Source organism: Nocardia sp. NPDC051990 (genome assembly GCF_040680755.1).
Lineage (GTDB): Bacteria > Actinomycetota > Actinomycetes > Mycobacteriales > Mycobacteriaceae > Nocardia.
The window spans coordinates 454,954-512,624 of record NZ_JBFAXH010000004.1; the positions used below are offsets into that span (position 1 = coordinate 454,954).

A 57,671-nucleotide genomic window follows, 5' to 3' on the forward strand; every position below is an offset into this window, starting at 1 on the left:
AGTCAGCCGATGCCGGGCCAGCCCACGCCCAGCGAGTCGACGCTGGATAAGTCGACGCCAGGCCAGTCCACGCCCAGCCAGCTGAAACCAAGCGAGTCCACGCCTAGCGAGCCACTGCCTGACGAGGCAAAAGATGAACCGCTGCAATATGACTGGTCGGCTGCAGAAGAGCAGCTCGGTGACATCATCGCACCCGCGTTCGTCGATGAGGGCTCGCGCGAGTTCGTGGCCGACTCGGATGTCGGTGTGTTCGAAAAGCCCACCCTCGAGTTGGCTGATGTCGGTGGCATGCAGGATGTGAAGCGTCAGCTCGAACTCACGTTGCTCGGGCCGATCCGTAATCCCGGATTCGCCAAGGCGTTTGGTACTTCCGCGCGTGGTGGGCTGCTGCTCTACGGCCCGCCCGGTTGCGGTAAGACTTTCATCGCCTCGGCGGTTGCCGGTGAACTCGGCGCGAATTTCTATCCGATCGAGATCGCCGATATCCTCGATATCTATCACGGTTCCGGCGAGCGCAATCTGCACGAGGTCTTCGAGATGGCCCGCCGGAATGCACCCTGTGTGCTGTTCCTCGACGAGGTGGATGCTCTCGGGCACAAGCGCAGTCAGATGTCGGGTTCCTCCTGGATGCGCAATGTGGTGAATCAGCTACTCAATGAAATGGATTCGGCGACGCGCGGCAATGATGGCGTCTACATCCTCGGCGCCACCAACCACCCGTGGGATCTCGATGTCGCCCTGCGCCGCCCCGGCCGGTTCGACCGCATGATCCTGGTCGGGCTGCCGGATCCAGAAGCGCGCCGGGCGATCCTGCACTTCCACCTGAGGGATCGTCCTGTCACGGGCATCGATCTTCCGGCCATCGTGCGGCGCACCGACGGCTTCTCCGGTGCCGATCTGGCCCATATCTGCACCTCGGCAACACAATTGGCGATGGCCGATTCGATCAGCACCAGCACCATGCGCCCGGTCGGCATGGCCGATATCGAGGTCGCGCTGAGTCAGATCAAGCCGAGCGCGGGCCCCTGGTTCGAATCCGCCCGCAACGTAGTCGAATTCGCCAACGGCGACGGCACCTACGACGAACTCGCCAAGTACATGCGAGCCAAGAAGTTCCGCTCCTGAAACAGGCACGCCCAGTCGACGTGCCACGCGATGCCAACCCGTACTCCGCTCGGCGCACGCGCAAAGTCTTCATTGGCCGGGCGCGAATCAAACCGGCGCGGGACAGCGCCCGCCGTGACCAGTCGCCTCATCCGCGCATTGAACCGATCCGGCTAACCCGCACTCCGCGGGGCGCGGGCACAAGTCATCGGCGGGCCGGGTGCGAATCGAAGGGGGTCGGCCAGTTGCCCGCCATGACCGCCAGCGTATCCGCACACTGAACCGGTCCCCTCCCCACACTCCGCCAACGGCAGGCGCAGCTCATCGACGCACCGAGTGCGAGTCGAAGAGCGCGGAACATCAGCCTGCAGTGACCACCATCACACATCCTCGCGCCGCTCATTCTTTTCTTGACTAATTCCAGAAAAGGCGTAACTATCGGATGTATGCACACCAACATCGCCGATCCGCGCGAGCAGTTGCGCGCGGCCGGCCTGCGGGTTACCGCCCCGCGGCTCGCGGTGCTGGCTGCGGTCGCGGCCCGACCGCATTCGGATGCCGATCGGGTCGCCGCCACCGTCCGCGAAACCCTCGGCTCGGTATCCACGCAGGCCATCTATGACGTGCTCCGGGCCTGCGTAAACGCCGGACTCCTACGGCGCATCGAACCCGCCGGTTCGCCCGCGCTGTACGAGACCAGGGCCGGGGACAACCACCACCATCTGGTGTGCCGAAGCTGCGACACGGTCGTCGATATCGACTGTGTCGTTGGCGCAGCCCCCTGCCTGGAACCCGAGGACGCGCACGGGTTCGCGATCGACGAGGCCGAGGTCGTCTTCTGGGGTCTGTGCCCGACCTGCCGTACATCCCGAAGCGGGATGTAGCCATTCAGCGAAGGAGGCTGCCGATGTCCAACCCGACAACCACCAACACCGGAACGCCGGTACCGAGCGATAACGAATCGCTCACCGCGGGCACGCAGGGCCCGATCCTGCTGCACGACCACTACCTCATCGAAAAGCTCGCCCAGTTCAACCGGGAGCGGGTGCCGGAGCGGATCGTGCACGCCAAGGGCGCGGGCGCATACGGCGAGCTGGTGGTCACCAATGACGTGAGTCGCTACACCAAGGCCAAGCTCTTCCAGCCGGGCGCGCGGACCGAATCGCTGGCGCGGTTCTCCACCGTAGCGGGCGAACAGGGCAGCCCCGACACCTGGCGCGACCCGCGGGGTTTCGCGGTGAAGTTCTACACCGAGGATGGCAACTACGACCTCGTCGGCAACAACACCCCGATCTTTTTTATCAAGGATCCGATCAAGTTCCCGGACTTCATCCGCTCGCAGAAGCGCCTGCCCGGCAGCGGGCTGCGCGATCACAATATGCAGTGGGACTTCTGGACCCTGCGTCCGGAGACCGCCCACCAGGTCACCTGGCTGATGGGCGACCGCGGCATCCCGAAGACCTACCGGCATATGAACGGCTACGGCTCGCACACCTACCAGTGGGTCAATGCCGCGGGCGAGCGCTTCTGGGTGAAGTACCACTTCAAGACCGATCAGGGCATCGACTATCTGCCCCAGGCCGAGGCCGATCGCCTCGCTGGTGCGGACGCCGACTACCACCGCCGCGACCTGTACGAGGCGATCGAGCGCGGCGAGTTCCCAAGCTGGACGCTGTACGTGCAGGTCATGCCGGTCGCCGAGGCCGAGGGCTACCGCTTCAACCCGTTCGACCTGACCAAGGTGTGGTCACATCGGGATTACCCGTTGATCGAGGTCGGCAAGTGGACTCTGAACCGCAATCCGGGCAACTACTTCGTCGATATCGAGCAGGCTGCCTTCGAACCATCGAATGTCGTTGCCGGCATCGGTTTTTCGCCCGACAAGATGCTGCTCGGCCGGGTGTTCGCCTATGCGGACGCGCACCGCTACCGCATCGGCACCAACTACGCGCAGCTGCCGCCGAACCGCGCGCGGGCCGCGCAGGTGAACTCCTATTCCAAGGAGGGGCCGATGCGCTACGACTACAACGACGCGAATATGCCTGTCTACGCGCCGAATTCATTCGGCGGCCCGCATGCCGACCTCGAACAGGCGCCCGATGGCGGCAACTGGGAGTTCGACCCGACCATGCTGCGCGCGGGCTATCGCGAGCACGCCGAGGACGGCGACTTCACCCAGGCAGGCACCTTGGTCCGTGAGGTCTTCGACGACGAGCAGCGAGATCGCCTGGTGGACAATATCGTCAGCCATGTGCTCGGCGGTGTGCGCGAGCCGGTGCTGTCCCGAGTCTTCGACTACTGGAAGAACGTGGACGCCGAACTCGGCAAGCGCGTCGAGGAAGGTGTCCACGCCGCACTGGACGGCTGACAGCTCAGGCCCGAAAACAGCTCCGCCCCCGACCATTTCGGTCGGGGGCGGAGCTGCTTTTCGTTTGGGGCTGGAATCTACGGGCCCCAGGGCTCGGAACTACAGCAGTCCCCACCAGTAGAGCAGGCAGGCCAGCACCCAGACAACCAAGGTTTCCATCGCCGCTCCATTCTCCTTGTCGCCCTCATCCTCCATCATCCGCCGATTCGCGCCAACGCGCCGCAAACTCCGGAGGAACTTCCGAAAATAATGCGGCTACCTGCGGTTTTGTTCCTGCAAGGTCTTCTTAAGTGCCTAACAAGCCGGCGACGGCATTGTTTGTGTCAACACCGCAACACCAGCCACCACCGAGGGTGGGGAACCGGACTCGACCTGTTCACGAGGGGTAACAGGTCGCATCACGGGGTAGCGCCAGCCGGGCCGGTCCACGAGGGGTGACCGTCCCGGCTGGCGCTTTATCGGGGGCAACCACTGCGGATGGCTCTTCCCGGAGCTGACCGGCGCAGGTAGTCGCCGCTGCCGAAGGTAACCATTCGGTGCACGCCGACGATCCCATCCAAGGGTGTATGTGGCCGGGCCGGTTCACGAGGGGTGACCGGCCCGGCTGGGCCTCGAGCGGTCAGTTGACCGTCTGGAGCGAGTAGTCGGGCAGCTCGTAGCTCTCGGTCTTGGTGAGCATCTTCATCATGAGCGGCTTCATGATCTTGGTGGTCATCAGCTTGCTGACGAGCAGTCCCGCGCGGATGCCGAAGCGGGAACCGGGCGTCATCGACCGCAGGCCGCCGGGCGGCAGTTCCTGCGCGGTGGCGACGAACGGCCGCAGCACCTCTTCATAGCGGGCCAGCGCCTTATCGGGATCGGTTGCGTGCGTGGCGATTTCACCGGCGAGGACGTACGCGCCGACCAGTGCCATCGCAGTGCCCTGTCCGGTGACTGGGGACCCGCAGTAGCCCGCGTCGCCGAGCAGCACCACCCGGCCTTTTGACCAGTTCGGGACGTCGATGCGGGCCAGTTCGTCGAAGTAGAAGTCGTCAGCGGTGGCCATAGCAGTGCTGACGGTGTCTGCGATGGTGCCGCCGTCGGCCAGCCGCTCGCGGATGAACTGCTGCTGTGCCGCGACATCACGACGCAGCGCCGGATTCGCGGCGCCCCGGATGACGACCAGCGCCTTGCTGGTGGCCGGATCGGCATCCGGGCGCAGTCCGACACCGGTCGCACCGACCAGTGAATTCATCGCGAACCAATGCGGCTTCGCGTACTCGGGGGTCGGCAGCGTGAAGAAGGACATATAACCGCCGAGGTAGGTGGAGAACTCCTCCTCCGGGCCGAAGACCAGGCGCCGGGTAGCGGAATGCAGTCCGTCCGCGCCGATCACGATGTCGAACCGTTCGGTGCCGCCGGAGGCGAAGGTGACATCCGCGCCCGCGCCGTCCTGGTCGATCTCGGTAACCCATTCGCCGTAGCGGTAGTCCACGCCGCCCGCCGCCGCGAGTAGATCGAGCAGCACCTGGTTCAGGTCGCCGCGAGTGATCTCGATCTCGGCGACCGTGCCCTTGCCCTCGAAGACCTCCGCGGCCATGCGCAGCAGTTCCTTGCCCTCGCTGTCTACGAAAACCATGCCGTGCTCGTCCAATTGGGTTTTGCGGATGCCCGGCATGAGCCCCATCCGCTCCGCCACCTCGACGCTCGGGCCGCGCAGATCCACGGCCTGTCCGCCGGGGCGGGGCGCGGTCGCCCGCTCGACCACAGTGGCCCGGATCCCGGCCCGGAGCAGTTGCAGGGCAACGGCATTGCCGCCGATGCCGCCGCCGCAGACGAGGACCCGCGGGCGGATGGTGGCGGGGATGGTGTTGCTCATGATCTGCTCCTCACTGGCTCGAATGTCTTGCACATATGTCTAACAAACGTGTTGCACGTTTGTCTAGTACAAATGTGCAAGACAATTGAGTCTGAGCTGTTTGCAACATGCGGAGAACCTGCCCGCCACCATCTCATCGACCACTTTCGACCGATGGGATGAGACACCGCAATGAACGGCGGCGGCAGCAAGAAGTCCGCCCGCGGGCGGCATCGACCAGCCCTTGGCCACGTTTCCCGCCGCCGGTTTTCATCGCGGCCTGGTCCAACCGCCCGCTACCCAAGCGTTGGGATATCCGATGGGGACCTCGGTGACCCCGCAACGGTCCCGAGCTGGGCGGTTTCGACCCGGCGCAGCTGCTCGACGAGTGCACCTTCTGGATGCTCGAACCCACCGAAATCCGGGCCGGGATGGCGCTCCCGGCGACCTTCAAAGCCCTGGGCGACAAGAGAACTCGGGGGCCTTCGCCGAGTTGGAGCATGCACTGATCGCGGAACGCCGGCGCGAAGGCATCGTCGCGGCCAGACCCGCGGCGTGTACACCGGCCGCAAACCCGCTCTCGCCGACGCCCAAGCCGACCGGCCGCGCGAGCGCGCCCGCGGCGGGTGAGCGGAAGTCGGTACTGGCCAAGGAATCGGGATCAGCCGTGAGACCGTCTACAGCTACCTGCGGGCCGACACCCGCACAGGCTGAGCCGAGCGCGCAGTCGCCCAAAGGATAAGGGACACAAGGCAGCCGGCAACTCGCAAGAGGTGCAGGTGATCACATGGGCGGCTGGGGTTTCAGCTGGAAAGACGCGGTCGTCGGCGATCTGGGATTGGTCAGCACTACCATCCAACGTCCCGCAACGGTCTCCCGCCGCATGCGCCAGTGTGGCCACCCGTGTCGACATACGTGGATACGCTATGGACCTCGCGTTTCGTCGAGATGACCGCACGATAGCAAGCGGTAAGAGTCTGCTCACCGCCCATATGGGACGACCGGGGACATATCGGAACGGTCGCGCATTCCTTCGGCGCGCCGCCTACCGGAACTTCGCACCGCCGGTGCACAGTGAGGGGAGCAGACAGCAAACACTTGGCCACGTCGCCGCACCACCGCAGGACACATTGCCGCGCCAGGCTGATGACAGCCGGGTACGCGGTAGCGGAGTCTACGGAGCGATCCGCCGACCGCCCTTCGTGGCCGCCGGCCGATGCCGATTCATTGCGACGCCGGGCGCACCTACGAGAAGTCTCGGGAGGTATGGATGGATGCTTTCGTGATCGTTGGCTTGCTCGCCTTGGTCTGCGGGCTACTAGCGGTCATTGCCTGCGCGGTATGGTGGCCCACCCCGGACCGCCGGGCAAACCAGCGTAAACAGCTCCGCCCCCGGCCTGTGCGGGCCGGGGGCGGAACCATTCGTCTCAACCACGAGTCGGGGTGACAGGATTTGAACCTGCGACCTCTTCGTCCCGAACGAAGCGCGCTACCAAGCTGCGCCACACCCCGTGAAGCGAACCTGGAGTAGCTTACAACAGCTCACGTCCAGACGTTAAACCCGCAGGTCAATCACCCTTCATGAGGTCGAATGCTGGTGAAGATCCGCTGGGCGGTTACCGCATCGATGGCATTGGGGACGCCGGTGTCGGCCGCGATCACCATGACGAAATTGCCGTTATCGGTGGGGGTGGCGAAGGTGTAGACCGAGTACTCGGTCGCGCAGCCTGGATTGACCTTGGTCGCGGTGCCCTTGGTTTCCACGAACATGCCCTGCTGGGATCCGTCGAGCGAGCTGAGCGGCTGTGCGGCGCCGGGTGTACCGCCCGGTGAGTTGGTGTAGGCGATCTGAGCGGTCCTGGTGCCGAGTTCGGTTGCCGCGGTTGCCGAATCGGTGTGCGTGGAACCGGTCAGGAAGGCCACGGTGCGGGTCGAGCCGGGGCAGTAGCTCTTCCCGTCGGTGGCCAGCCCCTTACCGGTGACGGCATTGGGCGGTTCCCCGAAGCCGCCGATCTTGCCGTCGGGGGCCACCGTCCAGTCGGCGGGTACGTCATAGGCGGCCCCGAGGTCCGAGGCCACCACAACCTGGTAACCGGGGACGACCGGGGTCTCATGATTGGCGGGGGCGTGCTTGGTGGTGGTCGGCTGGGGCGAGGTGTGCGAACCGGTGGGGGTGAGTGCGCTCACCATCGACGGAACCGGATTCTGCGCCGTGGTGTCATCCGATCCGTGGTTGGCCGTGAGGATCGCCGCCGCCGCCCCGATCGCGACCACGACCACCGCGACCGCGGCGGCGACCCATGCGATGCGCCGACTGCGGCTCGGTCGGTTCACACCCGACGCGGCGGCCAATTCCGATGCGAATCGGTCACCCAAGAGCGCATTCAAGCCGCTGCCATGCGGTGCCTGCAGCCCGCCAGGTGGTCCGGACGGTGTTGCGCCGGGCTGGAATTGCGTCGTCGAGCCCGGCTGCCATGACGACATGGGTTGCTGCGGCTGCGGCGTCCACTGCCGTGTCGGATCGAATTGACCAGGTGCACTTGCTGATTGCTGATCGGGCTGCCACGGCATCGGCTGCGCCGGCGCGCCGCCGCCGTTCCACGGTGCTGCCGTGGGTTCGGGGCCGAATGGCGACAGGACGGCCGGATCGAGCTGGACCGGTGCGCCGAATGTGCTGTGCGGTGCATCGGCCTTCGATTGACCCGGATCGGGCCGCCCGGATCCGGGTTGTCCCAGCGCAGGGCCGAATTGCTCGGCGCCCAAATGCTGTCGCTGATACGGCGCACCGGGTTTGCGCCGGTCGTCGAAATCACTCACGACTCTGCCTCGCTGGCGCTCGGCTCCGTCGTGCGCGATTGCACGCTGTGTCGTTGGTTCGCTCGCTGGCGTTCGCTCACGCTATCCCCTGCCTGACGTCAGTCTCGGCAAAGGACCTTAGCGGACCTCAGCGTGCGATGGCTTCCGAGGGTGAAACGCCCTGTCCGCTATCGGTATTGGGACGCATCGGCGGTGCGGCGACCAGGGTTAGCAGCGTCGCCTCGGGGCGGCAGCAGAAGCGGTATGGCGCCCACGGCGAGGTGCCCAGACCAGCGGAGACATGCAGTTGGGTGTGTGCGCCCCACTTGGACGAGCCCTTCACCCGCGAGCGGTCGATACCGCAGTTGGTGACCAGCGCGCCGTATCCGGGCAGGCACAGCTGACCGCCGTGCGTATGTCCGGCCATGACCAGGTTGTAACCGTCCTCGGCGAAACGGTCCAGCACCCGGGGTTCGGGGGAGTGGGTCAGGCCGATGCTCAGCACGGCGAGCGGGTTGGGCGCACCCGCGATAGTGTCGTACCGGTCGCGCTGCAGATGCGGATCGTCGACGCCCGCGCTCGCGATTCGAATCCCCGCGACCTCGACGTCACGGCGGACGTGGGTCAGATCCAGCCAGCCCCGCTCGGTGAATGCCGCGCGCAGGTCCTTCCACGGCAGCGGAGCGCCGTACACCCGGCGGTGATCCTTTTTGAAGTATTTCGCCGGATTCTTCGGTACCGGCGCGAAATAGTCATTGCTGCCGAAAACGAAAAGGCCTGGGCGGGAAAGCAATCCGCCGAGGGCCTGGACCACCGCGGGCACCGATTTCTGGTGCGAGAGATTGTCCCCGGTATTGACGACCAGATCCGGCTCCAGCCGATCCAGCTCCCGCAGCCACTGCTGCATGAGCTTCTGACCAGGCATCATGTGCAGATCGCTGATATGCAGTACCCGTAGCGACGACGAGCCCGGCTGTAGGACAGGCATCGTGGCCTCGCGCAGTACGAAGGCGTTTCGTTCGATCAGCGAGGCGTAGCCGATACCGGCCACCGCGGCCCCGGCGGCTCCCAACGCGGTTCGTCGGATGGCGGAGGTCGAGATTACGGGCATTTGCCCAGCATAGGTGACCCTGGTGCGGAACGCCGAGTGTGTTTCCGCACAAGCGGTCGGCTGGTTGTTTCGGGCGATCTGCAAGCAGTCGTTACGGCGAGTGTGCCGAATTCGGGTCGAGCGCCGAATGTAGTGGGCCGGGAACGGGGAAACGGCTACCGTGTGGCACATGTCGGAACTCAAATCGCAGCTGCGTGCGGATATGACCGCCGCAATGAAAGCCAAGGACACGCTGCGCCTCGCCACCCTGAGGATGCTGCTGGCCGCCATCCAGACCGCGGAGGTCGCGGGCTCGCAGGCACGTGAGCTCTCCGACGCCGAGGTTATTGCCGTGCTGCAGAAAGAGGCGAAGAAGCGCAGCGAGTCGGCCGAGGTCTACGCCCAGGCCGGGCGTGGCGAACTGGCCGCCAACGAACATGCCGAGGCGCGCATCATTGATGAATATCTGCCGACGCAGCTGACCGACGCCGAGGTCGCCGATGTCGCCGATACCGCCATCGCGCAGGTCGCCCAAGAACTCGGCGAGCGGCCGGGCATGCGGCAGATGGGCCAGGTCATGAAGGTCGCCACCGCGATCGCCGCCGGTAAGGCCGATGGCTCCCGGCTCTCGGCTGCCGTGAAGTCGCGCCTGTAGCCACCGATAGGCGAAAGCCGCCGATCCGGGATCCGGGTCGGCGGCTTTCGCATTGGCGAGGTGCTGGTTATCGAGGTACTGGGAATCCCGGAATACTAGGGAATCCCGGAATGCTGGGAATGCCGGGAACCGGAAGTCCGGGCACCGGCGCAGGTCCGGGTGCCGGTGCCGGCGCCCGTTCCGTCCCATCGCTGATGTAGATCGTGATCACCGACCCGGGAATCGCCGAACCATTCGGCGCGGCCCCGAGCACAGTCCCCTTCGGCGGCGCACCGACGCCGTTCACCGACGAGACCTGGAAGCCCGCGGCCGTCAGCGCGGCGGTGGCCTGACCTTGCGTCATGCCCGTGACATCGGGGACCTGGGCCTGATTGGATCCGCGCACATACTTGTCGTCCAGTGGTGGCAGTGCGGGTGGCGGGAAGTTCCCGAGCACCGGTTTGATCGCGTTGAACCAGGTGCGAGCGGGTTCGTTACCACCGAAGAGATTGCCGTCGCCACAGCCGCGTAGCGGGAACGAGCAGATCTCACCGGGTGTCGGGCTGTCGCCGTAGACATAGGCGGCGGCCGCCATCGAGTTGGTGAAGCCGAGGAACGCAGAGGAGCGGTGGCTCTCGGTGGTTCCCGTCTTGGCCGACAGCGGCTGGTTCCAGCCGGTCGCCTGCGCCGCGCCGGCCGCGGTACCGCTGATGTCGTCCTTGCTCATCGCATTGGCCAGAGTGTTCGCCAGCCCCGGATCGACGACCTGTTCACACGCCTGCTGCGTGAGCGGCACCGGCTTGTTGTCGCGGTCGAGCACTTCCTTGATCGGTGACGGCGGGCACCACTTGCCGCCGGAACCCAGGGTGGCGGCCACATTCGACAACTCGAGCGGGTTGATCGCGACCGGGCCGAGGGTGAACGAGCCGAGGTTCTGCTCCTTGATCATGTCGGCCAGGCTCTGGTTGCCGTGGCCCGAGGTGCCCGCCTCGGTGTAGGAGCGCATTCCGAGGCGCACCGCCATATCGACGGTCGGGGTGACCCCGACGGCCTGGATCAGCTTGACGAACGCGGTATTCGGCGAGGTGGCCAGTGCCTCGGTCACCGACATCGGCGACTTGTAGTTACCCGCGTTCTGCACGCAGTAGGTGGCGGGCGGACAGCCGCGCGCACCACCGTTACCCATGCCCTTTGCCTCGAACCGTCCAGGCACGTCGAGTTGGGCGTCGATACCGAGGCCCTTTTCCATGGCCGCGGCCGTGGTAAAGATCTTGAAAATCGAGCCAGCGCCGTCACCAACCATCGAATACGGCTGCGGCTGCACCGTTTCGTTGGCGTTGCGATTCAGTCCGTAGGTGCGGCTACTGGCCATCGCGAGCACCGGATGCGAATCATGGCCGGGGCCCACCACCGACATCACCTGCGCGATGTCGTCGAGGTTCGGGTTCGCGGCCTCGGTGACCGAGCGTTTCACCGAATCCTGCAGCGCCGGATCGAGCGTCGTCTTGATCGTGTAGCCACCGGTATTGATCTGCTCGCGGCTGATACCGGCATCGGCCAGATACTGCAGCGCGTAGTCGCAGAAGAAACCGCGATCGTTGGCGGCGATGCAGCCGCGCGGCAGGCCTTTGGGCTCGGGGAGCACGCCGAGCGGTTCGGACTTGGCCTTGCGGAATTCCTCGGCGCGGCTGGGGATGTTCTGGATCAGCGTGTCCAACACGGTATTGCGCCGCTGCGTCACACCCTCGGGATTGGTGTAGGGATTCAGCTTCGAGCTGGACTGCACGATGCCCGCGAGCATCGCCGACTGCGGCACATTCAGATTCGCGGCGTCGACGCCGAAGTAGGTCTGCGCCGCGTCCTGGATTCCATAGGAGGAGTTACCGAACGGGACGAGATTCAGGTACCGGGTGAGGATCTCGTCCTTGGTCAACTCCCGGTCCAGGGTGAGCGCCATCCGGATCTCGCGCAGCTTGCGCGCGGGGGTGGTCTCGATGGCGGCCCGGCGCTCGGCATCGGTCTTCGCGACAACCAGCAGTTGGAAGTTCTTCACGTACTGCTGATCGAGGGTGGACGCACCCTGTTGAACCTCGCCGCTGCTCGTATTGGTGACGAACGCGCGCATGGTGCCTGTCCAGTCCACACCCGCGTGGTCAGCGAAGCGCCGGTCCTCGATGGAGACGATCGCCAACTTCATATCGTTGGAGATCTTGTCGCTGGGGACCTCGAAGCGGCGCTGCTCGTATAGCCAGGCGATGGGCGTTCCGTTCGCGTCGACCATGGTCGAGACGGCCGGGACAGTGCCCTCCACCAACTCCGCGGACACATTGTCGACGGCATCGGCGGCGCGGTTGGAGACGAACCCGAAACCGCCTGCGAGAGGGAACAACAACCCGGCGACGAGCACGGCGGCCAGCGCACAGCTGCCGGCCAGCCTCGCGAGCGTATGTGTGATCGGCACGGACCCAGACTACGGGGTGCCGATCCGGCGCTCTCGGGTGTGTTTGCGAGTTGCTCGGATACTGGAGTTCGAATGTTCCATTGGGCGTGTCGCACGACGGATTCCGGCGTGTCGCGGAGGGGCGAGCCATGGGTCGAGTCGACCGCCCGGTTCTAGATCACGGTTGCAGGGACGGACGTACCAAAAAGTCTCGGGACGGTCTTGCGCAGAGGCTATACCTTTACCTAGATTGAGAACCCAGTGTGATAGAGCTAACACTCAAAGTGGAATGTGGTGTAGTTCGCGGCGGGGTTTGGGTTGCTGCGACACTGACACGCGATTCTGGAGCGCCGTTGACCCGGTGTTCGGACTGCAAAGGGGCACACCAAATGCACATGACAACCCCCATCGCTCGATTGGACGTGGAGCAGGCCGAAGCAAGGATCGCCTGGGTTGCCCAGGCCCGATGCAAGGAAGTAGACCCTGATCAACTGTTCGTCCGCGGCGCAGCGCAGCGCAAGGCGGCGACGATCTGCAGGCACTGCCCGGTGTTGATGCAGTGTGGGGCCGACGCGCTCGACAATCGAGTCGAATTCGGCGTGTGGGGTGGAATGACCGAACGGCAGCGTCGTGCGCTGCTCAAGCAGCACCCGGAGGTGACGTCCTGGGCGGACTTCTTCCAAGCTCAGCGTCAACATCAGATCGCAATCTAACCCTGGAATGAAACCGAGCCCGCGATTGCGGGCTCGGTTTCGTTAACGGGTTTATATCAATCCAACATCAGCATGACGCGGTGGCGCAGTCGATTTCGCCGCCCATCACGCCTCAAACGATCATCTCGACCGGGTGCGCATCGGTGAGTTGTGCGCCGACGGCACGCAACGCCTCTAGATCCGAGACTTCGAAGGGCAGCGCGGTCACCGAGGCGATCGGCACCCTCGGATGCGCACCGGTGAACCGATGCAGCAGATGCTGTTCGCGTTTCGCGGTGGCGACCCGCTTGGCGTGGATGTGCAGCACCGCGGCGGTCAGCGGATCGGATTCGGCCAGCTGATCGGCGGCGGTCTGCGCGTGATCGGCGGACAGGGAGCTGAGTACCGGATGGGTCCGGTTCAAGACCAGTCCAGCCAGCGGCATGCGCTCGGTCGAGAGACGGTCGACGAAGAAGGACGCCTCGCGTAAAGCATCCTGTTCTGGGGCCGCGACCACCAGAAAGTGCGTGCCCGGCTTGGACAGCATCGCGTAGGTGCGGTCCGCGCGATCCTGGAAACCACCGAACAGCGACTCCAGCGACTGCAGGAAATTCGATGCGTCCTTGAGCATCTGGCCGCCGACAATGGTCGATACCGCGCGCACCGCCAGGCTCATCGCACCCGTCACCAACCGGGTGACACCGCGACCGGGAGCCATGATGACCCGGATCATCCTGCCGTTCAGGAAGTTTCCGAGCCGCTTCGGCGCATCGAGGAAGTCGAGGGCATTGCGGGACGGGGGAGTGTCGACCACGATCAGGTCCCACTCCTTGCGCCCGGCCAACTGGCCGAGCTTCTCCATCGCCATGTATTCCTGTGTGCCGCCGAAGGAGGAGGCGACCGTCTGATAGAAGGGGTTGGCGAAAATCTGCTCCGCCTTCTCCGGACTGGTGTGCTCGAGCACCATATCGTCGAAGGTGCGCCGCATATTGAGCATCATCGCGTGCAATTCGCCCTTGGCCTCCGGGCCGAGGGCCACCCGCTGCGGGGTGTTGTCCAGATCGGCGACGCCGAGTGACTGGGCCAGCCGCCGTGCCGGGTCGATGGTGAGCACCACAACCTTGCGGCCCTGCTCGGCCGCGCGTAACCCGATCGCCGCCGCGGTAGTCGTCTTACCGACGCCACCCGAGCCGCAGCAGACCACCACCCGCGCGTTGGGGTCGGCGATGATGCTCGAAATATCCAGTGGTGCGGCCACATTCGGATTACTCACCGGACCCCCTGCTTGCTCAGATGTTCGGCGAGTTCATAAATGCCACCGAGATCCATGCCGTCGGCGAGTGCGGGCAGATACATTCGCGATACATTCACTTTCGCGAGTTCGGCGGCGCTTTCGTCCTGTGCCCGCAATGTGGCCGAATGCTCGACGGTTTCGGTGATCAGGCCCTGGAAGTCCTGGTCCGACAGGGAAATTCCGGCCTCGGTGAGTCCAGCGAGAATGGCGTCGCGATCGATATCGCCCTGTGCGGCCATATTTCGCACCTCCGCCGGGAGTTGGCCCTTGGTCGCCCGGTTCACAATGACGGTGCCGATCCGCAGGTCATTGGCGGTGAGTTCGGCGACGGCGTCAGCGGTCTCCTGCACCGGCAGCGCCTCCAACAGGGTGACCAGGTGGATCATCGTCTGATCGGAGTGCAGCAGGTTCGAGACGCCCTCAGCCTGCGAGGCGATCGGTCCGCCCTTGGCCACCTCGGCCATGGCCTGGGTGACATCGAGGAAGCTGGCGATCCGTCCGGTCGGCGGTGCGTCGACAACGATTTCGTCGAATACGGGCTTGCCCTGCTTATCCAGCCGGACCGCGCATTCCTTGATCTTTCCGGTCAGTATGACATCGCGCAGACCGGGTGCGATCGTGGTGACGAATTCGACGGCGCCGACCCGGCGCATCGCCCGCCCGGCGAAGCCCAAGTTGTAGAACATATCGAGGTATTCGAGGAAGGCGTGCTCGATATCGAGTGCGAGCGCTACCACTTCACCGCCGCCGTCCGCGGTGGCGATTCTGGTTTCGGTGGGCGGCAGCGGCGGCAGATCGAACAGCTGGGCAATGGACTGCCTGCTCTCCACCTCGACCAACAGCACCCGCCGCCCACCGGCGGCCAGTGCGAGTGCCAGCGCGGCGGCGACCGTCGACTTACCGGTTCCTCCCTTGCCCGAGACATAGTGCAAGCGGGCGTTATCCGCGCGCTCCGGCCAACCCGTTTCCGGCCCCGGCTCCGCCGAAATGGGCACTGCTGTTGGTACTCCCACGATCGCGAGCCTATAACCCGTTATGTGGACGCGCCCCAGCAATATGGTCAGTGCCTCATTTTCCAGGGATTCCGTCTCAGACGGCAGGGCGTAGCGGGGCCGCAAGATCAGGTTCCTGCTAATCGGCCACGACCGAGTGAGTCTTACCAGCGACGTTCGCGGCCCGTCTCGCATCCGCACGAAGGCGCGGCCATCGAACACAGCCGAGTCGTCGAAGCGCATGCGACGAAGTCGCGAGTCTCGACGGCGCCGCTAGCGGACTGCTTGCAGGTCGCTCGAAAGGGTCGGACGCGAGACAGCAGGGGGCCGCGAACGGGTCGCGCCGTAGGCGCGGCAAATCAAACACAGCACCCGCCGCGCCCGCGCGGCCAAAAACAGAGCCCGCGAACACACAGCGCCGTAGGCGCTGCCAAAGTTACAGTCATGAGTGAATCGAAGGTGTGGGAGTACGCCACCGTTCCGCTGTTGACGCATGCGACCAAGCAGATCCTGGACCAGTGGGGTGCCGATGGCTGGGAGCTGGTGACCGTACTACCCGGTCCGACCGGTGAACAGCACGTCGCCTACCTCAAGCGCCCCAAATAATCGAAGGGACTTGCACTTATGACCCAGTGGGAGAAGAACCTCGCCCAGCTCGGCCTTACCCTGCCGCCGGTCGTCGCCCCGGTCGCCGCCTACATTCCGGCGATCCGCACCGGTTCGCTCGTCTACACCTCCGGCCAGCTGCCGTTCGTGGACGGGCAGCTCTCGGCGACCGGCAAGGTCGGCGCCGAGGTCTCGCTCGAACAGGCCAACGAGGCGGCCAAGTTGTGCGCGTTGAACGCGATCGCCGCGGTGCATGATCTGGTCGGGCTCGACGCGGTGGTGCGCATTGTCAAGGTCGTCGGATTCGTCGCCTCCGCACCTGGATTCACCGATCAGCCGCAGGTCATCAATGGTGCCTCGGAATTGCTCGGTGCGGTCTTCGGTGATGCGGGCGTGCACGCGCGCTCCGCGGTCGGCGTCGCCGAACTGCCCCGCAACACCCCCGTCGAGGTCGAACTGATCGCCGAAGTGCGCTAAACAGGTTCGAAGCAGACCATTTCGAGCGACCTGCAAACAGTCGCTACGGCTAGGATTTCGATCGACTGGGGTATCCGATGACGCTCACCCATCCCGCATACGGCCAGCTGCGGCAGGTCACGCCGACCGCGGCGGTCGTACTCGCGGACAATCCCGGCCAGATGACGCTGGAGGGCACCAATACCTGGCTGCTGCGCGCGCTGGGACAATCGGATTACGTCGTGGTCGATCCGGGACCGAAGGATAAGGCGCACAGCGAGGCGATCGCCCGCGCCACCGACGGCAATATCGCGCTCACCCTGATCACCCACCGGCATCATGACCACACCGGTGGTATCGACCGCTTGGTCGAGTTGACGGGTACGCCGGTGCGGGCCGGAACCGCCGATTTCCTGCGCGGTTCCGCTGCGCCGCTGGTCGACGGCGAGGTGATCGAGGCCGCCGGGCTGCGGATCACCGTCCTGGACACCCCCGGCCACACCAAGGATTCGGTGAGTTTCGTCCTCGACGATGCCGTGTTGACCGGTGACACCATCCTCGGCTTCGGCACCACCGTGCTCGATGCCAGCGATGGCGCCCTCGCCGATTACCTGGCATCGCTGGACAAGCTGGTCGAGGTCGGTGCGGGACGCGCGTTGCTGCCCGCACACGGTCCGGATCATCCCGATCTGGAACCGATCGCGCGGTACTACATCGCGCACCGTCAGGAGCGGCTGGATCAGGTGCGGGAGGCATTGCGCGTACTCGGGCCGAATGCCGGTGCGATGTCGGTGGTGCGCAAGGTCTACGCCGATGTCGACAAGCGGCTGTGGCCGGCCGCACGCAGTTCGGTGCAGGCGCAGTTGGAGTATCTGCGCGCCGAGCAGAACTGACTAGATCGCAGCACACCGAAGCGCGCTGAGTTCATGTGATAAATGAACTCAGCGCGCTTTCGCGTTCAGGTTTCGCGGCGTCTATCGGCCGCGACGCGTCTGCTCGGCGGTCAGGTGCCCGGTCGCCGATAGGTTTCGAGCGTCAGCGTGCGCGGCGGGCCAGGCGCTCGGAGTCGGAGATCAGCACACTCTTGCCCTCCAGCCGGAGCCAGCCGCGGTGCGCGAAGTCGGCGAGTGCCTTGTTCACGGTCTCGCGGGAGGCGCCTACCAGCTGCGCGATCTCTTCCTGCGTGAGGTCGTGGGTGACCCGCAGCGCACCGGCCTCCTGGGTACCGAACCGCTGCGCGAGCTGTAGCAACGCCTTGGCGACCCGGCCGGGGACGTCGGTGAAGATCAGGTCGGCCAGGTTGTTGTTGGTGCGGCGCAAGCGGCGAGCGAGAACGCGGAGCAGTTGCTCGGCGATCTCGGGCCGCTGGTCGATCCAGGATTTGAGTGCGTCACGGTCCATGGTGACTGCACGGACCTCGGTCACGGTGGTAGCGGTCGAGGTGCGCGGACCCGGGTCGAAGATCGACAGCTCGCCGAACATATCCGACGGACCCATGATGGTCAGCAGGTTTTCCCTGCCGTCCGGGGAACGCCGTCCGATTTTCACCTTTCCGGAGGTGATGATGTACAACCGGTCGCCGGGCTCGCCCTCGTTGAAGATGACATGCCCGCGCGGAAAGTCCACGGGCTGGAGTTGTTTGGCTAGAGCCGCCACCGCGGTGGGCTCTACGCCTTGGAAGATGCCTGCTCTGGCGAGGGCCTCGTCCACGAATGTGCTCCTTATGGGAAATGGCTCTGTCCTGGACCGAAGCGAATCGGCCAACAGCGCAGTCTACGCGGCATTACGGCAGCGTAGTGACAGTCACCACGTAACGAGTGGATTGCGCGGCATACCAGGCGGCGATTGGTAGGGGATTCAGCTCGCGCGAGCGACATCCAATTCTTCGCCACGGGAACGGCGCCTACGCATCCGTGCCACCGCGGCGGGCAGTCCGAGCTTGGTCAGCTCCTTTACTTCGGCGTTGCTTGCCTTGTCCAGGTACTGCTGAACCTCTTCGTCAGGTTCGAGAAGGTTGCGGAGCCGATTCTCGACCCGCTCCATGCCCAGTGCAAACAGCATCAGCACCACTGGGAAGAGCACCACAGCGAGTCCTTGCATGACGAGCAGTAAACACGGTCTAGGTCTCAGATGGAACACGGCAAGAGATCTGGGAGAGCACCGTTGTGGGCTGGTTCCGTATGGTGGACGCGTGCGTGTCTCCCCCTCCATAGCTCCCGTGAGCGGGCCTGCGGCTGCCCCCGAGGCGACCGATGCGCAACCCGCCGCGGTCCCCGTTTCCAAGCGCAAATCCCGAGCGCGACAAGCGGAAACCCCGCTCGGCCTGACCCGAAGGGCCCGCCGGATGAACCGCATTCTGGCGGTGGCTTTTCCGGGCGCGCACTGTGAGCTCGATTTCACGACACCGCTCGAATTGGCGGTTGCGACAATACTTTCCGCGCAGTGCACCGATGAGCGGGTGAATATGACCACACCCGCGCTGTTCGCCAAGTATCCGGACGCCCGCGCCTATGCCGAGGCAAACCGCGCCGAGCTGGAGGAATACATTCGGCCGACCGGGTTTTTCCGTAATAAGACCAGTTCGCTGATCGGCCTCGGGCAGGCACTGGTCGAACGCTTCGATGGTGAATTGCCTCACACCCTCGACGAACTGGTGCAATTGCCCGGCATCGGCCGCAAGACTGCCAACGTCATCCTCGGCAATGCCTTCGGTGTGCCCGGCATTACGGTCGACACTCATTTCGGCCGGCTGGTGCGCCGGTGGGCCTGGACCACCGAGGAAGATCCGGTGAAGGTCGAACGCGCCATCGGCGAGCTGATCGAACGCAAGGAATGGACAATGCTGTCCCATCGCGTCATTTTCCACGGGCGCCGGGTCTGCCATGCCCGCAAACCCGCATGCGGTGTCTGCATTCTGGCCAAGGATTGCCCATCGTTCGGGGTCGGGCCGACCGATCCGGAAACCGCAGCCAAGCTGGTGAAGGGTCCCGAGACAGAGCATCTGCTCGAGCTGGTGGGCCGGTGAGACGAATACCTGTCGTGGCGCGTTTGGCGCTGGCAGGGTTGATCACCGTGGTGGCCTTGGCGGTCGCACTATGGCCCCGCGATAACGACGACACCGCGACGAGCGGCGACCATTCGGCGAATTCCCTCGCAAGCGCCTCGGTCGAGGCGCGCACGGCCGCCGGGCTCGCGAATTGTCCGGCGCCCGCCGCGGATGCGGTGGGACGCGGGCCGCTTGCCGGACTCGCGCTGACCTGTCTATCCGACGGCAAACCGGTCGATCTGGCGGCCGCGCTCGCGGGCAAACCGGCACTGCTGAATCTGTGGGCGTACTGGTGTGGACCGTGCGCCAAGGAGTTGCCGGATGTGCAGGAGTACGCGCGACGGGCCGCGAACGCGATTACCGTGCTGACCGTGCACAGCGATCCGGATGAGGCGAGGGCGCTCGCGCTGCTGACCGACTTGAAGGTGACACTGCCCGGCGTCCTCGACCCGCGCGCCAAGGTGCGTACCGCGGTCGGTGCGCCCGCGGTGCTGCCGGTATCGGTGCTGTTGCGTGCGGACGGTTCGGTCGCCGAGGTGGTGGTGCGCGCCTTCAACGGCGTCGACGATATCGCCGATACTGTCGCGAACAGTTTGGGAGTTGCGGCATGACCGAGATCCCCGTGCCGGACAGCATCCCGCGGTGGCTGCATCGAGCGGCGGACCCGAATACCGATTCCAGCGACACGCTGTCCTTGGCGCGCGCGATCCGGCGGGCCACGACGGTGCATACCCCGCCGCGGCAGGCGGCCGTGCTCGTGCTGTTCAGCGGTTCGCCCGAAACCGATACCGAGGCGCGGGGCGGGCTGCCCGCCGATGCGGATGTGCTGCTCACCCAGCGCGCGTCCACCATGCGCCAGCACCGCGGTCAGGTCGCCTTTCCCGGCGGAGCCGTCGATCCCGGCGACTCCGGACCGATCGATACCGCCCTGCGCGAGGCCTGCGAGGAAACCGGGCTTGCACGCGAGGGCGTCGAACCCTTTGCCATACTGCCCAAGCTGTTCGTGCCCCCGTCCCGATTCGATGTGACCCCGGTGGTGGCCTATTGGCGTACCCCGAGGCAGGTCCGCGTGGTCAATCACACCGAGACCGAACGCGTCGTGCGGGTGCCGCTCGCCGATCTGCTCGAACCGGCGAATCGCTTCATGGTGCGCGGCAGCCTTGGCTACAAGAGTCCGGCATTCCAGGTGGACGGAATGCTGGTGTGGGGCTTGACCGGCGGCATTCTGGCGGGCATCTGCAGAGCCGCCGGGTGGGAACGGGCCTGGGACCACAGCGATGTTCGCGATCTGGAGTCCGCGCTGGCGGCCGTAGGGATGACGTTATGAGTTCATCGGGTTGGCTCGATATCGCCGTGGTGCTGCTCGCGCTGCTTGCCGCCTCTTCCGGTTGGCGGCAGGGTGCGGTGGCTTCCGCGCTGGCCTTCCTCGGCGTCGTACTCGGCGCGGTCGCGGGCATTCTCATCGCGCCGCACATTCTGATCCACGTCGACGAGGGCAGACCACGGGTGCTCACCGGCGTGCTGTTGATCGTGCTGCTGGTCATTGTGGGTGAGGTCGCGGGCATGGTGCTCGGGCGGGCCGCGCGCGGCGGTATGCGGCATCCGTTCACCCGCAGTGTGGACAGCGTCGTCGGCGCGGTACTGCAGGCGGTCGCGGTGCTGGTCACCGCGTGGCTGCTGGCGCTACCGCTGGCCACCTCGTCCCAACCGGCCATCGCCGCGGCCATCAACGGTTCGAAGGTGCTCGCCGATGTCAACGAGGTCTCGCCGAATTGGCTGCGGCGGCTGCCGAACGAATTCTCCAAACTGCTCAACACTTCCGGGCTGCCGGATGTCATCGGTCCGTTCGGTCGCGCGCCGATCGCGGCGGTCGAACCGCCGGATCCCGGCGTGCTCGCCAGTCCGGTGGCGGCCTCGCTGCAACAGAGCGTGCTGCGCATCCGCGGCGTGGCGCCGAGCTGTCAGCGGGCGCTCGAGGGCTCGGGCTTCGTGATCGCGCCCGAACGGATTGTTACCAACGCTCACGTCGTCGCGGGGACCACCAGCATCACAGTTGACGCCGCCAACGGGCCACTGAATGCCACCGTTGTCTTGTTCGATCCGTCCAAGGATGTCGCGGTGCTCGCGGTACCGTGGCTCACCGCGCCCGTGATCCCCACCGCGCCTACGCCAGCGCGCTCCGGAGACAGCGCTATCGTGCTTGGCTACCCCGGTGGCGGTCGGTACACCGCCAGTGCTGCCCGAGTTCGCGAGACGCTGGACTTGACGGGCCCGACGATCTATCGCAACGGCACCGTCGAGCGCGAGGTCTACACGGTTCGTGGCCAGGTGCGGGCAGGAAATTCGGGTGGGCCGCTTGTGGATACGGAGGGACAGGTACTCGGCATCGTGTTCGGTGCGGCGGTAACCGACGATGACACGGGATATGTGCTGACGCTGGCTGAGGTTCGTAAGCAACTAGATGCTGCCCCCGATGCGGTTGCGGCAGTCCAGACCGGTGCCTGTGTGCTGAGCTGAATACCGATGGTGCATCGGGTCCGCGGCCGATGCACCCGGTTGGCTACCTGTCGGGCGAATTTGCTCAGTGACGCCGACGAATTCGATGACGATCGAAACATTGTCGGATCGGTTTGCCTGCTAGGTGGACGCGAGACCGGCTATCCGAGCAGCTTGGCCAGCTCCATTGTGACGGCCTCCGGATTCTCTTGGTGCGCAAAATGACCCGCGCCCGGAATCACGACCTGTCGCCGCTGCGGTGACAACCTCCGGCCGCGCTGGAAGGTCGCGGGCAGGATGTAGCCGTCGAGTTCACCGCGCATGGCGAGCACCGGAATACGGATCGGCACCCGCATGGTGGCCATGAACCGCCGACCGTCCGGACGCCACTGGCTGCGGAAGGCCCAGCGTTGGTATTCCAGCGCACAGTGCGCCACACCCGGAATCTGGATCGCCGTGCGCATCCGATCGGCCGTTTCGATGAATTCGGCGGTGCCCGACCAGGTTCGGCTCACCCGCTGGCGCAGCAGCCGTTCGACCTCCAAGCCGTCGCCGGTGGTCAGCAGATGTTCGCCGTAGCGTGGCAGCTGATAGCGCAGGAAATGTGGCAGCCAGGTGCGCCGCTGACGCCGATCCCGCAGCACCGCGCTCTTCAGCGCGGCCGGATGCGGGGAGCTCACCACCGCGATCGAGCGCACCAGTCGTGGATGCAGCACCGCGGTCGTCCAGCACACGAGTCCACCGTCGGCATGTCCGACCAGCGTGGCCTCGGAATAGCCCATGGCACGAATGAGTCCGGCGACATCACCGGCCAGCGTCCAACCGTCATAGCCGCGCGGCGGTTTATCGCTGTCGCCGTAGCCGCGCAGATCCACCGCGACCGCGCGATAGCCGAGTTCGGCGAGTCCGGTCAGCTGATGCCGCCAGGACCACCAGAGGTCGGCGAATCCGTGCAGCAGGACCACCAGCGGTGCATCCGGACGGTCTGGTGCGGCCTCGACGACATGGAAGCGAATGCCGTTTGCGTGCACGTCCCGATGCGTCCACGGACCGTCGTAACGGACGCTGGACGGATCGGGAAGCGAATTGGACGACACGCCGACCGAGCCTAGTAGGGGTCCGGCCCACCGCCTAGTCGACGCCGCCGCGCCGTCCCGGCGGCTACTTCGACGGCTGCTCGAGCGAGAAGTGCTCCTCGTGCGAGCCGAATCCGCTCGGCAGCACCGTGCGCGCCTGCTTGAGCGAATCGATCGTCTTCTCCGGCGCCCGCAGTTTCTTGACCCGCAGATAGCCGAGCAGGGCGAGCACCGCCGTCGCGACGATCATCAGCAAGAACACGATCAGGAAGGCCGCCCAGCGCGCCAGCCAGACATCGAGCAGCTCGCCGAGGAAGAAGAAAAAGAAGAAGGTGCTGAACAGCAGGACGGTCAGCGCGAGGATGAAATAGACGCTGCCCTGCAGCCCCTTCTTGATCTCCCCGGTTACCTCGGCCTTGGCCAGCTCGACCTCGGCCCGCACCAGCATCGACATCTGCTCGGTGGCATCACGGACCAGGGTGCCGAAGCTCGCCGACCCGACCGGGTTGGCGTCCGAAAGGGGAATCGAGGTGAGGGTGCGGTCGCTACGCGACTCATCCCCGTTACCACGCTGCGTCCCATTTCTGTCTTGGGCGAAACTCACTTGGTCGACCCTTCTCCCTGTCCCGGCACTGCTTCCGCCTCAATCTCTCGTTCTATCGCACATGCGTCCCGCCGCGCCTGGTGGACACGGCCACGCCGCAACAGTAGCGCCGAACCCGCGAGTGACGCCGCCATTGACGTCACCAACACCGCGGCCTTCGCCAATTCGACGGCGGAGCCGTCACCGACGTCCGTCAGCGCGAGTTCTGCCACCAGAAGGCTAACGGTGAAGCCGATCGCGCCGAGCACCGAGAGGGCGAACATGTCTCGGTAGCCCAGGCTGGCCGGACGCTTCGCGATGCCCAATCGGATTGCCACCCAGCTGATTCCGAAGATTCCGGTGGTCTTGCCCAGCAGTAATCCGAGAATTATGGCCAGCGCCAGCCGGTCGCTGAACAGGTGCTGGAAAACCTTGCCGTCCAACGGAACTCCAGAGGCGAACAACGCGAACAGCGGCACGCAGAGCCCGGCCGAGATCGGCTGGATCACATGCTCGAGCCGCGTTGCCGGGGCTTCGGTCTCGCCCGGGTCCTTGCGCACCCTGGTGAGCAAGCCGAGCGCGACACCGGCCATGGTCGGGTGGATACCCGCCTCGTGCAGCGCGTACCAGGAGGCCAGCGCGAGTGGCAGATAAAGCAGTGGTGTGGAGATCCGCTTGTGCTGGGCCAGCGCCCACACCGCGAAACAGGCCGCCGCGGCCAGCAGCCACAATATCGACAGCGTCGCGGTGAACAGTACCGCGATCAGGATGATGGCGAGCAGATCGTCGACCACCGCGAGGCTCAGCAGGAAGACCCGTGCGCTCGCCGGGATCCGGGAGCCGGTCATGGCCAGCACGGCCAGCGCGAACGCGATATCGGTTGCCACCGGAATCGCCCAGCCCCGATCCATCCCGTCGACGCCGAATCCGACGGTGAAGGCGATCAGCGCCGGGGTGATGACGCCGCCGACCGCGGCGATGATCGGCAGTGCGGCTCGCTTGGGGTCGGCGAGCTCGCCGACCACCAGCTCACGTTTGAGCTCCAGTCCGGCGACGAAGAAGAAGATCGCGAGCAGACCGTCCTTGGTCCATTCCGCGACGGTGAGATCCAGATGCAGTGCCTTGATCGGCAGGACGTACTCGGTGACGGTGAGGTAGCTCTGACCCCACGGCGAGTTCACCCACAGCAACGCGGCGGCGGCCGCGATCAGAAGTAATGCGCCACCAACGGTTTCGGTGCGTAGATAGCGTGTCAGCTCTGAACGCGCTTGGGTGATCACGAGAAACCTTCCGCCATGGTGGACTCCGACCGCGAACGCGCAATCCCACCGATCCGGCTTTCAGGTACACGACCGCGCGCCGACCAGGCTTCCCGGCACACCTTACGCAATTCTAACGGGTACGGCCGGGACGAATTCCGTCACCGGCCGTACTATGTGCCGACTCAGGCGCGACTGGCCCGAATCGCCTCGAAAACATTCGGATCGACCAGGGTCGAGGTGTCGCCAAGGTCGCGGCCCTCCGCGACATCGCGCAGCAGTCGCCGCATGATCTTGCCGCTACGGGTCTTGGGCAGCTCGGGCACCACATGGATCTCGCGCGGCCGGGCGATCGGGCTGATCTCCCGTGACACCTCCGCCTTCAGTTCGTCGATCAGCGCGTCGCCGGTGTCCTTGGCCTCGGCGGTCAGGATCACGAATGCGACGATGCCCTGGCCGGTTGTCGCATCGCTGGCGCCGACCACGGCGGCCTCGGCCACCCCGGAGTGACCGACCAGTGCGGATTCGACCTCGGCGGTGGAGATGCGATGCCCCGACACATTCATCACATCGTCGACCCGGCCGAGCACCCACAGATCGCCGTCGGCATCGAGCTTGGCGCCGTCACCGGCGAAGTACCAGCCCTGTTCGGCGTAGCGCTCCCAGTAGGTAGCCCGGTAGCGGTCCATATCGCCCCAGATGCCGCGCAGCATCGACGGCCACGGCTGATCGAGCACCAGATAGCCATTGGCCTCGGTCTCCCCGAGCTCGACCGCCTTGCCCTCCTCATCGACGACCTTCGCCGAAATACCGGGCAGCGGGGTCATCGCGGCGCCCGGCTTGGTGGCCGTGACGGCCGGCAGCGGGGAGATCATGATCGACCCCGTCTCGGTCTGCCACCAGGTGTCCACGATGGGCGCGGAGTTCGCCCCGATCACCTCGCGGTACCAGCGCCAGGCCTCCGGATTGATCGGTTCGCCGACGCTGCCGAGCACCCGGATGCTGGACAGATCGTGGGCGGCCGGAATCTGCCTGCCCCACTTCATGAATGTGCGCACCAGCGTCGGCGCCGTGTAATAGATTGTGACGCCGTACTTTTCGACGATATTCCAGTGCCGGTGCTCATCCGGGAAGTTCGGCGTGCCCTCGTAGACGACCTGGGTGGTCCGGTTCGACAGCGGTCCGTAGACGATGTAGCTGTGCCCGGTGACCCAGCCGATATCGGCGGTGCACCAGTAGATGTCCTGTCCGGCCTTGTGGTCGAAGACATTGTGGTGGGTGTAGGACGCCTGGGTGAGATAGCCGCCGCTCGTGTGCAGGATGCCTTTCGGCTTACCGGTGGTGCCGGAGGTGTAGAGGATGAACAGCGGATGTTCGGCGTCGAAGGCCTGCGCCCGGTGTTCGGGGGAGGCCTGCGCGATGGTCTCGTGCCACCACAGGTCGCGGCCCTCGGTCCACGGCACCTCGATATCGGTGCGGCGCACCACGAGTACATGTTCGACACTGTGTCGATTTTCGCCCGAGCGAGGGCCCGCTATGGTTGCGCGAGTTGTCTCCTGCTGGCCCTGAAGGCTCGGGCCGGACGGCACATCGCCATGGGCGGAGAGCGCCTCGTCGACGGCCGCCTTGAGCGGGGCGGCCTTACCGCGTCGCCACTGACCGTCGGTGGTGATGATCAACCGGGCGCTCGCGTCGTCGACGCGCTGGCGCAGCGCGGTGGGGGAGAAGCCCGCGAATACCACCGAATGCGTGAGTCCGAGTCGGGCGCAGGCCAGCATCGATACGATCGCCTCGGGAACCATCGGCATATAGATGGCGACCCGATCGCCCGCTTCGAGCCCGAGTTCGGTCAGATAGTTTGCGGCGCGGGAAACTTCGGCGAGGAGTTCGGCGTAGGTGATGTCGCGGGAGTCGCCCGGTTCGCCCTCCCAATGGATGGCGACCTGATCGCCGTGCCCGTCGAGCACATGGCGGTCCACACAGTTGTAGGCGACATTGAGTTTGCCGTCGACGAACCACTTCGCGACGGGGGCGTCACTCCAGTCGAGCACCTGCGTCCACGGCTGCTCCCAGTGCAGTCGATTGGCCTGTTCGGCCCAGAACGTATCGCGATCCGCTGCGGCCCGCTGGTACAACGACGCGTCGGCATTCGCCGCCGCGACGAACTCCGCGCTCGGCGGATACGAGTCCCGGTGGTCGGTGGTTTCGGTCATCTCGCTTCTTCCTCACGTAGAGCCCCGTGGTGCTGGCAGTCGCAGTCGATTTCGACAGTAACCAACTGCGATCGCCGTTAGCGACTGCTTGCGGGTCGCTCGTAAGGATCGGCCGCGCCCGGTGTGCCCAACGGGTTTTCATCCCGCCACCGCGGCAGGTATCGAGCGCGATCCGCTGACAAAGCGGGTCTTCGGTAGCTATCGTCATAGGTCGACCAGCTCCAGATACCGGAAGCCCAACGAAGGCATACTTCCGGCGGATTCCTGTTTTCTCCCGAATGTTTAGCGTGTTTCGGTGATATTGCCGGATTGGTAACAAGTGGAACGAACCTCTGTCAATCCGGTGACAAGACTGCCTCGAATCGCTAACGTCCCAGGCATTCCAAGGCGGATCGAGTCGAGGCGCGCTGGGCAGATGCCGATGCGTCGTCGCGGATCCCCTTCGCCTGTCTCGAAATCGGGAGAACGCGTTGAGATTCAACAGAGCTACAGCGTTGACCGCGGCAGTCCTGCTGGCCACAAGCCTGGGACTATCCGCATGTTCGTCGAGCGATAGTGCCGACGCCGACATCGTCACCACGAACGGCGGTGAGCCGCAGAATCCGTTGGTGCCAACCAATACCAACGAGAATATGGGCGGCCGCGTCGTCGACCGACTGTTCGCGGGTCTGAAGTACTACGACGGCAAGGGTGTTGCGCACGACGAGATGGCCGAGTCCATCAAGACGAGCGACCGCAAGAACTACACGATCACCATCAAGCCGGACTGGAAGTTCACCGACGGCACCACGGTGACCGCGAAGTCGTTCGTCGACGCCTGGAACTACGGCGCCCTCGGCACCAACGGTCAGTTGCAGAGCTACGCGTTCACCCCGATCGTCGGGTTCGACGAGGTGTCGGCGGAAAAGCCAACGGCGCAAACGATGTCGGGGCTGAAGGTCGTCGACGACCGAACCTTCACCGTCGCGCTGAAGTCGCCGTCCATCGACTTCGAGACCGAACTCGGCTACGCACCGTTCTATCCGCTGCCCGAGGCGGCGTTCAAGGATATGAAGGCCTTCGGTGAGAACCCGATCGGCAACGGCCCGTACAAGTTCCAGACCTGGGAGCACAACGTCAAGATCGACCTGGTGCCCAACCCGGACTACAAGGGCGGACGCCCGCCCAAGAACAAGGGTCTGCGGTTTGTCATGTACCAGTCGTTCGATACCGCCTATTCGGATCTGCAGGCAGGCAATCTCGATACCCTCGACACGATTCCGGACAGCGCGCTGACTTCTTACAAGAAGGACCTCGGCGATCGCGCGATCCTGGATCCGTCCGCGCAGAATCAGCACATCGGCGTCCAGGCCAATGTCCCGCATTTCGGCGGCGAGGAAGGGCTGCTGCGGCGCCGGGCCATCTCGATGGCGATCAACCGCCAGCAGATCTGTGACACCATCTTCAACGGCACTAAGATTCCGGCGCGCGACTTCACCTCGAGCACCCTGCCCGGATTCAACGGCAACCTGCCCGGTTCGGAGGTATTGAACTACAACCCCGACGAGGCCAAGAAGCTTTGGGCGCAGGCCGATGCCATTTCGCCGTGGTCGGGCCGTTACGAAATCGCCTACAACTCCGATGGCGGCCACCAGGCGTGGATCGAAGCCGTGGCCAACAGCGTCAAGAACACCCTCGGTATCGATGCGGTCGGTACGCCATATCCGACATTCAAGAACATCCGAGATCTGGTGAACCAGAAGACGATCGGCAAGGCGTTCCGCTACGGCTGGCAGGGTGACTATCCGACCATGCTGCAGTTCCTGACCTCGCAGTACTACAGCTACTCCGAGACCAATAACGTCGACTACAAGAGCCCCGAATTCGACCACCTGCTCGATGCCGCGCTGGCCGCGCCGACGCTGGAGGAGTCGTACAAGATCGTGGCGCAGGCGCAGGCGTTGCTGATCAAGGATATGGCCGATATCCCGGTGATCGATTACCTTGCCGCGGCGGGACGTTCGGACAAGGTGAAGAAGGCCGAACTGGCCTGGAATGGTCTGTTCAACTTCGAAAATATCGAGAAGTAGCCGCTCGGAGCGGTCGTGCCGCTCTACTGACGGCACGACCGCTCCGCTCACCCAGGAGACGAAATGGCCTGGTATGTCGTGCGGCGCCTGCTCCAAATGATCCCCGTCTTTCTCGGGGCGACGCTGCTCATCTATGCACTGGTTTTCTTACTTCCAGGCGATCCGATCCACGCGCTGGCCGGTGACAAGCCGATGACGCCTGCCGTCGAGGCGCAGCTGCGTGCGCGTTATCACCTGGATCGCCCGTTCATCGTGCAGTATCTGCTATATCTGAAGGGCATTTTCACACTCGACTTCGGGACGGCCTTCTCCGGCCGCCCGGTGCGCGACGAACTCGCTCGCGCCTTCCCGATCACGATCAAGTTGGCGTTGATGGCGGTGCTCATCGAGGGCGTCTTCGGCGTCGTCTTCGGCCTGATCGCGGGACTGCGCAAAGGCAAACTGTTCGACTCGACGCTGCTGGTGGTCAGCCTGATCATCATCGCGGTGCCGATCTTCGTGATCGGCTTCCTCGCCCAGTTCGTCCTGGGTGTGAAGTGGGGTATCGCGCCGGTGACCGTTACCGGTAAGGCGAGCGTCGGTGAACTGCTCGTGCCCGCCTTCGTACTGGGGGCGCTGTCGTTCGCCTATGTGCTGCGGCTGACCCGAAATTCGGTGGCGGAGAACATGTCCGCCGATTATGTGCGCACTGCGACCGCGAAGGGGCTCAGTCGCCCGCGGGTGGTCACCGTGCATATTCTGCGGAATTCGATGATTCCGGTGATCACCTTTCTCGGCACCGATCTCGGTAACCTGATCGCCGGCGCGGTCGTCACCGAGGGCATCTTCAACATTCCAGGCGTGGGTGGGACCCTGTACCAGGCGATTACCCGCGGTGAGCCGCCGACGGTGGTCTCGTTCGTGACGGTGCTCATCGTGATCTTCCTGATCTCGAATCTGATCATCGATCTGCTCTATGCCGCGCTCGACCCGAGGATCCGCTATGCCTGAGCTCGCGAACAAAACTCCGGACAGGCAGCAGCATTTCGTCGCACCCCCCGATGAAGTCGATGTGCTCGCCACCGATCAGGTCGTCGATACCGGTTCGCCGACCAGCATCTGGCAGGACGCGTGGCGGCAGTTGCGCCGCAATCCGATCTTCATCGTGGCTGCGGTGCTGATCGTGTTCATGGCCATCGTGGTGTTGTGGCCCGGCCTGTTCTCCGATCAGGATCCACGGTACTGCAATGGCGATTTCAGCATGGATCCGCGCGGGCCAGGCCACCCCTTCGGTTTCGATAAACAGGGCTGTGATGTCTATACCCGAACCGTTTACGGCGCACGGGCTTCCGTAATGGCCGGATTGGGTGCCACCACGGTATTCCTGCTCATCGGCGGCACGCTCGGCGCCCTCGCTGGCTTTTACGGCGGGCTGCTCGACTCGGTGGTATCGCGCATCGCGGAGATCTTCTATGCGATTCCGCTGATGCTGGCCGCGATCGTCATCATGCAGCTGCTCGATTCACGCACGATCTGGACCGTCATCCTGATCCTGGCCGGATTCACCTGGCCACAGGCGGCACGTATCGCGCGCAGTGCGGTGATCGAGGCGAAGAACAGCGAATATGTCACGGCGGCAAAGGCATTGGGGGTATCCCGAATACGCACGCTGCTGCGCCACGTGCTGCCGAATGCGGCCGGACCGCTGATCGTGGTCACCACGATCTGGCTCGGCGGGTTCATCGTCACCGAGGCGACGCTGTCCTACCTCGGCGTCGGCCTGCCGCGCACAATCGTGTCCTGGGGCTCGGATATCAGTACCAACCAGCACGAACTGCGCGGCGGATCGCCGATTTTGTTCTATCCCGCAACCGCTCTGGCACTCACCGTGCTGAGCTTCATCCTGCTCGGGGACGCGCTGCGGGACGCGCTCGATCCGAAGGCGAGGAAGAGGTGACCGCGGCGATGTCCGATAAACCGTTGCTCGAGATCGAGGATCTCAATGTCTGCTTCTCCTCCGAGGGCAAAAAGATTCCGGCGATACGTGACGTCAGTCTGACGGTCTATCCGGGCCAGACCGTCGCCATCGTCGGCGAATCCGGATCCGGGAAATCCACGACCGCGCACAGCATTATCGATCTGCTCCCCGGCACCGGAAAGGTGACTTCCGGCTCGATCAGATTCGACGGCAAGGATTTGGCGAAGGCGTCGAAGAAGGAGGTCGTCGCGGTCCGCGGCAGCGGTATCGGATTGGTACCGCAGGATCCGATGTCGAATCTGAATCCGGTGTGGAAGATCGGGTTCCAGATCCGAGAGACTCTGGAGGCCAATGGCATTGCCAAGGGCAAGGCGGCCAAGCAGCGCGCCATCGAACTGCTCGAGGAAGCCGGCATGTCCGATGCGGCGCGCCGCGTCAACCAGTATCCGCACGAATTCTCCGGCGGCATGCGCCAGCGCGCGCTCATCGCCATCGGATTGGCCTGCCGACCCAAACTGCTGATCGCCGACGAGCCGACCTCGGCTCTCGACGTGACGGTGCAGCGGCAGATCCTCGACCACCTCGACGGACTCACCAGCGAACTTGGCACCGCGGTCCTGCTCATCACCCACGACCTCGGCCTGGCCGCGGAACGCGCCGAACACCTGGTGGTGATGTATCGAGGCCAGGTGGTGGAATCCGGTCCGGCACTGCAGATTCTGCGCGAACCGCAACATCTGTACACCAAGAAGCTGGTGAATTCGGCGCCCTCACTCGCCTCGCAGCGGCTGTCCTCGGTTCGGGACCGCATCGAGGTGCGCAAGCAGGCGGTACAGGTCGCCGAGGAGGTCGCGGCGGCCGATGCCGAAATCGCCGCCGTCTCCGATGACGTGGTGGTCGCACAGAATCTGACCAAGGCGTTCAAGATTCGGGGCAGTACGCCGTGGCAGTCGACGGATTTCGTCGCGGTCGACGATGTGTCGTTCCGTCTGAAGCGCGGCACGACCACGGCCATTGTCGGCGAGTCCGGTTCGGGCAAATCCACCGTGGCGCAGATGGTTCTGGGGCTGCTCGAACCGACATCGGGGTCGGTGACCTTCGACGGACACGAAGTGGCGAAGCTGGATCGCCAGGGCGCGTTCGCTTTTCGCCGTCGAGTGCAGCCGATCTTCCAGGATCCTTACGGTTCGCTGGATCCGATGTACTCGATCTACCGCACCATCGAGGAGCCGCTGCGCACGCACAAGATCGGCACCGCCAAGGAACGTGAGGCGACGGTGCGCGACCTGCTGGACAAGGTATCGCTGCCGTCCTCGGTAATGCGCCGCTACCCCAATGAACTCTCCGGTGGCCAGCGCCAGCGCGTCGCGGTGGCCCGTGCGCTCGCGCTGTCCCCGGAGGTCGTGGTGTGCGACGAGGCAGTGTCCGCACTCGACGTTCTCGTCCAAGCGCAGATCCTCAAGCTGCTCAACGATTTACAAGCCGAGCTGGGGCTGTCCTATCTGTTCATCACCCATGACCTGGCCGTCGTCCGGCAAATCGCCGACGACGTTCTGGTCATGCAGAGCGGCAAGATCGTCGAAGCGGCCACCACTGACGAGGTCTTCCAGAACCCCGGGCAGGAGTACACCCGTCGCCTGCTCGACGCTATTCCGGGACGGGACCTGCTGGCGGGCTGACCAGGGGTCGTGGATCGGTCGCGGTGCGGGCGCGGCAAAATCAGTACAGTGACCGATCCGCTACAGCCCCTCGTCGATCTGCCCGGTGTGCGCGAAGCCGCCGATAAGGCGCGTGATGCGCTCGCCGCGGTGCATCGGCACAAGGCGAACCGGCGGGGCTGGCCAACGACGGCCGCCGAGGCGGCGGTGCGTGCCGCGCGCTCATCCGCCGCGATCGAGGGCGGCAGCACCGAACTGCCCGCCGACGGCCGGGTCGCGGATCCGATCCTGGCCGGCTCCCTGCGGGTCGGGCAGGCGCTCGACGGTGACGCGCTGCGGAATCTGGTCGGCACCTGGCAGCGCGCACCGTTGCAGGCGCTGGCCCGGCTGCATCTGTTGGCCGCGGCCGATCTGGTGACCGACGAGGCGTTGCTCGGGCGGCCGCGCGCTGACGACGGTGTGGCCGAACGGCTCGACCTGCTGGCGCAGACGGTGCTCGGCTCCAAGGCGCCCGCACCGGTCATCGCGGCGGTCGTACACGGTGAGTTGTTGACATTGCGGCCGTTCGGCACGGCCGACGGCATTGTGGCGCGAGCGGCCTCGCGACTGGTGGCGGCGTCCAGTGGGCTGGATCCGCACAGCCTCGGTGTGCCGGAGGTGTTCTGGTTGCGGCGGCGTCAGCAGTATCTGGATGCGGCGGCCGGATTTGGCTCCGGTGCTCCGGATGCGGTGGGGGGCTGGGTAGTCCTGTGCTGCGGCGCCTTCGAAGACGGTGCGCGGGAGGCGACATCAATCGCCGATGCGGCATCCGGATAGGTGTCGATACACATCAAAGCGGGCGGCGTTGTCCTTGACGACCGCACCGCCCGCTAGCACGGAGACCGGGTTACCAAGCGTGCTGGGTGGGTTGTGTTCTGCGGCCTCGGCGATAATCCGAACTCCGAAGGTTCATCCCCGCAACTTGTGCGAGGCCCTCGCCGACGAAGACCCGGATCTCGCAGGCCCACAACGCTTCTGCCCTTGTCGCGGCGCGCTCCGCGTGGGTACCTGGTGCCCGTGCTGGGAAGGATAGGTCGGGGAGCTGAACCTTCTCTTCCGGCTCCGCTCAGGCCTTCCGTCCTTCCGTAATTACCTTTCTACACCTGCGACTGCCCTCGCATCAAGGCTTGGGAAAACATTCAATAATCGGCGTGTCTACCGGCGTTTCGTGGTTAAATCCCTGGTCGCGACGGCCGCTGAGTTATGTCAGCAAACCCGGTAGGCAAGCCATCCGCCGCCAGTGAACAGCCCACTGCGCAGTCCGAGTCGGGGCCGCTATCTCAGCGCCGACGGCGCAGCAGCCGATAACTGATCGCCCCGGCCACCACGGCGCTCAGCCCGACCGCCGCCGTCGCGGCAAGGGTGGTCGACGACGGACTCTGAAAGCGCGCCCACAGCGAGACCGGGTTGGAGAATGTGAGAATCGGCCATCCCTTGGCCACCGCTTCGCGCCGCAGATTGCGATCCGGGTTGACCGCGGTTGGATGCCCCACCGCGCTCAGCATCGGCAGATCGGTCACGGAATCGGAGTAGGCAAAACACCGCGAGAGGTCGTAACCCTCTGCGGCGGCGAGCTTTTCGATCGCAGTCACCTTACCCGCTCCGTAGCAATAGAATTCGACCTCGCCGGTGTAGCAGCCGTCCTCGACCACCATCCGGGTCGCCGCGGTATGCGAGGCGCCGAGCACCTCGGCGATCGGGCCGACGATCTCCTCACCCGAGGCCGAGACGATCACCACATCGTGTCCCCGGATCTTGTGGTCGGCAATGAGATCCGCGGCCTCGGCGTAGATCAGCGGGTCGACGACGTCGTGCAGCGTTTCGGCCACAATGGATTTCACCTGCTCGACATCCCAGCCTGCGACCATATTCGTCAGATTCGCGCGCATGCGCTCCATCTGATCGTGGTCGGCACCGGAGAGCATGAACAGGAAGTGGGCATAACTGCTCTCCAGCACCGCGCGCCGGTTCAGTAGACCCTGCGCGTAGAAGGGCTTACTGAACACGTAGGTGCTCGATTTCGCGATCACTGTTTTGTCGAGATCGAAGAAGGCGGCCACCCGCGCGCCCTCGGCGCTCGGTCGCTTCGTTGCCGTCACGTCCCGTGCCGTCTGGTCCTCGAGCTCTGTCTGGTCGCCATCGGCCGTCACCCGTTCAGAATATGCATGCCGCGGCGACGGTGTCGGACTGGTCGGGCGTCTGGTTCGCTCGGCGGGTTTGCCCCGGAGACGCCGGGCCGGTCGTGGCCATAAAGTCCTCCCGCGACAGACTTGCGTTGTGGCCCTGGCTTGGGTGTAGTATTCATGGCACCTGGACATAGTCCAGGCGTGTTCAGCCCGACCCCCCGGGGCTGAACCCCGACGGCCCCAGCCTCCTCCCCCCCCGGCTGGGGTCGTCCTCTATCCCGGGGCAGGTTCGCCCGGTTTCGGCTCTCCGGATTTATCCACACCCCCCGAGTTATCCACATTCGGCATATTGCATCTTCTGCTCGGTCTCGTCTTCGAGCACGCTGACCTGCATGAACCTGGAAGTGGCCCCGACACCGCCGCCCGCCCTCGTGCTCATCCACGACACTCGGCTGTGTGATGAGGTGCGCCGCGTCGCGGCGGCCGCGGAGCGCGAGCTCGACGAGCGCGTGCTCCCCGTTGGTCGGCACGCCTGGGCGGCGGCGCCGCTGGTGATTCTGGACACAGTGGCGGCCGAGAGCTGTGCGCGAGCCGGCTATCTCCGGCGGATCGGCATCGTGCTGGTGACCGAGGGAGAACCCGGATTGACCGATTGGCAGGCTGCCGCAGTCGTCGGCGCCGAGCGCGTCATCGCGCTGCCCGGTGCCGCGGTCGGACTTATCGAGAAGTTTGCCGAGCACGGCGAATATCGCGTGGGCGACGGTGTTGTCGTCGCGATCGCGGGTGCCAGCGGCGGTGCGGGCGCCTCCACGTTGGCCGCGGCGACCGGACTGCGATCCGCCGCCGAGCGGTTCCGGCGCGACACGGTGCTGGTCGACGGCGCACCCCTCGGCGGCGGTCTCGACCTGCTGCTCGGCATCGAAACCGAGGCCGGACTGCGCTGGCCGGATCTGGTCATCGAGGACGGTCGGGTGTCCGCCGCCGCACTGCACAGCGCATTGCCGGCAGCCGCGCCGGGACTGGCGGTACTGTCCAGCGGCCGCGGCGGTGCCGGCCGCTTGCCCGTCGAAATCGGCCCCGCTGCTGTCCGCGCCGTCATCGAATCGGGCCGTACCGCAGGCGATTTGGTGATCTGCGACATCTCGGGCGAACGCGGAGCACACGCCGATCAAATACTCGATGCGGCCGACCTCGTCGTTCTGGTCGTTCCAGCTCGCCTTCGCGCGGTCGCCGCCGCCGAATCGGTCGCCGCCTATATCGGCAAGCGAAATCCCAACCAGGGCTTGATAGTCCGCGGCCCCGCCCCCGGCGGACTCCGCGGCCTCGAGGTCGCCGAGGTCCTCGACCTCCCTCTCCTGGCCGCCGTCCGCGCCCAACCCGGCCTCGCCACCCGCCTCGAACGCGGCGGCCTCGTGCTCCGCCGCGGTCCGCTCCGCGACGCCGCAGACGCCGTACTCGGCGTACTCAGCGTCCCGACCGGACAGGGGCTGCGATGAGTGCGTTGGTGACGTCGGAGTTGTTGGATCGGGTGCGCGAGCGGTTGTCCGGTGCTTCGGGGGATCCGGATCCGGCGCAGGTGGCGGCGGCAATCCGGGCGGAGGCCGGTGGCGTGCTCGGTGATATCGATCTGCTGCGGGCATTGCGACTGTTGCAGACCGAGATGACCGGGGCTGGGCTGTTGGAGCCGCTGTTGCAGGATCCGCGGGTCGCCGACGTGCTGGTGACCGCACCGGATGCGGTGTGGATCGACCGGGGTCGTGGGCTGGAGCGAACCTCGGTCGCCTTCCCTGATGAGGCGGCGGTGCGTCGGCTGGCGCAGCGGTTGGCGCTGTCGGCCGGGCGGCGGCTCGACGACGCGCAGCCCTGGGTCGACGGCAGGTTGTCCGGAAGGGAAGCGGCACTGGGGGATTCGTTCGGAGTCCGGCTGCACGCCGTCTTGGCGCCGGTAGCACACGGCGGTACCTGTCTGTCGCTACGCGTGCTACGTCCGGCGACACAGGGACTGGATGTGCTCGCCGCGACGGGCGCGGTACCCGCCGACGCGAAACTCATACTGGAGCAAATCATTCGGGCCCGACTCGCCTTCCTGGTGGTCGGTGGAACCGGCGCGGGCAAGACAACGCTGCTGTCCGGCCTACTAGCCGAGGTCGCCGCCGACGAACGCATCATCTGCGTCGAAGACGCCGCTGAACTGGCACCACCACATCCCCACGTCGTGCGCCTGGTAGCGCGCACCGCGAACGTCGAGGGCGTCGGCGCGGTAACCGTCCGCGACCTCGTCCGGCAGGCCCTGCGGATGCGCCCCGACCGAATCGTCGTCGGCGAAGTCCGCGGCGCCGAGGTAGTCGACCTCCTGACCGCCCTGAACACCGGCCACGACGGCGGCGCGGGCACCGTCCACGCGAACTCCCCGCGCGAGGTCCCCGCCCGGCTGGAAGCCCTTGCCGCACTGGGTGGTATGGACCGAGCCGCTCTTCACAGCCAACTCGCCGCAGCCGTCCAGGTGGTGCTGCACGTCCACCGCCGAGCCGACGGCTCCCGCGGCCTCCGCGAAATCGGCATCGTAGACCGTGACCCCCAAGGCCGCGTCACCATAACCGCCGCCTGGCACGCCGACCACACTCCCACCCCCGCCGCCCCCACCCTCACCCGCCTCCTCACCGAACGACTCGACCGATGATCGCGGCATCGGCGCCATCAGGAATTGCTGGTCGGATTTCGCTATCGTGGCGCCTGGTTGGCGGAAGGCGTCACCGATGATCGCGGGGTTGGTATGTCTGGCCGTCGGGGTTTTGCTGGCACCCCCACCGAGTTCGCGGCGGCGATTCGCCAGGCTGTTCACCGCGTCCGATGATATTCGAAAGTTCGGGCGGGGCAGTTTGTTTCGCGTTGTCTTCGGTATCGCCGCCGTTGGGGCGTTGGCTGTTGGTGTCGGTCCTTTGGTTGCGGCCGTGTTGGTTGGCGGAACGATCGGCATCCGGGCGCGGCGGGCAGGCCGGGATCGGCGGCGCAGTGTGGAGTGCGCCTATGTGTTGGACGCGCTCGAGGCCGTGATCGGGGAGCTACGGGTGGGTGCGCACCCGAGTGCGGCGGCGGAGGTTGCCGCGCAGGAGGCCCGAGGGGAGGCCGCACGTGCCTTCGCGGTCAGTGCGGCACGCAGCAGACTCGGCGGCTCCGGTGCGGATGGGCTGCGTGATCCCGATTCCATCGTCGATGCCGAACTCGCAAGGATCGCGGACGCCTGGCAGGTTGCCGAGCATTACGGCCTCGCCCTCGCGGAACTGCTCTCAGCCGCTCGCGCGGACCTATTGGGGCGCATCCGTTTTCGCACCCGCACCACTGCGGCGCTGGCCGGCGCTCGCGCCACTGCGGCGGTCCTGGCGGGTCTCCCGCTCTTGGGTATCGGCCTCGGCCAACTGATGGGTGCCGCTCCGCTACACGTACTGCTGAGCCCCGGCCTCGGAACCGTATTGCTGCCACTCGGCGCGGCCTTGGCGTGCATCGGTTTGCTGTGGACCGACGCGATCACGCGAAAGGTCTTCGTATGAAACAAATCTGCCGGTTCGATACCCGAGTGGAGGGGTTTGGGAATGGCTGAAATTGCTAGTTGGCCAGTACTTTTGCTCGCGATGGCATTGGTCGTATTGCCTGGACGAGTTGCGATGAGTCGGCGATTGCGGACGCTACGAGAGGTGGGCCCGCAGCCCGTTGCCCCGGCTTCGTCGCGCGGCACCAACAGCGATCCGCTGACTGTAGCCTCAGTATTCGACCTGCTGGCCGCCTGCCTACGAGCCGGGTTGCCGATGGCATCCGCGGCCCGCGCGGTGGCATCCAGCGCGCCGCCAGCCCTCGGGGCGGCATTGCGTAAGGCAGCCGACCTGCTGGCGCTGGGTGCGGACGCGGCAACTGCCTGGGACCAGGTTGCCCGCGACGGCGCAGGCCAACCGGGCGCCGAGGAGGTCGATTCACTCGCACGCATGGCCAAGCGCTCCGCCCGCTCCGGCGCCTCACTCGCCACCGCCATCGGCGAACTGGCCGAACAGCACCGCAGCGGAGTCGAAGACGCGGCCGCCGCCCGCGCCGAACGCGCCGGAGTCCTGATAGGCGGCCCGCTAGGCCTCTGCTTCCTCCCAGCCTTCGTCTGCCTCGGCATTGTCCCGGTAGTAATCGGCCTCGCCGGCCGCGTTCTCGGAGGTGGACTGCTGTGAGAACCGCACGACAGGGAAGTGCCGCATTACGAGCGACAGATTTGCGTACGGCCGAGCCGGGAACGGTCCAGCCGCGAGCGACCGAGCAGGGCGCTGCCCGCTCGGACAGAGCTGCCGGTGCGGACACTGCGGCGCGGTGCGCTATCGATTGCGGCATTGCTGAGCTACCGAGTGTTGGGCTCCGTGACGTTGCGCGGGGTGGCGCCGTGCCAGGGCGTGTGTGGTGGCGAAGAGCGAGTCGGCGCGGAGTGGCCGCGCGGGCGGGAATGAGAGGGGAAAACGGTGCGAATGGGGATGTTGCGGGATCGGGTGGCGAGTCGGCTGGGGACCATTGGCGTGGAGGTGCGGGCTCGGGTGCTGCGCGTGCTTGTCGCGGACGACGGGATGAGTACGGCGGAGTATGCGATCGGGACTATCGCGGCTGCGGCGTTCGGGGCCGTGCTTTATGGGGTGGTGACCGGGGACAGCATTGTGAACGCGCTGACGAAGATCATCGACAAGGCATTGAACACCGCGGTGTAGCGGCGGGTGATTGTCGACTAAACTATTGCGGTACAACGCATCTCGGTGACGATCGGGGTGCGGTGACGGTTGAGGCGGCGATCGCGCTCGCGGCCATCGTGGTTGCGGTGGTGCTGTGCGTCGGTGCCTTGCTCGCGGCGTCGACGCAGGTGCGCTGTGTCGACGCCGCTCGCGAAGCGGCCCGACTGGCTGCCCGCGGTGATCAAGCAAATGCGGTGTCGGCGGCGCGGCGGGTAGCTCCGCCGACCGCCGACATCTCGCTGCGCAGTGAGGGTGAGCGGGTGGTCGCGGTGGTCTCCGCCCGGTCACCCCTGTTGCCATTGCTGGTCCTGCACGCCGAGGCCGTCGCCACCCGCGAGCCAGGAGCCGAGCCGTGACCCACAACGGCCGACCAACGGACCTCGACGTGCTATCGGGCACAGCACAAGTGAAGGACAACGACATGTCGCGCCACCGAAGCGCGGCAGTAAGGAAGCACAGTGACAGAACAGTAGAAGCAGCTTCGCCGAACGGCCCGCGCTGTCGACTCGGCGACGACCGACGAGCCGATACCGTCGACGGGCGAACGGCACGTCGCCGCTGCGCCACTACGGCCAGCCGACGCGGCTGCGGGTCTGGCGCGTTTACACCGGGCGCGCAAGGTCCTGACGTCGCAGTGTGGCAAGCCCTGGACAACCGACTCGAAAGCCGATGCCAAACGTCTGGCTTTCCAGGTCGCCGAGTCCGCAATGGGCGCAGTACATTTCCGCAGGAATATGGCATCGTCGCCCTGCGGACATGTCGCCGCTGCGCCACCACGACCAGCCGACGCTGCCATTGGTGCAGCGCGTTCACACCACGCGGGGCGCAAGGGCGTGGTGTTGCGCGGCGTGCTGTGTGCGGTCGGTCTGACCGTGTGTGTCGAGCTCTCGGGTTCTGTGGCAGCCGAGTTGGCTACAGGTGCAGCGTGTTTGCCTGGGGTGGCGTGCATGAGCGTGGTGTCGTGCGGCGGGTTCGGGACGGTCGGTCTGACCGTGTGTTCAGAGCTCTCGGGTTCCGCGGCAGCCGAGTTGGCTACAGGTGCAGCGTGTTTGCCTGGCATGGCGCGCGTGATCATGGTCTCGCCGCACGGCGTGACCAGGTGGATCGCGGGTGCCGAGCATTGTCATCCGGCGGCGGCCGAGTTGCGGATGGGCGCAGTGCCGTTGCGCTGGCTGGTGGATGTCGGCGCGGTGTCACGGTTGGGTGGGTTCGGGACGGTCGAATCGGCTGCGGGCGTGGCGTGTGTATCTCCGGAGGCGGGTGGTGGCGTCGCGTCACGTGGCGAGTTCGGGCGCGCAACCGAGTTGGCCAAAGGTGCGGTGCACTCGCGCCCGACGGTGAGCACGGTCCCCATGGGGCGGAGCAGGCCCTCGGAGCGGATGCGGTCGGTGAGCGGCGGGACGAGGGTATCGCGACCGTGTTCGCCTGTCTGGCGCTGGCGGCGCTGATCGGCGCGACAATGTTGATCGCTCAGCTGGGCGTCGTCATTGTGGCGCGGCATCGGGCGCAGGCTGCGGCGGATTTGGCGGCATTGGCAGCGGCGGGGGAGCTGGCGCGGGGGGCCGATGTCGGATGTGCGGAAGCGGAGGAGATCGCGCGTCGGATGAGAGTGTGGATTCAGCAGTGTGAAGTCGTGCAGTGGGATGCGACGGTCACTGTTGAAGGGAATGTACCAATGGGTCTGTTAGGAAAGCAGACCGTTCGCGCAGTTGCTCGTGCCGGACCCGTAGAAGTTGGAGTGTGACCGGTACGTCTGTGCACTCGCCAGTGGTACTTCATGGCACCGGAATTCGGTAATTGCGATGGTCGAATAAATGCACTGATGGCTCTTTTGCTGAGAAACCGCAGAACACAATCGAATGAATCCGCATGTCGGGTGCCGATGCTCGTGGCAATAGCTCAGTTAACATGAATCCAATCCTTTTTATTCGGTGGTTCGATACGACCGGCGCCGCCGGGTGCGGCACGCCGACTTGCGCCTTCAACCTCTGGTGATCACCTGGCCACATGCACGAGTGATCACGTCCAGAGGTCGGCGCTGTCACGAAGCGAGCGCGGTGTCTTCACCAGGCCGTTCAGTCGCCCGTATCGGCGGCCAATTCGCCGAGAACCGCGGCGAGCAGGCGGGCCGCACCCGCCTTGTCCAGCGGATGGTTGCCATTGCCGCACTTGGGTGATTGCACGCAGGACGGGCACCCAACCGCGCAGGTGCATGTCTCGATCACCGCGAGCGTCGCCGACAACCAGCGATGCAGTTGTGCGAACCCACGTTCGGCGAACCCGGCACCACCCGGCTGCCCGTCATAGACAAACACCGTCGGCAGTCCGGTATCGGGATGCTCGGCGGTCGAAACGCCGCCGATATCCCACCGGTCACATGTCGCGATCAGCGGTAATAGGCCGATCGCCGCATGTTCGGCGGCGTGCAGCGCACCCGGTACCCGCGGCGTATCCAGACCTGCCGCGGCGAGCAGTTCGGGCGTCACCGTGTACAGCACCGCACGGGTCGGCAGCGTCTGCTCCGGCATATTCAGCTCGACCAGGTCCAACACTTCGCCCGTACGCAGCGTGCGCAGATAACCGATCACCTGGCTGGTGACGTTGACCTGCGCCAATGCGGTCGTCACCCGGCCGTGGCGACGCTGTTCGGCCACCGCGTCAACGGCGATGGAGGTGATCTGTCTGGCACTGGTGGTCCAGCCAGGATCGGTACCACGCACGAAGGCGACGCCGCCCTCGAGATCCAGCTCATCGACCAGGTAGCTATCGCCTTGATGCAGGTGAACTGCCCCTTCGTGCAGCGTCGCCCTGGCGCGCCCGGCATCGGCGGTGCCGAGCAATCTGCCGGTCTCGCCATCCACGATGGCGATGGGTGTGCCGATGCCACCACGCACATCGACGGCATCGTGCGGCTGCGCCTCAGCCGTGGCGAACCAGCGCGCGCTGCCGTCCCGCACCGCGCGGTCCCGGCGGCGAACCAACCCCTGACCTGCGAGATCGGTCAGCACCTCACGCGCGCCGAGCGCATCGACCTCAGCGTCGGTGAGTGGCAGTTCCAGCGCTGCGCACAACAATTGCGGGCCCAATACATGGGGATTGTGTGGATCGGTGATGGTGGCCTCGATCGGCTTGTCCAGCAGCGCCTCCGGGTGGTGGACCAGGTAGGTGTCCAGCGGATCGTCCCTGGCTACCAGCAGCACCAGCGATCCCTGTGTGCGTCGACCCGCGCGCCCGGCCTGCTGCCAGAACGAGGCGACCGTGCCCGGAAAACCCGAGATCACGACCGCATCCAGCCCCACGATATCGACCCCGAGCTCCAGCGCATTCGTCGTGGCGGCACCCAGCAGCGATCCATTCGACAGCGCCGCCTCCAGTTCGCGCCGATCCTCGGCGAGATAACCCGCGCGATAGGCGGCGACCCGTTCGCTGAGCGTCGGATCGATATCGGCGAGCAGTCTGCGTGCCTCGATCGCGGTCAGCTCGGCGGCCCGTCGCGACCTGACGAATGCGAGCGTGCGCGCGCCCTCGACCACCAGATCGGCCATGATCCTGGCCGCCTCCGAGGTCGCGGATCGCCGAACCGGCGCACCGTTTTCGCCGGTCAGCGTGGTCAACAATGGCGGCTCCCACAGCGCGATGGTGCGCGAGCCCTGTGGCGATCCATCGTCGGTGACCGCGACGCAGGGCGCGCCGATCAGCCGGGATGCCGCGGCCGCGGGCTCGGCCGTGGTCGCCGAGCACAGTATGAATACGGGGTCCGCGCCGTAGTGGGCCGCGATGCGCCGCAACCTGCGCAGCACCAGCGCCACATGCGAGCCGAATACGCCGCGGTAGGCATGGCATTCGTCGACCACCACATACCGCAATCTGCGCAGCACCCTGGCCCAGCGCTGATGCGAGCGCAGCATGCCGACGTGCAGCATGTCCGGATTGGTGAGGATGAAGCGGGCATTCGCACGCACCCATTGCCTGACCTCGGCCGGTGTGTCGCCGTCGTACGTGGCCGGATGGACATCCCGCAATGGCCCCTCGTGCGTCAATTCCGCCATTGCCCGCAGCTGATCAGCACCCAATGCCTTCGTGGGCGCCAGATAAAGGGCGGTTGCGAGCGGATCTTCGCGCAATGCGGTAAGCACCGGCAGTTGGTAGCCGAGCGACTTCCCGGATGCGGTACCGGTGCTGACGACAACGTGCCGGCCGCTCGCGGCGAGGTCCGCGGTTCTGGTCTGATGCGTCCACGGCGCCTCGACCCCGGCGGCCCGCAGTGTGGCAACGACATCGGGTGCGGCCCAATCGGGCCAGGTAGTCGTGGCCGCGGGCCGCGCGGCGAGCTCGACGACATGGGTAAGGCGGGGGTCGTCGTCTGCGGTCCCATTCAGGACACGATTCAGCAACGATCCCCCGTAACTTCGGCCGTTGCCGACGCGTGGTCGAGTCACCGGTTCGTTCGGATTCACGGCTTGGGCTCCACGACACGCGCAGAAAGTGTGAAACGTGTGTGCTTGGGAAGCCCCACCTGCCATTTCGATACCAAATAGCGACCTGGGTCACAGCTTGTTTGCCAGACGCTGACTCGGTTATCCGCAAGCAAACGAACCGCAAGTCTGGATTCTGGCATTGTGTCCCTCACCTGCGCATTCGCAAGATCAACTTTTTTGCAAATTGTCGGTAACTCGACTGTTGAATTGCTCGAAGACATGGTTCACTAGTTCCTGGTCGCAAGCTTCTGTGTTCGAGGGACGGATCCAAAGTCCAAACCGTCAGCAGGATCGATGTTGCGGTCGGTGTGCTTGGTGCTTTCCTGCAGGGGGAACCAACAGTACAGCGGTCGGAACGGACCCGGTGGGCGAACCTACTTGTCCGCCGTTCCGGTAAGAAAAGAGAAGGAACAGAATGGCACAGGGAACTGTGAAGTGGTTCAACGCGGAGAAGGGGTTCGGCTTCATCGCGCCCGAGGACGGCTCCGCTGACGTCTTCGTCCACTACTCCGAGATCCAAGGGTCGGGCTTCCGCACCCTCGAGGAGAACCAGAAGGTCGAGTTCGAGGTTGGCCAGGGCACCAAGGGCCCGCAGGCCACCGGAGTTCGCGCGCTCAGCTGAGCGACGCAACAATTCGCTCGTCCCTCACCACCGGTAACGGAGGTGAGGGACGAGCTATATCTGGGGTAAGACAAAAACCGACGCGGACCTGCGGTGCGGCTGTGTCGTGACAGGCACTGCATACTGATCACCAGCGACGCAGGTACGCTCTGTGGTTCGAGTCGCAAGCGCTCGGCCACACGTCGCGTCAAGGTATAAACGTGTCTAGTGGCAACGTCCTCCCCGTCGCTGCCGCTTGCCCCAGCCGCGCACAGCGCGAAAAAGCGCCGCGCGGGTCGATAAGGAAAGGTGTATTCGCCGGTGGCAACACGAGACCGCGGTGCAGCCGACCAGGGCCGTCCCCTGCGTCGTCTCGTGATCGTCGAGTCCCCGACCAAGGCCCGCAAGATAGCGCCCTACCTGGGCCGCAATTACACGGTCGAGGCGTCGGTCGGTCATATCCGGGACCTGCCGCGCGGTGCGGCGGACGTGCCCGCCAAGTACAAGGGCCAGTCCTGGGCGCGCCTTGGCGTCGACGTCGATAACGACTTCGAGCCCATCTATGTGGTGAGTCCGGATAAGAAGGCCAAGGTCTCCGAGCTCAAGGCCTTGTTGGCCGACGCCGATGAGCTCTATCTCGCCACCGACCCCGACCGCGAGGGCGAGGCCATCGCCTGGCACCTGTTGGAGACGTTGAAGCCAAAGGTGCCGGTGCGGCGCATGGTGTTCCATGAGATCACCGAGCCAGCCATTCTGGCCGCCGCGGCCGATACCCGCGATCTGGACAACGATCTGGTCGACGCGCAGGAAACCCGGCGCATCCTGGACCGGCTCTATGGCTACGAGGTCAGTCCCGTGCTGTGGAAGAAGGTCATGCCGCGATTGTCGGCGGGCCGGGTGCAGTCGGTCGCGACCCGGGTGATCGTGCAGCGCGAGCGCGAGCGGATGGCATTCCGCTCTGCCGAGTACTGGGATATCGCGGCGAAGTTGGATGCCGGCGGGGACAACGGCGACGCCACCAATCCACGGACCTTCGGGGCGCGATTGGTCACCGTCGACGGGACCAGGGTCGCCACCGGTCGGGACTTCGGACCGGATGGGCAGCTCAAGGGCAATGGCGTGGTGGTCCTCGACGAGCCCTATGCCCGGCGCCTCGCCGAAGCGCTCGCGGGCGCCGATCTGGTCGTTTCCTCCGCGGAGGCCAAGCCGTATACGCGCAAGCCGTACGCGCCGTTCATGACTTCGACGTTGCAGCAGGAGGCGGGCCGCAAACTGCGGTTCAATGCCGAGCGCACCATGCGGGTCGCGCAGCGGCTGTACGAGAACGGCTACATCACCTATATGCGTACCGACTCGACCACACTGTCGGAGTCGGCGATCGCCGCGGCCAGATCGCAGGCGACCCAGTTGTACGGCACGGAGTATGTGCATCCGACGCCCCGGCAGTACACCCGCAAGGTGAAGAATGCGCAGGAGGCGCATGAGGCGATCCGTCCGGCGGGCGATACCTTCGCGACCCCGGGCCAGTTGCATGCGCGGTTGGACAATGACGAGTTCCGGCTCTACGAGCTGATCTGGCAGCGCACCGTCGCCTCGCAGATGGCCGATGCCAGGGGCACCACGCTGACGCTGCGGATCACCGGTGTCGCGGGTACCGGCGAAGAGTGCGTGTTCTCGGCCTCCGGTCGGACCATCACCTTCCCGGGCTTCCTCAAGGCCTACGTGGAGAGTGTCGACGAGGAGGCGGGCGGTCAGTCCGATGACGCCGAATCCCGGCTGCCCGCACTCGACGAGGGTGAGCGCGTTACCGCGGTGGAGCTGAATCCCGATGGGCACAGCACGAATCCGCCCGCGCGGTATACCGAAGCTTCGTTGATCAAGACGCTCGAAGACCTCGGCATCGGTCGGCCTTCGACGTATTCGTCGATCATCAAGACGATTCTCGACCGTGGATACGTGTACAAGCGCGGCAGTGCGCTGGTGCCGTCGTGGGTCGCCTTCGCGGTGGTCGGTCTGCTGGAGGCGTACTTCGGTCGGCTGGTCGATTTCGACTTCACCGCCGCGATGGAGGACGACCTCGATGCCATCGCAGGCGGGCGTGAGCAGCGCGGAAATTGGTTGTCCAGCTTCTATTTCGGTGGCGATCACGGTGTCGAGGGTTCGGTCGCGCGCTCCGGCGGTCTGAAGCGAATGGTCGGCGACCGGCTCGATGACATCGATGCCCGCGAGGTCAATTCGATCAAGCTGTTCGTCGACGGCGCGGGTCGCGACGTTGTGGTCCGGGTCGGTCGGTTCGGACCGTATCTGGAGCGCATGGTTGCCAATCCTGATGACCCGGAAGGGGATTCGATTTCGCAGCGGGCGAATCTGCCCGATGATCTGCCGCCGGATGAGCTGACCCCTGAGGTCGCCGAGAACCTTTTCTCGACACCACAGGAGGGACGTGCGCTGGGTGTCGATCCGGCGACCGGACACGAAATCGTTGCCAAGGAAGGACGTTTCGGGCCGTACGTCACCGAGATCCTGCCGGAGCCCGCGGCCGAGGACGGGCCGGCGAAGAAGACCGCGAAAAAGGCTGCGGCGCCCAAGCCGCGGACCGGATCGCTGTTCAAAGGTATGGATCTGGCCACGGTTACGCTCGACGATGCGCTGAAGTTGTTGTCGCTGCCGCGCGTTGTCGGTGCCGATCCGCTCTCCGGTGAGGAGATCACCGCGCAGAACGGGCGCTACGGCCCGTATCTGAAGAAGGGCACCGATTCCCGTTCGCTGCTCAACGAGGATCAGATCTTCACCGTGACGTTGGATGAGGCGCTCGAGATCTACGCCGAGCCCAAGCGACGCGGACGCCAGACCGCCAGTACCGCGGCGCTGCGCGAACTCGGGAACGATTCGGCCACCGGTAAGCCGATGGTGATCAAGGACGGGCGCTTCGGTCCCTACGTCACCGATGGTGAGACCAATGCCAGCCTGCGCAAGGGCGACGAGGTCGATTCGATCACCGATGAGCGGGCCTCGGAACTGCTCGCCGATCGGCGCGCGCGTGGTCCGGTGAAGAAGACCGCCAAGAAGGCGGCGGCGAAGAAGACGCCGGCCAAGAAGGCGACCGCGGCGAAGAAGGCGACGGCGGTGAAGAAGACCGCCGTCAAGAAAACCACCGCCAAGAAGTCGGCCGCGAAGAAGTCTTGACAGCTTCGTCGATGCCGTAGCCCCGCCCCGTATCGAAGCTCGACCGGGAAAGGGGACCACCATGGCCGTCGATCAGGAATGTGAAGATCTCATCCTCGTACTTGCCAGTCAGCGCGAGCTGTTCCGCATCACGCTGCGGGGTATCGATGAGGAGCAGGCACGACAGCGCACCGCGGTCAGCGAGTTGACGCTCGGTGGACTGTTGCATCATGTCGTCAACTGCGAGCGGCACTGGACAAAGGTCATTGTCGAACGCGATGAGACGGCGAAGCAGGAACTGGACGAATTCGAGGGCGAATATGTGATGGCGCCCGACGATACGGTTGCGGGACTGCTGGCCACCTGGGACGAGGTGGCGGAGGCGACCGCGAAGCTGATTCGCACCGAGTCGGATCTGAGCACGTCCATCCCGACTCCGACGACACCGTGGACGCCCGACCGCGTTTGGTGGACCGTGCGGTTCACGCTGCTGCACGTGCTGCGCGAGATCGCCCATCACAGTGGGCATGCCGACATCATTCGGGAGGCGCTCGACGGCGCCAACACCACCTACCAGCGCGCCTGACTCGGACCCGCTCAGCCGATGGCCGCGCGACGCGAAATCCGGACCGAGGCTGTCGGTGGAGGCGGCTAGGGTGTACGGCGTGGCGGGTGTCTTCGATCGGCTGGTTGGGCAGGATGCGGTCGAGTCCGAATTGCGGGCGGCCGCGGTCGCCGCGCGCGGAGGGACCGGCAATGGTGCGATGACGCATTCGTGGCTGTTCACCGGGCCGCCCGGATCAGGGAGATCGGTTGCGGCGCTGTGCTTTGCGGCCGCGCTGCAGTGTACGGACGAGGGTCCGCCCGGATGCGGTCGATGCCACGCGTGCACGACCACGATGGCCGGAACGCACGGCGATGTGCGGCGGGTGATTCCGGAGGGGCTGAGTATCTCCACCAAGGAGATGCGCGAGATCGTGCAGATCGCCGCGCGGCGGCCGAGCACCGGTCGATGGCAGGTGGTGCTGATCGAGGACGCCGATCGGTTGACCGAGGCGGCGGGCAACGTGCTGTTGAAGGTGGTCGAGGAGCCGCCGGATCGGACGGTATTCCTGCTATGCGCGCCGTCGGTGGATCCGGAGGACATCTCCGTGACGCTGCGGTCGCGCTGTCGGCATGTGCATCTGGTGACGCCCTCGGTGCCCGCCATCGCGCAGGTGCTGCGGGAGCGTGACAAGCTCGATGAGAAGACCGCAACCTGGGCGGCATCGGTGAGTGGCGGTCATGTCGGGCGGGCTCGACGGCTGGCCACCGATGCGGATGCCCGTGCTCGTCGGCAGCGGGCGTTGGCGTTGGTTGGCGCGGTTTCGCGGCCCGGTGCCGCCTATGTGGCCGCGGACGAATTGGTGAAATCCGCCGACGACGAGGCCAAACAGATGAGCGCGGCCCGCGACGAACGTGAACGCGAAGAATTGGCGACCGCACTCGGCGCGGGCGGTACTGGCAAAGGCGCCGCGGGCGCGACCCGAGGTTCGGCCGGTGTGCTCAAGGATTTGGAGCGCAGACAGAAATCCCGCGCTACCCGCACCGGCCGCGATGCCCTCGACCGCGCCCTCATCGACGTCGCGGGCGTTTACCGTGACGCGCTCGCCGTCCGCTTCGGCGCCGCCCGCAACGGTTCCGGCGTCACCCTCACCCACCCCGATATGTCCGACCAGATCCACGACCTCGCCGACCGCGTCCATCCCGAGGGACTGCTCCGCTCCATCGAAGCCGTCCTTGCCTGCCGCGAGGCCCTCGACCTCAATGTCAAACCCCGCTTCGCCCTCGCCGCCATGGTCGCCTCCCTCATCTCCGCCCAATCCGCGTAGCCGATTCCCGCCGTCGACCCTCCCGCGCGCTTCACTCGTCATGAATAAGGGGGTTCGATCCGCCCCAATGCTCGACTGGCGAGTTATGCAGCGACTCAGGCCGGCAGCCGTCCGGCCTGCCCATCGCACTGCGATGACCTCCCGTTTTCGCGATCCGACCACCGAGACGATAGACTCGCGACGCCGAAAGGCACGCCGCCTTAGCTCAGTCGGTAGAGCGCTTCACTCGTAATGAAAAGGTCGGGGGTTCGATTCCCCCAGGCGGCTCCACAGCTTCTTGCTATAGCGCCAGTTAGGGCTAGTTTTCCGAGGTATTCGTGTCGTTTACTCGCTGCGTCGCCGTAGTTGGCCTCATCTTGTTCAATTCTGGCGGTCGCGGGAGATCGCGGCGGATCGGCGCGCAACTCGTGTAGGGACGCGGGTACCCCATATGTGTCCTGGGTCACTGCCATCCAACTTGTCGTCGGTTGTGCGTGCGCACAACGGCGGTGTTCGAAGTGGTTGGGTGCGCCCGTCGCCAGGGGCGACGACCTCCGGCGACACTGAATTCCCCTGATCCGCACGGATGGAGTACACCGTCAAGGAGAAGCACTCCTACATCGACGGGGTCGCTGTGCAGGCCGCGCTGGTTGAACGCGCGCTCGATGACATCGCGCATTCTGAGGGGAGGCAACCCGCCGCGAGCTGGCAGGCCGGCGGCGGGTCGATGGGGGTGCGGGCGGCTAGACCTTACGGTTCTCCGACTTGATCATCCACGCCAACTTCTCCAGCGAGTCGATGACCTGATGCAACAGGTCGCTGGTGCTGGGGTCTTCGGCGTCGACGGCATCGTGCACGGTGCGGATGGTGTCGATCGCTGCGTAGGTCCGCGTCGTGACCAAATCGACGACGTCGGTGGTGTTCACCTCATTGGCGGGGAACGGCGGGAGGCTCGTCGTCGCCGCGATGGTGTCGGATCGGCCGTCCGGGACCGCGTCGAGGGCGCGCATCCGCTCGGCGATGGTGTCGCTGCTCTCGCGGGCCGCATCGACGAGTTCATCGAGTTGCAGGTGTAGGTCACGGAAGTTCGACCCCACAACGTTCCAGTGGGCCTGCTTGCCTTGCAGGTGCAGTTCGATGAGATCGACGAGTACGCGCTGCAGACTGGTGGCGAGCCGGGGGGAAGCGGTGAAATTCCGGACATCATCGGCAAGACGACGATTGGTGCGTTGCTGGGTCCGAGTTGCGGCACTCATAGTTGTACTCCCTTCTGGATCTTCCATCGAGAACAACGGCCACTTTAATTGGAATAATTCCAGATTGCACTGTTGTGCAAGTCACTGGCATCTATGGGAGCGGCTCGGCCGCCGCGGCTTCATTCTAGTTGCTGACCGTATGCTATCGACGGATAAGCCGGAAGTGGATGGCATTGGGTGCTCGATTGCCGACGGAGATGTCTATTCCGCCCAAGCGTTTCCGAGGATGACGTCGACGAAATCGGTTCGAGTGAAGCCGGGTACATAGTGGACGAGGACGTCCGCGTTCACGGTGCCGAAGGTGGAGTCGGGGCGATGGGCGCAGCCCTGGGTGAATGCCGCGAGGATCTGCGGCGGGGTGTCCTACTGACGTTGCGAAGTAGCGGGACGTATGCTGGCGAACGCTGCGGCGTCGCTGGGTACCCTGTCCGCCGTGCAAACGGAGGCGTATGTCAAGCGAATCCGAACCGGAAACGATTGGAGTCAACCGGCGCGCGGTGATCGGGACCGGTGCCGCCGCGCTGGGGGGAGCCGCATTGGGCGCTGGGCTGATGGCGGCTACCGGCTGCGCGGACACCGCCGCGAGCCAACTGCCGAATACCGGTGAGGTCGTCGAGAATCTGCAGAACTCCACGCACCTGTTCCATCTCACCTCGGCGGACCCGGAGCGTTTCGACGGCGGCACCCTCCAAGGCGCCCATGAGGGCAGCTTCCCGGTGCTGGCCGGACAGCATGGATCGGTCTACTTCGTCCGACTGGAGCCGGGCGGGATCCGCGAACCACACTGGCACCCGAGCGCCTGGGAAATGAACTACCATATTTCCGGAACCGCGAAATGGACCATTCTCGGCACCCATTCCGACGGTAGCTATCACACCCAATCCTTCGAAGCCCAGCCGGGCGATCTCGTGTTCGCGCCGCAGGGCTTCTTCCACTACTTCGAGAACGCCCGCACCGACGCACCTCTCGAGGTGCTCATCGTGTTCAATACCAGCGCTGCGGAAACCAACGACGACATCGGCATCCTCGCCGCGATCAACTCCATCCCACGCTCCGTGCTCGCCACCGTGCTCACCATCCCGGAATCCGCCTTAGCGGGCATCCCCACGGATATCGAACCGGTTGTGGTCACCAAACGACACTGACGGTGATTGCCGCGCCCGCACCGACATTCATCGGCGATGCGGCCGGCGGTGGGCGCGTGGTCTGCGGGTCGAGCCGAAGCCCCACAGCCCACGACGAGGAGCTTCATCAGCCACGCGAGCGCCCAGAATCGCTGTGTCACACGGGTTTCAGCAATTTATTTATCCGATGACGGGCTACCGCTACAACGAACCGGGGAATGCCGATACGGTGCAACGCCGATGTTGGCATCGGATAGCAGTTCGGCCAAACCGACTTCCAAGTGCTCGGCGGTCCTTCGCAGGCCGATCGCCACCGTCCGCGCGGGTGTGTCCGCGCTGCTTTCTAGTCGGATCGGGGCGATGGCCATCCCGTCGATATCGATGCGGCAGATGTATGCCGGACCCTCCGCCGATTGGTCTGGGCGGGGCCTCCCGATCGTGACGAGGACCCGCTTGCCACCCACGGCGAGGGTTCTGGTGGCCAAGACCGAACCGCTCCCGGAAGTCATAGCGCCACACTATGGCTGCCGGTTGGATTGCCTGCCATTCCTACCGCGTGGCGACACGCCCATGCGCCCGCGGGCTAGTGCTTGGCGTCGTCCAGCATCCGGGCCGGGAGCGCGGTCGGACTCAGCTGCCACGCCTGGGTCAGGGCGTCCTTCAAGTGCCGCTTCACCCCGTGCACCTGGACGCTATCGGTCCGCCGTGGGGCCAGTGCCTCCTGCATCATGTGCAGAAACCGGCGACGGGTGACTCCGAAGGTTACGAGCAGCTCGCCGGCGGTGGCGCCGCCGAATGGCGCCCATCGGATCGCAAAACTGATCAGGGCTTTCGCCGCCGCGTCCAAGGCCTTCGCGTCTTCCATGAGTTCACACTCGCGCAGCGATGTCCGCACCCACCACTGGTCGTAGCGCGGCTCGACCTCGTGACGATGCGCCGACTGCACAGCGTTCGATGCACTTCGGCACTGTGGCGCGGGGCGAAGGCCGCCGTCCGAATCGGGCGTCGCGGGGCAGATAGCGAACACCGGAAACCGATCTACTCGAGGACGCGGCTCGAATTGCACCCGTACCGGCAGCTTCGAGCCCGGTGCGACATCCCCTTCGATCGTCGCGTACACCCACGGGCCCTCGTCGAGTTCCACGATGGCGATTGTCAACGGCATCACTTGGGCGTGCGGACGGCTCATACTCCGGTGTACGAGCCGCCACGACACGATCGAACCGAGACCCGACGATGGCGACCACTCGAGGTCCCAGGTCCGACACGTCGAACACTCGGCCGTCAGGGGTGCGAACAACTTGCAGCAGCGCCCACAGCGCCGAATCATCATGGTGGGTTCGGCCCCGGTGAGGATGCTGCTCGACTCGTATCTGTGCTCGGACATGTATCGCCTCGATGTGATAGCCATGAATGCTGTCCCGACCAAGCGTCTGCGCGGTGGCGTCCGAATACGACCGTAGAATTACCCATTTTTTTCCGAATGGGTCCTACCCACAGACATCGTATGCCCAGGTCGATACCGCATCTGGCCCGTCTTGTCCGCACCGCGGTCGAGCAGCGTTACGGCTGTCGTTGTGCGCGCGCGGTCCAGGCGGCTATCTGTGCTCGGGAGGAGTAGCCGAGTTTACAGAGGATGTTTTCCAGGTGACGGTCGACGGTGCGTGGCGACAGGACGAGCTGTTGGGCGATCTTCCGGTTGCTGAGACCCTGTGCGACGAGCTCGGCCACTTGCCGCTCGCGGGCGGTGAGCATGGTGTCCTCCTGCTCGTCCGGCTCCTGGGCGGTCTGGCTGGGGTCGAGCGCGTACTGGATCGCTTGGGCGTGGTCGAGTGCCGCGCCGCGCGTTCTTTCCGCACGCTGCACTGCCTGCCGCAATGACTGGTCGAGAGTGTGCTGGCAGGCCGAGTGCTGGGCTTCCAGATGCGGTCCGAACACCGCGATCGAGGTGCCGATGCGGTGCCACACCGATCCGACCGCGCCCATCAGTCCCGCCGCGTGCCGGTATTCGCCGCGGGCGGCGGCGATCCAGGCCAGCAATTCCATCATCAGCGCCGCGCCCACGTGGTCATTGAATTCGCGCTGGATCTCCAGTGCGGCACGGGTCGAGTCGACCGCGGTGTCGTATTCGCCACGGAGGAACTGGTCGTAGCCGAGGGTCCAGAGCGAATAGGATTTCGTCCACCGCTCGCCGCGATGGTCGGCCAATGCGATGCCCCGGTGGGCCGTCGCGCCCGCGCTGCGGTCACCGGCGTTCGCTTGGGCCAGGGCGAGCTGGAACAGCGTCATGCAGACCACATCATCGTCGTCCGAGTAGTCCGCGACGGTCTTCTCGAAGGCCGTGATGGCCGGTGCGAGGTGTCCGTGGAACATCTCCGCCGTGCCGCGCAGACAGCTCACCCAGCCCAGCGCGTGCCGGTCGCCCACCGCCGCCGCTGCCGCCGCGCATTCGTCGAGCGCCGCCGTGGCCGCTTCGAATTCGCCAAGCAGCAGCCGCACCCATCCCGCGACCCACAGTGCGGAGATCCGCTCCGAGCCGGTTCGGTCGGCGACCCGCAGCGCCTTATCGATCCACCGCCGTCCCTCACCAAGGAACCCGTCGGCGCACCAGTGATAGCGCAGGGCGGTGACCAGCGCGAGCGCATCGCGGACGGCCGTTGGTGTGCTCGTTGCCCAGTCCAGCGCCGCCTGCAGGTTGTCGCGCTCGGCGCGTAGCTCGGCCAGACCGGCCGCTTGGCCCGGTCCGTTCCAGGCTCCGGCGATCTGCTCGGCGAGCGCGAGGTAGTGGTCGCAATGCCGCTTACACAGGGCGCCGGTCTCGTCCCGCTCAGCCAGCCGGTGCCATCCGTATTCACGGATCGTTTCCAGCATCCGATACCGCGGCGGGCCGTCGGTAGGTACGGGCGCCAGGATCGACTGCGCGACCAGATGGTCGATCAGGTCCAGAATGCGTTCCCGCGGCAGGTCGGAACCAGCGCATACCCCTTCTGCCGCGGCCAGGGTGAATCCGCCGGTGAACACCGACAGCCGCGCCCACAGTAGCTGTTCGGACGGCTGGCACAGCTCATAGCTCCAGTCGATCAGGGCCCGCAGCGTTCGCTGGCGCGGTACCGCGGCCCGGATAGACCCGGCCAACAGCATGAACCGGTCCTCTAGTCGGTCCAGGACCGCGGGTAGCGACAGCGACCGCAGCCGGGTCGCGGCGAGCTCGATGGCCAACGGAATCCCGTCCAGCCGCTCGCAGACTCGCACCACCACATCCGCATCACGTTCGGTCAGGGTCAGCTCCGGGCGCACCGCCCGAGCCCGCTCCACCAGCATCGCCGGGGCATCGTAGGCGGCCAGCGCCCCGAGGGTGACCGGAAGGCTCGGCATCGACAGCGGTGGGACCGTGTATACGTGCTCGCCCGCGACGCCGAGCAACTCGCGACTAGTGGTAAGAATCCGCAGCCCGGCACAGGATCGCAACAGCAGGTTGCACAGCGCGCCGCACGCATCGACCAGGTGTTCGCAGTTGTCCAGCACGATCAATGCCTGCATGTCGGCGAGGTGCTCGACGAGCTGCTCCTCGATCGTCCGGTTCGATACATCCAAGCCCAGGCTGGTCAGCACCGTCTGCGCCACCAGATCGGCATCGCCGACGCCGGACAGGTCGACGAGCCACACCCCATCCGGAAACGATCGGCCGGCAACGGCCGCGACCTCGCTGGCGAGCCGGGTCTTTCCGACACCGCCCACACCGGTGAGCGTGACCAACCGTGCCGTCGCGAGCAACCCCCGGACCTCGCGGATCTCCCGTTGCCGTCCGACGAAACTTGTCACCGCGAATGGCAGGTTACCGACCACGCGAGTGGGCTTACTTCGCCCCATGAAACCCAATCTAGCCGTGCCAGGGGCTCGGCGAGGGCCCAGTGTGTGCAGGTCGTCGCCAAAGTGATAGCTACCGGATCGCCCTGGCATCCGCGATGCCGTTTGTGCCCGACGGTGCGTCCGAATGCCGACGCACCGTAAGCGAGCTGCGTAGGTGGGTGGCGAAGTGGGTGTTTTTACCCATGTCCGCGAGTGACGGATCTGTAACGCTCGGGTAACTGTGTTCCATAACGCTCAGGTAACAGTTGTGAGCAGGAGGTCGACCTTTGATAACGCACCGTGTGTGCCCAATTGACGAGGGTTTCGAATGGCACAAGCTACGCCGGTGACGGCTCTTCCGTGGCCTGAAGCGTCACAACCGATCGTCGAAGAATCCAACCAGGCAAGTATCGGGACCCGAATCGCCCATCCGCTGCTGCGCGGCACCGTCGGGCTCGGGCTGGCAGCGCTGGCGCGGATAGGTGGCTGCGGCCCGGTCGAGCTGCTCCGGGTCGGCCGTCTCATCGACCTACCGGCCGCCGTACTTGTCCCCCCGCCGAACGGCACCAAACGCCGGACCGTTCGGTCGGGAAACTTGCGCGCCGAATGGTTGTGGCACGGCGATCTCGCCGACCCGCGGCAACAACGTGATTCAGCATTGCTGTACTTCCACGGTGGCGGGTTTTTCAGCTGCGGCCTGAACACTCATCGGCGCCTCGTCGCCCAAATCGGACGTGCCAGCCGAATGCCCGCATTCAATGTCGACTACCGACAGCTACCCGGAGCGCATTTCACCGAAACTCTCGATGATGCCGTCGCATCGTATGAATACCTACTCGAACAGGGATTCCAACCCGAGCGCATTATCGTCTCCGGTGACTCGGCCGGCGGCGGGCTCGCCTTCCGGCTGGCGCTGGCAACTCGGGAATACGGATTGCCGATGCCCGGCGGCATCTCCGCGATCGCACCATGGGCCGACTTCGATTCGACGATCCGCAACGCCCACCCCAACCGGCACCGCGATTCCTATCTGCCCACCCAGGGCATAGACATGATCGTGCGGCGCGGCTTTGCCCGCGACGGCGAACTCGACCCGACATGGTCGCCGGTCAACCACGATTTCACTGGTCTACCACCGGTCTTGATTCAGGTCGGCTCCACCGAATGCCTGCTGCCGGACGCCGAGATGCTGGTCGAACGCTGTGCGCACGCGAACGTCCCGGTGCGGCTGCAAATCTGGGATCGTGCGCCGCACGTCCATCACATCGCAGCGGATCTCCTCGCCGACGCCCGAGCCGCGATCCGTGATTTGGGACAGTTCCATCGCCAGATCCTGGCCTGACCCGGACCTGAAACACAGTCCAGCAATCACTCCGTTTACGGTGCTGTCATGACAAACCCGCAAGAGGTTGATCAGACGAGCACGCCTCGGGTGCACGTGCGGGTCTGGCTCGCGCCCGCTGTGGTGGTGTCGCTGCTCATGGCCCTGCTGGCCACGATGTACCTCGCGTATGTAGTCGATCCGGTGAAGCATCTGCACGGTTTTCCGATCGCGCTGGTCGATCAGGACAGCGGCGATGTGATCAGCGGGAAGCCGGCCAATGTGGGCAAGCAGATCAGTGACGCGCTCGTACAGCAGATTCCCAGCGACAAGATCGATCTGCGGGTGCTCGGCATCAACGAGGCTCAGCATCAGTTGAACACGGGCAATGTGTACGGGGCGATCGTCATACCGAGCGATTTCACCAAGCGACTCGGAATTCTCG

The 57,671-nt window shown here is 65.4% G+C and carries 49 protein-coding genes, 2 tRNA genes and 1 pseudogene (2 of these 52 only partly in view); 32 read left to right on the forward strand and 20 right to left on the reverse strand.

The features are described from left to right. The 3 genes from AB0L63_RS11270 to AB0L63_RS11280 all read left to right on the forward strand — a co-directional run. On the forward strand, positions 1–1,125 hold the 3' portion of the coding sequence (locus AB0L63_RS11270) for an AAA family ATPase (RefSeq protein ID WP_364497944.1). The gene continues 294 nt to the left of window position 1, outside the view; the window shows 1,125 of its 1,419 coding nt (coding positions 295–1,419); its start codon lies beyond the left edge, outside the window; the stop codon is at positions 1,123–1,125. Positions 1,126–1,550: 425 nt separating this feature from the next. Beyond that, positions 1,551–1,988, forward strand: coding sequence for a Fur family transcriptional regulator (locus AB0L63_RS11275; RefSeq protein ID WP_364497947.1), 438 nt, complete (start codon positions 1,551–1,553; stop codon positions 1,986–1,988). Positions 1,989–2,011: 23 nt separating this feature from the next. Then, on the forward strand, positions 2,012–3,472 hold the full coding sequence (locus tag AB0L63_RS11280; protein ID WP_364497950.1) for a catalase: 1,461 nt from the start codon (positions 2,012–2,014) through the stop codon (positions 3,470–3,472). 619 nt (positions 3,473–4,091) lie between these two features. Here the strand turns inward: AB0L63_RS11280 and AB0L63_RS11285 are convergent. The 4 genes from AB0L63_RS11285 to AB0L63_RS11300 form a co-directional block, all read right to left on the reverse strand. Then, positions 4,092–5,330 (reverse strand): FAD-dependent monooxygenase, encoded by a 1,239-nt coding sequence (locus tag AB0L63_RS11285; protein ID WP_364497953.1) that lies wholly within the window; start codon positions 5,328–5,330, stop codon positions 4,092–4,094. A 1,417-nt stretch (positions 5,331–6,747) separates the two neighbouring features. After that, positions 6,748–6,821, reverse strand: a tRNA-Pro gene (locus AB0L63_RS11290). A 60-nt stretch (positions 6,822–6,881) separates the two neighbouring features. Then, positions 6,882–8,126, reverse strand: coding sequence for a hypothetical protein (locus AB0L63_RS11295; RefSeq protein ID WP_364497956.1), 1,245 nt, complete (start codon positions 8,124–8,126; stop codon positions 6,882–6,884). Positions 8,127–8,253: 127 nt separating this feature from the next. Continuing rightward, the gene (locus tag AB0L63_RS11300) at positions 8,254–9,216 is read right to left on the reverse strand and encodes a metallophosphoesterase (protein WP_364497959.1); all 963 of its coding nucleotides are present in this window, start codon (positions 9,214–9,216) and stop codon (positions 8,254–8,256) included. A 169-nt stretch (positions 9,217–9,385) separates the two neighbouring features. Here AB0L63_RS11300 and AB0L63_RS11305 point away from each other — a divergent pair, with 169 nt between their 5' ends. Then, positions 9,386–9,850: a GatB/YqeY domain-containing protein gene (locus AB0L63_RS11305; protein ID WP_364497962.1), complete on the forward strand. Its 465-nt coding sequence runs from the start codon at positions 9,386–9,388 to the stop codon at positions 9,848–9,850. A gap of 67 nt (positions 9,851–9,917) precedes the next feature. On the opposite strand, the gene AB0L63_RS11310 is transcribed toward AB0L63_RS11305, so the two are convergent. Further along, positions 9,918–12,290 (reverse strand): penicillin-binding protein, encoded by a 2,373-nt coding sequence (locus AB0L63_RS11310; protein ID WP_364497964.1) that lies wholly within the window; start codon positions 12,288–12,290, stop codon positions 9,918–9,920. A gap of 368 nt (positions 12,291–12,658) precedes the next feature. Between AB0L63_RS11310 and AB0L63_RS11315 the strand changes: the two genes are divergently transcribed. Then, positions 12,659–12,982 carry a WhiB family transcriptional regulator gene (locus AB0L63_RS11315; RefSeq protein ID WP_040686051.1) on the forward strand — a complete coding sequence of 108 codons (324 nt, stop codon included), beginning with the start codon at positions 12,659–12,661 and terminating at the stop codon, positions 12,980–12,982. A 112-nt stretch (positions 12,983–13,094) separates the two neighbouring features. Here the strand turns inward: AB0L63_RS11315 and AB0L63_RS11320 are convergent, their stop codons facing one another. Next, positions 13,095–14,234, reverse strand: a complete 1,140-nt coding sequence (locus tag AB0L63_RS11320; protein ID WP_364497967.1) for an ArsA family ATPase — start codon at positions 14,232–14,234, stop codon at positions 13,095–13,097. After that, positions 14,231–15,250: an ArsA-related P-loop ATPase gene (locus AB0L63_RS11325; RefSeq protein ID WP_364498237.1), complete on the reverse strand. Its 1,020-nt coding sequence runs from the start codon at positions 15,248–15,250 to the stop codon at positions 14,231–14,233. The genes AB0L63_RS11320 and AB0L63_RS11325 overlap by 4 nt, the downstream gene beginning before the upstream one ends. 441 nt (positions 15,251–15,691) lie before the next feature. On the opposite strand from AB0L63_RS11325, the gene AB0L63_RS11330 reads away from it, so the two are divergent. From AB0L63_RS11330 to AB0L63_RS11340, 3 genes are all read left to right on the forward strand, one after another. Beyond that, entirely contained in the window at positions 15,692–15,853 is a 162-nt protein-coding gene (locus AB0L63_RS11330; RefSeq protein ID WP_364497970.1) for a DUF4177 domain-containing protein, read from the forward strand. Between the two features lie 18 nt (positions 15,854–15,871). Then, positions 15,872–16,330, forward strand: coding sequence for a RidA family protein (locus AB0L63_RS11335; RefSeq protein ID WP_364497973.1), 459 nt, complete (start codon positions 15,872–15,874; stop codon positions 16,328–16,330). A 77-nt stretch (positions 16,331–16,407) separates the two neighbouring features. Further along, positions 16,408–17,202, forward strand: a complete 795-nt coding sequence (locus AB0L63_RS11340) for an MBL fold metallo-hydrolase (protein ID WP_364497976.1) — start codon at positions 16,408–16,410, stop codon at positions 17,200–17,202. 142 nt (positions 17,203–17,344) lie between these two features. Here the strand turns inward: AB0L63_RS11340 and AB0L63_RS11345 are convergent, their stop codons facing one another. Further along, positions 17,345–18,019 carry a Crp/Fnr family transcriptional regulator gene (locus tag AB0L63_RS11345; protein WP_011206875.1) on the reverse strand — a complete coding sequence of 225 codons (675 nt, stop codon included), beginning with the start codon at positions 18,017–18,019 and terminating at the stop codon, positions 17,345–17,347. Positions 18,020–18,166: 147 nt separating this feature from the next. Continuing rightward, positions 18,167–18,409: a hypothetical protein gene (locus AB0L63_RS11350; RefSeq protein WP_364497978.1), complete on the reverse strand. Its 243-nt coding sequence runs from the start codon at positions 18,407–18,409 to the stop codon at positions 18,167–18,169. Between the two features lie 223 nt (positions 18,410–18,632). Between AB0L63_RS11350 and nth the strand changes: the two genes are divergently transcribed. The 4 genes from nth to AB0L63_RS11370 are packed head-to-tail and all read left to right on the forward strand — an operon-like array spanning position 18,633 to position 21,872. Continuing rightward, a complete protein-coding gene (nth, locus tag AB0L63_RS11355; RefSeq protein ID WP_364498240.1) occupies positions 18,633–19,334 on the forward strand; it encodes an endonuclease III in 702 nt (233 codons plus the stop codon). Between the two features lie 5 nt (positions 19,335–19,339). After that, positions 19,340–19,966: a TlpA disulfide reductase family protein gene (locus AB0L63_RS11360; protein ID WP_364498242.1), complete on the forward strand. Its 627-nt coding sequence runs from the start codon at positions 19,340–19,342 to the stop codon at positions 19,964–19,966. Beyond that, positions 19,963–20,682 carry a CoA pyrophosphatase gene (locus tag AB0L63_RS11365; protein WP_364497980.1) on the forward strand — a complete coding sequence of 240 codons (720 nt, stop codon included), beginning with the start codon at positions 19,963–19,965 and terminating at the stop codon, positions 20,680–20,682. The genes AB0L63_RS11360 and AB0L63_RS11365 overlap by 4 nt, the downstream gene beginning before the upstream one ends. Beyond that, entirely contained in the window at positions 20,679–21,872 is a 1,194-nt protein-coding gene (locus tag AB0L63_RS11370) for a MarP family serine protease (RefSeq protein ID WP_364497981.1), read from the forward strand. Before AB0L63_RS11365 ends, AB0L63_RS11370 begins: the two co-directional genes overlap by 4 nt. 140 nt (positions 21,873–22,012) lie before the next feature. Here AB0L63_RS11370 and AB0L63_RS11375 read toward each other — a convergent pair whose 3' ends face one another. From AB0L63_RS11375 to AB0L63_RS11390, 4 genes are all read right to left on the reverse strand, one after another. Beyond that, entirely contained in the window at positions 22,013–22,948 is a 936-nt protein-coding gene (locus AB0L63_RS11375) for an alpha/beta hydrolase (RefSeq protein WP_364497983.1), read from the reverse strand. A 64-nt stretch (positions 22,949–23,012) separates the two neighbouring features. Next, on the reverse strand, positions 23,013–23,453 hold the full coding sequence (locus AB0L63_RS11380) for a phage holin family protein (protein WP_364498245.1): 441 nt from the start codon (positions 23,451–23,453) through the stop codon (positions 23,013–23,015). A gap of 74 nt (positions 23,454–23,527) precedes the next feature. After that, a complete protein-coding gene (gene nhaA / locus AB0L63_RS11385; RefSeq protein ID WP_364498248.1) occupies positions 23,528–24,787 on the reverse strand; it encodes a Na+/H+ antiporter NhaA in 1,260 nt (419 codons plus the stop codon). Positions 24,788–24,954: 167 nt separating this feature from the next. Further along, positions 24,955–26,982, reverse strand: coding sequence for an acetate--CoA ligase (locus AB0L63_RS11390; protein WP_364497985.1), 2,028 nt, complete (start codon positions 26,980–26,982; stop codon positions 24,955–24,957). A gap of 494 nt (positions 26,983–27,476) precedes the next feature. Here AB0L63_RS11390 and AB0L63_RS11395 point away from each other — a divergent pair, with 494 nt between their 5' ends. The 5 genes from AB0L63_RS11395 to AB0L63_RS11415 all read left to right on the forward strand — a co-directional run bounded on the left by AB0L63_RS11395 (position 27,477) and on the right by AB0L63_RS11415 (position 33,482). After that, positions 27,477–29,051 carry an ABC transporter substrate-binding protein gene (locus tag AB0L63_RS11395; RefSeq protein WP_364497988.1) on the forward strand — a complete coding sequence of 525 codons (1,575 nt, stop codon included), beginning with the start codon at positions 27,477–27,479 and terminating at the stop codon, positions 29,049–29,051. A 63-nt stretch (positions 29,052–29,114) separates the two neighbouring features. Beyond that, entirely contained in the window at positions 29,115–30,041 is a 927-nt protein-coding gene (locus tag AB0L63_RS11400) for an ABC transporter permease (protein ID WP_364497991.1), read from the forward strand. Next, a complete protein-coding gene (locus tag AB0L63_RS11405) occupies positions 30,034–30,987 on the forward strand; it encodes an ABC transporter permease (protein WP_364497995.1) in 954 nt (317 codons plus the stop codon). The genes AB0L63_RS11400 and AB0L63_RS11405 overlap by 8 nt, the downstream gene beginning before the upstream one ends. Before the next feature lie 8 nt (positions 30,988–30,995). Then, positions 30,996–32,687 (forward strand): ABC transporter ATP-binding protein, encoded by a 1,692-nt coding sequence (locus AB0L63_RS11410; protein ID WP_364497998.1) that lies wholly within the window; start codon positions 30,996–30,998, stop codon positions 32,685–32,687. Positions 32,688–32,735: 48 nt separating this feature from the next. Continuing rightward, positions 32,736–33,482, forward strand: a complete 747-nt coding sequence (locus AB0L63_RS11415) for an oxidoreductase (protein ID WP_364498001.1) — start codon at positions 32,736–32,738, stop codon at positions 33,480–33,482. Between the two features lie 503 nt (positions 33,483–33,985). On the opposite strand, the gene AB0L63_RS11420 is transcribed toward AB0L63_RS11415, so the two are convergent. Then, positions 33,986–34,804, reverse strand: a complete 819-nt coding sequence (locus tag AB0L63_RS11420) for an HAD-IB family hydrolase (RefSeq protein WP_364498003.1) — start codon at positions 34,802–34,804, stop codon at positions 33,986–33,988. Positions 34,805–35,223: 419 nt separating this feature from the next. Here AB0L63_RS11420 and ssd point away from each other — a divergent pair, with 419 nt between their 5' ends. The 6 genes from ssd (at position 35,224) to AB0L63_RS11450 (ending at position 39,938) form a co-directional block, all read left to right on the forward strand. Continuing rightward, positions 35,224–36,327: a septum site-determining protein Ssd gene (gene ssd / locus AB0L63_RS11425; protein WP_364498006.1), complete on the forward strand. Its 1,104-nt coding sequence runs from the start codon at positions 35,224–35,226 to the stop codon at positions 36,325–36,327. Next, a complete protein-coding gene (locus AB0L63_RS11430) occupies positions 36,324–37,511 on the forward strand; it encodes a TadA family conjugal transfer-associated ATPase (RefSeq protein WP_364498009.1) in 1,188 nt (395 codons plus the stop codon). Before ssd ends, AB0L63_RS11430 begins: the two co-directional genes overlap by 4 nt. Positions 37,512–37,587: 76 nt before the next feature. After that, complete coding sequence (locus AB0L63_RS11435; protein ID WP_364498012.1) at positions 37,588–38,379, forward strand: type II secretion system F family protein; 792 nt, start codon at positions 37,588–37,590, stop codon at positions 38,377–38,379. Between the two features lie 42 nt (positions 38,380–38,421). Next, positions 38,422–39,039 (forward strand): type II secretion system F family protein, encoded by a 618-nt coding sequence (locus tag AB0L63_RS11440; RefSeq protein ID WP_364498015.1) that lies wholly within the window; start codon positions 38,422–38,424, stop codon positions 39,037–39,039. A gap of 294 nt (positions 39,040–39,333) precedes the next feature. Then, complete coding sequence (locus tag AB0L63_RS11445) at positions 39,334–39,561, forward strand: DUF4244 domain-containing protein (RefSeq protein WP_364498251.1); 228 nt, start codon at positions 39,334–39,336, stop codon at positions 39,559–39,561. Between the two features lie 62 nt (positions 39,562–39,623). Continuing rightward, the gene (locus AB0L63_RS11450) at positions 39,624–39,938 is read left to right on the forward strand and encodes a TadE family type IV pilus minor pilin (RefSeq protein WP_364498018.1); all 315 of its coding nucleotides are present in this window, start codon (positions 39,624–39,626) and stop codon (positions 39,936–39,938) included. A gap of 767 nt (positions 39,939–40,705) precedes the next feature. Here AB0L63_RS11450 and AB0L63_RS11455 read toward each other — a convergent pair. Continuing rightward, positions 40,706–41,083: a hypothetical protein gene (locus tag AB0L63_RS11455; protein WP_364498266.1), complete on the reverse strand. Its 378-nt coding sequence runs from the start codon at positions 41,081–41,083 to the stop codon at positions 40,706–40,708. On the opposite strand from AB0L63_RS11455, the gene AB0L63_RS11460 reads away from it, so the two are divergent. Continuing rightward, entirely contained in the window at positions 41,042–41,326 is a 285-nt protein-coding gene (locus AB0L63_RS11460) for an Rv3654c family TadE-like protein (protein WP_364498253.1), read from the forward strand. The two genes, AB0L63_RS11455 and AB0L63_RS11460, sit on opposite strands and share 42 nt — an antisense overlap. 331 nt (positions 41,327–41,657) lie before the next feature. On the opposite strand, the gene AB0L63_RS11465 is transcribed toward AB0L63_RS11460, so the two are convergent. Next, entirely contained in the window at positions 41,658–43,976 is a 2,319-nt protein-coding gene (locus tag AB0L63_RS11465) for a DEAD/DEAH box helicase (RefSeq protein WP_364498021.1), read from the reverse strand. A gap of 499 nt (positions 43,977–44,475) precedes the next feature. On the opposite strand from AB0L63_RS11465, the gene AB0L63_RS11470 reads away from it, so the two are divergent. The 5 genes from AB0L63_RS11470 (at position 44,476) to AB0L63_RS11490 (ending at position 49,967) form a co-directional block, all read left to right on the forward strand. Further along, complete coding sequence (locus AB0L63_RS11470; protein WP_011206895.1) at positions 44,476–44,682, forward strand: cold-shock protein; 207 nt, start codon at positions 44,476–44,478, stop codon at positions 44,680–44,682. A gap of 354 nt (positions 44,683–45,036) precedes the next feature. After that, positions 45,037–47,847: a type I DNA topoisomerase gene (topA, locus tag AB0L63_RS11475; protein ID WP_364498257.1), complete on the forward strand. Its 2,811-nt coding sequence runs from the start codon at positions 45,037–45,039 to the stop codon at positions 47,845–47,847. 61 nt (positions 47,848–47,908) lie between these two features. Continuing rightward, on the forward strand, positions 47,909–48,412 hold the full coding sequence (locus AB0L63_RS11480; protein ID WP_364498024.1) for a DUF664 domain-containing protein: 504 nt from the start codon (positions 47,909–47,911) through the stop codon (positions 48,410–48,412). Positions 48,413–48,491: 79 nt separating this feature from the next. Beyond that, positions 48,492–49,697, forward strand: coding sequence for a DNA polymerase III subunit delta' (locus tag AB0L63_RS11485; RefSeq protein WP_364498027.1), 1,206 nt, complete (start codon positions 48,492–48,494; stop codon positions 49,695–49,697). Between the two features lie 194 nt (positions 49,698–49,891). Continuing rightward, positions 49,892–49,967, forward strand: a tRNA-Thr gene (locus AB0L63_RS11490). Between the two features lie 452 nt (positions 49,968–50,419). On the opposite strand, the gene AB0L63_RS11495 is transcribed toward AB0L63_RS11490, so the two are convergent. Then, a complete protein-coding gene (locus AB0L63_RS11495) occupies positions 50,420–50,932 on the reverse strand; it encodes a DNA starvation/stationary phase protection protein (RefSeq protein ID WP_364498030.1) in 513 nt (170 codons plus the stop codon). Between the two features lie 201 nt (positions 50,933–51,133). Beyond that, positions 51,134–51,283: pseudogene (locus tag AB0L63_RS11500) on the reverse strand (diguanylate cyclase); the annotation flags it as partial. Between the two features lie 98 nt (positions 51,284–51,381). Here AB0L63_RS11500 and AB0L63_RS11505 point away from each other — a divergent pair. Then, positions 51,382–52,077 (forward strand): cupin domain-containing protein, encoded by a 696-nt coding sequence (locus tag AB0L63_RS11505; protein WP_364498033.1) that lies wholly within the window; start codon positions 51,382–51,384, stop codon positions 52,075–52,077. 562 nt (positions 52,078–52,639) lie between these two features. On the opposite strand, the gene AB0L63_RS11510 is transcribed toward AB0L63_RS11505, so the two are convergent. Both AB0L63_RS11510 and AB0L63_RS11515 read right to left on the reverse strand, forming a co-directional pair. Continuing rightward, complete coding sequence (locus AB0L63_RS11510) at positions 52,640–53,467, reverse strand: OB-fold domain-containing protein (protein ID WP_364498036.1); 828 nt, start codon at positions 53,465–53,467, stop codon at positions 52,640–52,642. A 152-nt stretch (positions 53,468–53,619) separates the two neighbouring features. Next, positions 53,620–55,926 carry a LuxR C-terminal-related transcriptional regulator gene (locus AB0L63_RS11515; protein WP_364498038.1) on the reverse strand — a complete coding sequence of 769 codons (2,307 nt, stop codon included), beginning with the start codon at positions 55,924–55,926 and terminating at the stop codon, positions 53,620–53,622. Positions 55,927–56,233: 307 nt separating this feature from the next. Between AB0L63_RS11515 and AB0L63_RS11520 the strand changes: the two genes are divergently transcribed. Continuing rightward, entirely contained in the window at positions 56,234–57,247 is a 1,014-nt protein-coding gene (locus AB0L63_RS11520; RefSeq protein ID WP_364498041.1) for an alpha/beta hydrolase, read from the forward strand. 48 nt (positions 57,248–57,295) lie between these two features. Next, positions 57,296–57,671: the beginning of a DUF3533 domain-containing protein gene (locus tag AB0L63_RS11525; protein WP_364498043.1), read on the forward strand. The gene runs 926 nt beyond the window's last position; 376 of the gene's 1,302 nt are visible here — the first part of the coding sequence; its start codon is at positions 57,296–57,298; its stop codon lies off the right edge, out of view.

Excerpts from the sequence above, each read along its gene's own strand:
- AB0L63_RS11515 (WP_364498038.1), bottom strand. The coding sequence starts at position 55,926 with ATGGGGCGAAGTAAGCCCACTCGCGTGGTCGGTAACCTGCCATTCGCG.
- AB0L63_RS11440 (WP_364498015.1), top strand. The coding sequence starts at position 38,422 with ATGGCTGAAATTGCTAGTTGGCCAGTACTTTTGCTCGCGATGGCATTG.
- AB0L63_RS11495 (WP_364498030.1), bottom strand. The coding sequence starts at position 50,932 with ATGAGTGCCGCAACTCGGACCCAGCAACGCACCAATCGTCGTCTTGCC.
- AB0L63_RS11455 (WP_364498266.1), bottom strand. The coding sequence starts at position 41,083 with ATGCCGCGCCACAATGACGACGCCCAGCTGAGCGATCAACATTGTCGC.
- AB0L63_RS11330 (WP_364497970.1), top strand. The coding sequence starts at position 15,692 with ATGAGTGAATCGAAGGTGTGGGAGTACGCCACCGTTCCGCTGTTGACG.
- AB0L63_RS11505 (WP_364498033.1), top strand. The coding sequence starts at position 51,382 with ATGTCAAGCGAATCCGAACCGGAAACGATTGGAGTCAACCGGCGCGCG.
- AB0L63_RS11340 (WP_364497976.1), top strand. The coding sequence starts at position 16,408 with ATGACGCTCACCCATCCCGCATACGGCCAGCTGCGGCAGGTCACGCCG.
- AB0L63_RS11470 (WP_011206895.1), top strand. The coding sequence starts at position 44,476 with ATGGCACAGGGAACTGTGAAGTGGTTCAACGCGGAGAAGGGGTTCGGC.
- AB0L63_RS11480 (WP_364498024.1), top strand. The coding sequence starts at position 47,909 with ATGGCCGTCGATCAGGAATGTGAAGATCTCATCCTCGTACTTGCCAGT.
- AB0L63_RS11405 (WP_364497995.1), top strand. The coding sequence starts at position 30,034 with ATGCCTGAGCTCGCGAACAAAACTCCGGACAGGCAGCAGCATTTCGTC.
- AB0L63_RS11300 (WP_364497959.1), bottom strand. The coding sequence starts at position 9,216 with ATGCCCGTAATCTCGACCTCCGCCATCCGACGAACCGCGTTGGGAGCC.
- AB0L63_RS11370 (WP_364497981.1), top strand. The coding sequence starts at position 20,679 with ATGAGTTCATCGGGTTGGCTCGATATCGCCGTGGTGCTGCTCGCGCTG.
- AB0L63_RS11390 (WP_364497985.1), bottom strand. The coding sequence starts at position 26,982 with ATGACCGAAACCACCGACCACCGGGACTCGTATCCGCCGAGCGCGGAG.
- ssd (WP_364498006.1), top strand. The coding sequence starts at position 35,224 with ATGAACCTGGAAGTGGCCCCGACACCGCCGCCCGCCCTCGTGCTCATC.
- AB0L63_RS11350 (WP_364497978.1), bottom strand. The coding sequence starts at position 18,409 with ATGCAAGGACTCGCTGTGGTGCTCTTCCCAGTGGTGCTGATGCTGTTT.
- AB0L63_RS11280 (WP_364497950.1), top strand. The coding sequence starts at position 2,012 with ATGTCCAACCCGACAACCACCAACACCGGAACGCCGGTACCGAGCGAT.
- AB0L63_RS11285 (WP_364497953.1), bottom strand. The coding sequence starts at position 5,330 with ATGAGCAACACCATCCCCGCCACCATCCGCCCGCGGGTCCTCGTCTGC.
- AB0L63_RS11445 (WP_364498251.1), top strand. The coding sequence starts at position 39,334 with ATGTTGCGGGATCGGGTGGCGAGTCGGCTGGGGACCATTGGCGTGGAG.
- AB0L63_RS11335 (WP_364497973.1), top strand. The coding sequence starts at position 15,872 with ATGACCCAGTGGGAGAAGAACCTCGCCCAGCTCGGCCTTACCCTGCCG.
- AB0L63_RS11410 (WP_364497998.1), top strand. The coding sequence starts at position 30,996 with ATGTCCGATAAACCGTTGCTCGAGATCGAGGATCTCAATGTCTGCTTC.
- AB0L63_RS11435 (WP_364498012.1), top strand. The coding sequence starts at position 37,588 with ATGATCGCGGGGTTGGTATGTCTGGCCGTCGGGGTTTTGCTGGCACCC.
- AB0L63_RS11315 (WP_040686051.1), top strand. The coding sequence starts at position 12,659 with ATGCACATGACAACCCCCATCGCTCGATTGGACGTGGAGCAGGCCGAA.
- AB0L63_RS11460 (WP_364498253.1), top strand. The coding sequence starts at position 41,042 with ATGTTGATCGCTCAGCTGGGCGTCGTCATTGTGGCGCGGCATCGGGCG.
- AB0L63_RS11510 (WP_364498036.1), bottom strand. The coding sequence starts at position 53,467 with ATGGCTATCACATCGAGGCGATACATGTCCGAGCACAGATACGAGTCG.
- AB0L63_RS11305 (WP_364497962.1), top strand. The coding sequence starts at position 9,386 with ATGTCGGAACTCAAATCGCAGCTGCGTGCGGATATGACCGCCGCAATG.
- AB0L63_RS11520 (WP_364498041.1), top strand. The coding sequence starts at position 56,234 with ATGGCACAAGCTACGCCGGTGACGGCTCTTCCGTGGCCTGAAGCGTCA.
- AB0L63_RS11275 (WP_364497947.1), top strand. The coding sequence starts at position 1,551 with ATGCACACCAACATCGCCGATCCGCGCGAGCAGTTGCGCGCGGCCGGC.
- AB0L63_RS11365 (WP_364497980.1), top strand. The coding sequence starts at position 19,963 with ATGACCGAGATCCCCGTGCCGGACAGCATCCCGCGGTGGCTGCATCGA.
- AB0L63_RS11430 (WP_364498009.1), top strand. The coding sequence starts at position 36,324 with ATGAGTGCGTTGGTGACGTCGGAGTTGTTGGATCGGGTGCGCGAGCGG.
- AB0L63_RS11400 (WP_364497991.1), top strand. The coding sequence starts at position 29,115 with ATGGCCTGGTATGTCGTGCGGCGCCTGCTCCAAATGATCCCCGTCTTT.